This is a genomic window from Noviherbaspirillum sp. Root189 (genome assembly GCF_001428545.1).
Classification (GTDB): Bacteria; Pseudomonadota; Gammaproteobacteria; order Burkholderiales; family Burkholderiaceae_D; genus Noviherbaspirillum.
In genome coordinates this window covers 115,344-173,014 of sequence record NZ_LMHZ01000078.1, presented here as the reverse complement: position 1 = coordinate 173,014, position 57,671 = coordinate 115,344, and the positions used below count along the sequence as shown (strand labels likewise).

Genomic DNA, 57,671 nt, shown 5'->3' with positions numbered 1-57,671 from the left:
TCACCGTCTGATTCACCGTCGTCGCCTTGCCCGGAGCCCACTGGCGCGGATCCGTGTTCAATGCAAAGCGGTACAGCGCGCCGGTGGCCGTATTGCGCAAYACCAGTTCCACGTCACGCTTGTTGAACGGTGCTGCCCAGCCCTGGTTGGCTACCGTGAAGCTCACCGTGAAGCCGCCACCCGGCTTGGCACTCGACGAGTACGAACCGTTCTGCAGCACAAAGCGGTAACCCAGCTTCTGTTCCACCTGCGTGAAGCAGCCCTGGTTTCTCCATGCATTGAGCACCGTCGTGTTGTAGTCCAGGTTCAGGTACGACCAGTGGAACATCGACATTTCGCTGATCGCTGTCGGGCAGTCAGCACGCGGAGCCGTGTAGTTGCAGGTCTCGCCGCCGATCGGCACATAGTTGGTATCGGCAGCCAGGTACGGATACTCGACCGAGGTATTGTTGTACGTGCCGTAGTCGCTTGCGCCACCGTACGATCAACCGGTACTGCCTGCAGCAGCTTGTCGACCACCGCCTTGCGGTCGGCCAGGTTCTGCGAGCTCAGGCTGGCGCTGTTGCCAAAGCTKGTGCTGTAAGCCCACTCGCCCCAGCCGCCGACAAAGCCCGCTTGCACCAGCGCGATGACGTCCTTGTTCTTGGTCAGGTAAGGCGTGAGCTGGGTGATGTGGGTCTGSACCAGYGARGGGCTGGCATCCTTGCCAGTCTCGTTGTCGCTRTAGGCAAAACGCACGATGGTCTTGAGGCCGGCGCTGCGCACCGTATCCATCTGCTTCTGGAAGAAGTCCAGTGCCGACTGGCTGATGTTGGAGGCGGTGAAGTTCCTCAGGTAGAACACGCACATGACCAGCGTTTCGCCGTCCTGGGTGCGGAAGTTCTTCAGCTGTGTCACNCGACTGGCTGATGTTGGAGGCGGTGAAGTTCCTCAGGTAGAACACGCACATGACCAGCGTTTCGCCGTCCTGGGTGCGGAAGTTCTTCAGCTGTGTCACATCAAARGCCGCTGCGCCGCAATCGCTGTAGTGACGATAGTTGCCACGCTCGGGATTGGCAATCGTCGCACTGCTCGCCGTGTAGCTGACCGGATTCATGACAGTGGGTGCTGGTGCTGGTGCTGGTGCTGGTGCTGGTGCTGGTGCCGGTGCTGGTGCTGGTGCCGGTGCCGGTGCCGGTGCCGGTGCTGGTGCCGGTGCTGGTGCCGGTGCCGGAGCTGGTGCCGGAGCTGGTGCCGGAGCTGGTGCCGGTGCCGGAGCTGGTGCCGGAGCTGGTGTGGCAGTGGTTGAGAGAACCACGCGCATCTTGTCCCATGTCTTTGCCGGCGGCGTTGTCTGCGCAATAAAGTCGATTGCGGCCGGCGAACCGATGCTGCTGCGTGCGACGGTAATGTTTGCAAAGCTGTTGCTGAGCGTGGAAGACACGGAGCGAACAACGGTCCAGCCCCATGCGCCATTAGTACCGGAATAACGATAGAGAACGCCGTTTTCAATCAGATAATTGGCGCCGATGCCACCGGTTGGATAGCCCGTTGCCGTATTCCTGTCGGAGTCGATGAAAAGGCGAACAAAGGATGGAGTGCCCGTGTAAGGAACTTTGTAGTACACATTCGCCAGGTCCGACGTCACTGTAGGAGCAATTGCCTGCTCAGCTGAAACTACTTGCGTGATCTTGGCCGATGTCTGTGCTGGCGGCGTTGTCTGAGCGATGAGGTCCAGTGATGACGGCGATCCGACATCAGTACGTGCGATGGTGATCTGTGCAGCCTGGTTTGCCGACGTGTAGGGGACCTGCTTTACGAAAGTCCAGCCCCATTGTCCACCGCTTCCAGAGTAGCGATACAGGTTTCCGTTTTCGACGAGATAACCTGCACCAATACTACCAGTTTGAAAACCAGTCCCGGCATTGCGGTCCTGGTCAATGAACAGGCGCACAAACGACGGTGTGCCGGCGTACGGAATGGAGTAGTACAGATTAGCGGTGTCGTTGGTCGCCTGCGTACCGGCGATCTGTGCCATGGCAAGAGGACTTGCGCAAACACCTGCGGCTAGCAGCGCCGCGAAACTGCGGCGGTAAGGAACGAGCGGTCGTGTGCTGGAAAAACATTGCATGGAAAAGTGCCTTTCAAAAAATTTGGACGTGACAATCCATCCGCCTGTATCCACAGGCGAGTAAATAAAATCTGAGTGTGTAATTGACGCAGCAGGTATCAGTCGCTATCAGCTATCAGCAACCGGCGCGTCAAGTAAGGACAACTAGGGGAATGGGAACGGGCTCCTATGCGAGATAACAAGGTGCCTTGGCTTATTCAAGCAAGTTGCCTTCTTTAACAAGCCATTCGAATGGGAAAGGCAGATCAAATAACACGAGGCTGCTTCAGCTCTCATCACACGATCGGATCGTACAAAACTAAGATAACGTAACATCAGGTACATCTCCCCACCGGAGTCTTTGTTTATCTGTCGGCATCGATGCGCTCCGATCGGCGCGTGAAGTTATTGCAAACCTCGTGATCGATTGACCAAGTACCGTTGTGAGGCAGGCTCAGATAAGCTTAGGCAGTGCACCGCTGAAGATGCATTGCCCGAACGACAAAGACCACCACAAGTTAATCGACAAAGTGTCGGTGAACGGCAACACGGCATCTATCGGGTAATTAGATTGATTTCCGTAATTCCGTTCTATATGGCAATCTTACTGCGCATAAATTTCAAATCACAATTAAATATCTCTATGAGATTCTTTAATTTCGGGGAAAAATCAAACGGAACTTATTGTCATCCGTAAAGTTCCTTTCCGTATGGCACTTGATTGCAAGCAAGTCTGCAGATGTCTATCAAGATGTAACAGAATGGTGTTTTTTCATGCGAACTTGGAAACTTTGGGCTGGTTTATTTATTGCCCAAGTATTGGAAAATTTTTTCCTTCAATCGGAAAATTTCATCTTAAGCTTGCTGCGTATGCTTGAATGTGAGGGTGACGGGTCTTGAACTTGGAGATATTGGATCAAGTAACAAGTTTTTCCTACGTAGTTAGTAATAAAAATATGAATAGATTTAAGCAAGTCGACGTTCGTTCGTTGTGAACAGGATGGTATGTCTAAGAAAACCAACGATAAGCTTCATCTTGTCAGACGGACCGAAATACCAAAAAATTGGTCATTAGTTAATGATAAAGGGTACGACTATCGCGCATCTGAAAGCTTAGAAACATAGCGCAGATAATTCGATAGGTTGGTAACCGTAAGTCGACATCGCAGCAGTAGACTACTGTTAGAAATAGGGAAGTTAACAACGAGGATGATGATTAAAGCTCTGTATCTTTAATTATTTTGCGCTGTCGGAATGAGAGCAGACGTTGGCCGAAAGCACGCCCACGCACGCGAAACGCTATGCGTAGTTTCTAGTAGCCTGCTCCAGGGCAGAGGGCGTCGATTAGCGGATTGGAATTGATGTACGAAAAGCGGACTGATTTGGCATGCGGGACAAATGCGCGCCAGGATCATTTTCGCAAAGTAGGTCGCCGGAATAGGCGGCATGGAGTCGCCGTCCGGCATTCGATGCGCAACGGATAAAACTGCACAAGAAGATGCAGCAAGATCACTGCAGTGCGTTATTAGCAATAGCACCCGGATTTGGGTGGCGGCGTACTGCGATCCCAAGGCTCTTCATTAGATACCTCAAGGCGTGCTTCCTTGATAAGCATGACCTGCCCTCGCGGAGCATTATTACCATTCACCCTGACCAGGGACACGTTAATTTCCCGCAGGTCGCTGCCCTCCAGATTTCCGAGCACTGCAGTGGCGGGATATTCAAGCGTGCCACCTCCATGATGCGCCGCCCCGGCAAGCTCGAACGCACCAATGGTCCCGAGAAAGTATTGGCGGCGTGATGAACTCACATCGCCGCTCTCGGGCAGGTTAAGGTAGACGTTATAGAAGAAGCCACCGCCTTGCCCTGCACCAGTCAACTGCACCCCGTCAAGCACTACCTTTGCGGACTGGAATCCACTCGCTGGGGCAGGTGCGCTACTATCTTTCGCGGCCGACACCAGGTCTCGCACTGTTTGCGCATCGGCAGCCTGAAGCGGTATCTGTACTGTCACGGAGTTGTCGGCCAATCCTATGTTTTGCGCGGCGCCGAGTGAACGACGATTCGCCGCGATGACGCGTCCCGGCACGGTTGCAAACTGTCCTACAGGCGGCCGATTCAACATTTGTCCCCCCTGTGCCTGTACGCGGATAAGGCGCGGCGCAGACTCTGCCTGAGGGGGAAGAGCGGTTGGTTTACTATTGTCCGCATAATCGTAGCCTAGCCATCCTGGATAGTAAGTCTTGTTCCGTTGAATCGTCAGGTTCGAGGCGTAACGGAAATTCCCTGACCAATACGATGCCGTCGACGCCGGCATGCCTTTACCGTCTGGCAATGCCCAGGCATGCCAGAGACGATCGATATTGGCATGGTGCAGAAAAAAGATCGGGTCGAGCGGCGACTGCATGTCGGCCATCACACCGCCGATGATGTTATGCACGGGATTATGCGGCGCCGATTCGATCCGCGTCTCAAAGGCATCGGGACGACCGCGTTCGAAGTTGTAGACGGATGGATCGAAAGGCGAAAGGTCCAAGGCGTTATATACATTGGTGTTCTGACGATTAGCAATATACAAGGCAGACGTCGGGTCGGTAAATTCGCTTGGAATAGTTGAGGAACGGTAGTAATCCCAATATGGCAACGTTAGTGCACTGTTACCGGAGATCGTTCGTAACTGCTGCTCAAAATAGTAAATGTAGCCTCGGTGCCAGGCGAGGAAGTAAGCAATGTTATGTGGACAGTAATTAACGTGTACGTTGGTCCAATACCGCCACGATGCTGGGCTCGTTGACTTGGTGTTGGCGCGCATGCTGCGAATGGCGTTATAGAAGGAGCCATACTGCGGAGAATTTCTAAACTCCTGCCATTCAAGTCGAATCCTGATGGTCTGTCCTAAGACTAGGGTAGGCATCGATACGAACGCTAGTGCGAACGCCGATCCCTTTACAAAGGTACGCCGGCTGATTTTCCCGGATATCATGAATAACTCCAATGCTGAACTAAGCTTAGCTGAGGCGAAATGTAACCGTCACTTGTTGGGCCGCACTACTTCTGGCTGACAAAGTGCTACCTTCCAGCGTATCTCCGTACACCAAATTATCCAATTCAAAATACTGATTAGTACGTATCGGCTCAGACGAATTATTCGGACCATTGCATCTTCGCCTTTACGAATGTCGGATGCCCTTGCTGCGAGTTCAGAGCGAGATGTGATGGCATGGCCCACCGTCCAGCAGCCTTCTGATAGCGCTCACTGTGAATATAGATTTGGTCACGTTGTGACTCGCAGAACACTCCTGCTCACTTCGCCAGTCGGTACCGCTCCATATTGACGCGCCGAATGTTATTCTTCGTGCCGGCCGCGCCATGGGGTTTCACGGCAATTGTCTCCCGGCTTTGCGCTGACACGACGTATGAACTTGACCGGTTTTTCTACCGATGAAAGGAAGTTATGCTGAACGGACTTTGGCTTGGATTTTTCATCATTGCTGCACTGACCGCCTCCGTCCGCCTGTTGATTTCCGGGGATGCTTCCGCCTTTGCGGCGGTCGCTGAGAGCCTGTTTTCCATGGCAAAGCTGTCTGTCGATGTGATGATCCTGCTGTTCGGTACGTTGACCTTGTGGCTAGGCTTTCTCAAAATTGCGGAAAAGGCTTTACTGGTAGACTTGCTGGCGCGACTCTTGTCGCCCCTCTTCCGTCGGCTGATGCCGGAAGTTCCAGCCGGCCATCCGGCCCTGGGCCTGATTACCTTGAATTTCACTGCGAATGCGCTCGGCCTCGATAATGCAGCCACGCCAATCGGTCTGAAGGCGATGCGGGCACTTCAGGAACTGAATCCCAACCCGGCATCAGCCAGTAATGCACAGATCCTTTTTCTCGTGCTGAACGCGTCCTCACTCACCCTCTTGCCGGTATCGATTTTTATGTACCGCGCGCAACAAGGCGCCGAAAATCCGACATTGGTATTTCTTCCTGTTCTTCTCGCGACAGCTGCCTCGACTACGGCGGGCTTCTTTTCCGTCGCTTTCATGCAACGCCTGAGATTATGGGACCCGGTGGTATTTGCCTGGCTTGGAGGAACGGCGCTGATATTTGCCGCTGCCGTGACCGCAATGGCCAGCATGTCGGCATTGGCGCTTTCCGCCCTTTCCTCTCTGTTGGGGAATGTGGTGTTGTTTAGCCTGATCCTGCTGTTTCTCGTTGTGGGTGCGATCCGGCGGGTGCCGGTGTATGAAAGTTTTGTAGAAGGCGCAAAGGAAGGCTTTGAAGTCGCCCGCAATCTCCTTCCTTATCTGGTCGCCATGTTGTGCGCAGTAGGTGTGCTGCGCGCCTCAGGTGCACTTGATATGCTGCTGGAAGGTCTCCGGTATATCGTGCAGGCTGCCGGATGGGATACGCGCTTCGTGGATGCATTGCCGACGGCTCTGGTTAAGCCCTTCTCAGGCAGCGCAGCACGCGCGATGCTGATCGAGCTCATGAAAACCAGCGGAGTGGACAGCTTTCCGGCACTGGTTGCTGCCACCGTCCAGGGCAGCACCGAAACGACTTTCTATGTCGTTGCGGTATATTTTGGCGCCGTCGGCATACAGCGTGTGCGACACGCTGTCGGTTGCGCCTTACTGGCGGACCTAGCCGGAGTACTGGCGTCAATCGGCGTATGTTACTGGTTCTTTGGATAAAACGCCCAGGACTTGGCCTCAGCAACGTCATGTTCATGATCTGGGTTAGTGCCCTGAAATGACAGTGTTAGCTCCGTCCCGAAGCAATCAAATCAGCGAGCACGGGATAAAATCACCAACCAGCGACGCAGCAGCAGCAATTCAACGTGTCCTGCTTCAATGCCTGTGCTGCAATCCAGAACTGGATTAACTTTGTAATAACGCTTGCGGAAATCGCGGCAAACAAACAGTTCACGGTTGCCGAACCGAACCAGAAACGAGGTTGGAGCGTACTCAAGTCCAAAACGCGGGCTGAAGGGGTTGTTCAGGTGAGCCATGGTAGTTCTCCTTTTATCCGAAAGCGTTAATGAGCTATTACTGTATCACAACTACTGTATAAATAAACAGTAATTTCGATATGTCCATTCTTCACCGCTTTCGAACACCCATGTCACGCTCATTCAAGCGCCCTCTCCCAAAGCGAACTTGAGTACGTTATTCCCTACTGTCCTCCACGATACATATTGTCGTCGGCTTGTGAGCGGGGTCGCTCCGCAGGCATCGCTGATGGTCCCGTCGTACCCGGCGGCGCAGACGGTGCAAATGGGCGCGACCCGAACAGGCGGTCCCAGAAACTGCGCGATTCCTCGACGCCGACAGCGGCAATACCATTGCCGTTGACGTACTCACGGTACATCAGGTCGCCGTCTGCCTGTACGATGCCTTCAGGGATAGACCGTTCGAACGGACCTTTCCCTTTCAGCGTTGTACGCATATAGTCGACCCAGATTGGCAATGCGACCGTGCCGCCGAATTCCCTGCCACCAAGAGAGCGCGGCTTGTCGTAGCCCATCCAGGCCACACCGACAACGTCGCCGCCATACCCTGCGAACCAGCCATCCATTGCATCGTTGGTGGTGCCAGTCTTGCCAGCCAGATCGCGCCGGCCCAGCTTCTGGCTGGCGGCGGTACCGGTCCCGCCGTTTACCACTTCACGCATCATCGAATCCATGATGTAGGCGTTGCGGGGATCGATCACGCGGTTGGCTTCCTGACCTGCCGTGACCGGATTGGACTGGTTCAATACGTTTCCACGGTTGTCGAGAATTTTTTCGATCAGGTAGGGAGTGACCTGGTAGCCGCCATTGGCAAACACGGCATAGCCTTTGACCATCTGTATCGGCGTTACAGAGCCGGTACCAAGGGTCATGGTCAGGTTTGCCGGATGCTTGTCGGCGTCGAATCCAAAACGGGTCAAGTACTGCTGGGCATAGGCAGGCGTGATCGATTGCAGGATGCGGATCGATACCAGGTTCTTCGACCGCTTGAGACCGGTGCGCATCGTCACTGGGCCATCGTACCGGCCGTCATCATTCTGCGGCTCCCAAGACTGGCTGCCGGTTTGGGCGGCGTCAATGATGAGAGGAACATCATTGACGACAGTCCCGGGCGAAAAACCCTTTTCCAGCGCGGCCGAATAAATGAAAGGCTTGATGGTCGATCCAGGCTGACGCCAGGCCAGGTTCACATGGTCGAACTGGTTCAGTTCGAAATCGAAACCGCCGACCATGGCACGCAGGGCGCCATTCTGGGCATTCATGGAAACGAAGGCAGCCGACACCTCGGGTAGTTGCGAAATCCACCATTTCTTCTTTGCGTCACGTACGACACGGATCACCGCTCCCGGCTTGATGCGGTTTTGCCCTTTTCCACTCAATGCCGAAGCGGCAAAACGCAAGCCGTCGCCGGTGATTTCAATCTCATCGCCGGATAGCAGGCCGACACGTACCAGTCGCGACGAGGCGCTGGTGACGACTGCCGATTGCAATTCATCGCTATCGGGATGTTTGAGCAGCGTGTCGGAAATCAGCTGATCGCGTTCATCTCCCCCACGCGGCAAGTCGATGTAAGCCTCGGGACCGCGATAGCCGTGCCGGCGATCGTAATCCATCACGCCACGGCGCAGAGCCTCATAGGCCGCATTCTGTTCGCTGCTGGTAATCGAGGTGTAGACGCTGTAACCATGGGTATAAACGTCGTCTTTGTATTGTTCGACCATGTATTGCCGCACCGCCTCGGCGACATATTCGGCATGGGTATTGAACCGACGGCGGTCGCTGCGCACCGCCAGGTTTTCTTTTGCCGATTTGGCGTACTGTTCAGGACTGATATAGCCGAGTTCATGCATGCGCTTGAGAATGTACTGCTGACGCTGTTTGGCCCGTGTCGGATTGACAACTGGATTATTGGCGGCGGGCGCCTTCGGCAGACCCGCCAGCATCGCAGCTTCGGCAACAGTCAGATCTTTGATCGACTTGCCAAAATAGACCCGCGCGGCGCTGCCGAATCCATAGGCACGCTCGCCGAGGTAGATCTGATTCATGTAGAGCTCGAGAATCTGGTCTTTCGACAGACGCTGTTCGATCTCATAGGCCAGGACGATCTCGTGAATCTTGCGACCATAGGTTTTTTGCCGCGACAGGAAGAAGGTACGCGCAACCTGCATCGTAATAGTGGACGCGCCTTGTGCCCGACTCGACCGTAGGTTGGCCAGTCCGGCGCGGAGCACACCGATATAGTCGACGCCGCCATGTTCATAGAAACGGTCATCCTCGATGGCCAGCAATGCCTTGATCATTACCGGCGGCATTTGCGCGATGGGTATGAAGTCGCGCCTTTCCTCACCAAATTCACCGATCAGCACATCATCCGCGGTATAGACACGCAGCGGCATTTTGGGCCGGTAATCGATCAGCGCATCCAGCGAAGGAAGGTTGGGCTTGACAATCAGGACCACATAACCAAACAGGATCAGACAGACGAGAATAAATGAAGCAAAGAGGACCGCGCCGACCTGCAACAGGCGGCTGGAAAGCGACGTACTTGATTTTTTTCGCGAAGTTGAAGAGTTGCGCGACTTGCTGACCAACGTTATCCCCTTATTTTAAATATCTCAGGCAACGCAACTTTAACAGGCATTGGCCTTGGGGATGTAACGCGTTGTTACGCCAGCGTTGATTTCGACGTGGCGTACGGCGAAGCAGATTAATTTTAAAGGTCGTGGTAAGCGTGAACTGTCGTGTCGCTGCACCCCATGACAACGAGCAACGCCGCCCTATTCAGAAAACAATCCGGGGCGGCGTTGCACCATTTGGTAGTCAGCGATAGGTGCGGTTCGTAACCGCACCATGGAATTGCTTAGTGAAGCTGTTGTTTCAGACTGGAAATCGCCTTGCGCGCCTGGCGCACGGCATTTTGCAATTGAACGTCAATATAGTCGCTTTGGCTGCAGGCCTGCATGGCTCGGTCACCGATTTTTTCCAGTTTGGACACACACTGCCGGATCTGTTCCTGCGCCTGACCCTGTTCGGCTGCCTGAATGGCGTGGTCCGATTCCTGCTCCAGTTCGGTCAGGCATGTGCGCAGGCGATCCGGCACGTCGCTGCTCATCTCGCACATCTGGGCAGCGTTATCGATGCATTGTTCCACTTGATTGAATCGGTCTCTGAGCTGAGTTGCTTGCATAACATCTCCTTTGAATGCAACAGTAGGATGCTCTTTGGTACTTGTCGATTTTGTTAGTTCCGGGCGGTTTCAAATTTCCACATGGCGACAAGTTCAGTACTCTACTCCTTGCACTGTTTGTACTTTGTACATTTCGGCTGTAAAGATGTATACGGAACGGTTCTGCTCTGGCCTGATTAACCAACCAGCGAATGGCAGGAATCTTGCAGCCGCATTGTGTTGGGCAATTGCTCAAAGGATGCCATCATGAACCAAGCTCGTTTTCAGGACCGCAGGGATGCCGGACGGCAGCTGGCAGCGGCAACGGCTTTTTTGAAAAATCGCCACCCGGTGGTGCTTGCGCTTCCGCGCGGAGGCGTCCCCGTAGGCTATGAGGTAGCAAATGCGCTGAACGCGCCGCTCGATGTCCTTCTGGTACGTAAGATTCCAGCGCCGGAATGGTCAGAAATCGGCCTTGGCGCCGTGGTGGACGGTGATCCGCCTATCCAGATAATGAACCAGGCGGTACTGGATCACTTTCATCCCAGCCGTGAATATCTCGAGCAGGAAGTGCAACGGCAATTGGACGAAATGGCACGTCGTCGCCGCATCTATTGCGGTGGGCGGGATCCGGTGGCTGTCCTCAACCGGACGGTCCTGCTGGTGGACGATGGTGCGGCGACCGGCAGCAGCATGAAAGCGGCATTGCGTGCGATGGCCGGCATGCAGGCCAGGGAGGTGCTGTTTGCACTGCCGGTGGCGCCTGCGGACACCTACTGCTCCCTGAAGGAAGATGCGGACGACGGCATCTGCCTTCTGATACCCGATAACTTCCGGGCAGTAAGCGTGTATTACCGGGACTTTGAACAAACCGGCGACGACGAGGTGACGAGCCTGCTCGATGCGGCTGCACAACGTGACTTCAGCACAGAGAACCACGAGGAGGACATAATGAAGACCATTGCGCAGGTCATGACACACGACGTTACTGTGGTCGGTCCGCATGACAGTGTACGGCACGCGGCGCAGATCATGAGTGACTGGGATATCGGGGCTTTGCCGGTATGCGACGGCGAACGCCTGCTTGGCATGATCACGGACCGCGACATCACAATTCGAGCGGCAACAAGCAGCCGCTCGACCGATGAAATCCGTATCGCTGAAGTGATGACCGACGAGGTAAGCTGGTGCTTTGATGACCAGAGCATTCACGAAGTCCTGCAGCAGATGCGAGACCAGCAGGTGCGGCGCATTCCCGTCCTGGACCGCGATATGCGACTGGTGGGCATGGTCACGATCGGTGACCTGGSGAGCCGCGCCGATGCCGATATTGACGACACGCTGAAACAACTGTCGCGTCCTTCACCGGCATCCGGACCCAGCGCCGAGGAGGAAATCGTGCGTTTGCATCGCCCGCAGTCCGATACGGCGGATGGCCGTTTTTGAACAGGAAAGCAATGAGCGCCATGAACAGACGCGATGCGCTTCGGCTGATTACCAGCACCATGGGCATCGTTGCCTATTCATCCCATGCAGTGCCTTCGGCACCGGCCGGCAACGCCATGCTGAAGCGGCCGATACCATCCTCGAACGAGATGCTCCCAGTCGTCGGCCTGGGCACCTGGCAAACCTTTGACGTCGGCAGCGGAAGCGCCGAACGTGCACCGCTGCAAAAGGTGCTGCAGACATTTATCGAGCATGGCGGCAGCGTCATTGACTCATCGCCCATGTATGGGCGTTCCGAGGATGTCGCAGGCGAACTTGCTTCGCAACTTGGCTTGCGTCCAAAACTCTTTGTCGCCACCAAAGTATGGACCCATGGCAAGTCGGCCGGAGTAAAACAAATGCAGGACTCACTGCGCAAGCTGCGCGCGAATCCAATTGATCTGATCCAGGTCCATAACCTGATCGATGTCGAAACGCATCTCGACACCCTACGCGAATGGAAACGTGACGGCCGGGTTCGTTATATTGGCATAACACATTACACGGAAAGTGCACAGGATGAAGTATTACGGGTGGCGCAAGCCCATCCTGTCGACTTCATCCAGATCAACTACTCGGTTGGCGAACGTGAAGCGGAAAAGCGCTTGCTACCTTTCGCCAGGGATAAAGGTATTGCAGTCATAGCCAATCGTCCGTTTGCCAGTGGCGAACTGTTCCGACGGCTTCGCAATAAACCATTGCCGGCGTGGGCCGGCGACATCGATTGCCACAGTTGGGCGCAGCTTATGTTGAAGTATGTCATCTCACATCCTGCCATTACCTGCGCGATCCCGGCGACTTCCAATCCAGGACACGTTGTCGACAACATGCAGGCTGGTTTGGGCCGTATGCCGGACGCCCGGCTACGCAACATGATTGTTGCAGAAGTGTCCGCATAAGACCCCTGAAGGCAGCAGGTATGTTGTTTGCTCCAGTCCTTCGGTCCGCAGCGGCGGTTATTTAGAAAAATGGAGAATGCCATGATGAAATCCTTTACCGATAAGCTCTCACCCAGTGTCACCAACATGATCCGCATGGACCATACTTCGGTGCTGGAAACCTTTCACCAATACGAAATCAGCAGCAGCCCGCAACTGAAAAAGGCACTGGTAAGCACCGCATGCCTTGCCCTGGAGATTCATGCGCAGCTGGAAGAGGAAATCTTCTATCCGGCGATGCGCAATCTGGCCGCGGATACACCCATCGTCGGCAAGAGCGTTCCCGAGCACAATGAGATGCGCCGTCTAATCGGGCAATTGCGTGGCATGCAACCGACCGATCCGACATATGACCAGACTTTCATGGAGCTCATGCGCGACGTACTGCACCATGTTGCTGATGAAGAAACCACGCTGCTCCCGGACGCCGAGCGTCTTATTCCCGATCGACTGGGTGAGCTTGGCATGCAGATGACAAAACGGCGCATGCAGTTGATGGCGCCGCGTGCAGGGGAGATTGCGTCAAATACCGCACACTCGCTGCCGACAAGCTCAATGCTGGTTGCGGCTGGCGCGGTGCTCGCCGGCACCTATTTCGCCAAGCGCGCCATGGATCATCGTCATCATTGAGGCAGGCAGACAGTGGCGGTTGTGTTAAATGACGATGCCCTGCGCCACGACCGCGGTCCTCAGGGCCCGCGGTCGCCTCGCCGGTACAAGCGCCTCGGCGGATTTCGCGGAGTCAGTCCATTTGTCGTACTCAAGAAGTCGGTCGGTGACTTTTTTGCCGACGACATGACGACCTACGCGTCGGCGCTGGCGTATCAGGTTCTGTTCTCCATTTTTCCATTTGTCATTTTTTTGATTGCCCTTCTCGGCTTTCTTCATCTGTCAGAGTTTTTCAGCTGGCTGCGGGAACATGCCCAGCTGCTTTTTCCTCAGCAGGCAATGAGTGCAGTTAACCAGGTTATCGACGAATTGCAGCAAAAGAAGACCGGGGTACTCTCGTTTGGTGTCATCGTTGCGTTGTGGACGGCATCGGCTGCCGTGCGTGCCACCATCAATGCATTGAACGTCGCCTATGACGTCCCGGAATCCAGGCCAGCGTGGAAGCTCTATCCCTTATCCATCATTTACACGATCGGTTTCGCCGTATTGCTGATTGCTGCGGCCGCGCTCATGATTGTTGGTCCGCAAGCCATGCAGTGGGTCGCCGTGCAGTTCCGGCTGGAACAGGTCTTCGTCACGGTATGGGCCATATTGCGCTGGCCAATCGCCTTGTTTCTCCTGACCTTCTCCATTGCGGCGATCTATCACGTGGCGCCCAATGTCAAGCAGCCATTCCAGTTCATTACACCCGGTGCGGTCATCGCTGTCGTGACATGGATCATCGCCTCGATCGGCTTCAATTATTACGTCAGCAACTTTGCCGACTATAGCGCCACCTACGGCAGTATCGGTACCATCGTGGTACTGCTCTTATTCTTTTTCATCTCGGCGGCGGCCCTGCTATTTGGTGCGGAAGTCAACGCCGTTATCGAACAGCATGTGCCGCAAGCGGAGCGGCCCGATGAAGCGACTTTACCCCCGACGGACAAGCACACTTCCTGAACATCGCACACAGCATGAGAACCACCACACTTCCTGTCGGCGAAGCCATTCCCGTACTCGGCCAGGGCACCTGGAAAATGGGTGAAAGCCGGCGCCAACGGGAACATGAAATTGCCGCGCTACAGGCCGGCATCGACCTCGGGATGACGCTGATCGATACGGCGGAGATGTATGCGGATGGACTGTCGGAGGAAGTCGTCGCCGACGCCATCACCGGCCGCCGCGCCGATGTCTTCCTCGTCAGCAAGGTGCTGCCACACCATGCCTCCTTCAGCGGCACTATCGCGGCCTGCGAAGCAAGCCTGAAGCGACTCAGGACCGACTGCCTCGATCTCTATCTGTTGCACTGGCGCGGACAAGTGCCACTGGAGGAAACGCTGGAGGCATTTGACAGGCTGACGCGCGACGGCAAGATACGGCACTGGGGAGTCAGCAACTTCGACGTTGCGGATATGGAGGAACTGGCCGCGATTGCCGGCGACCGTCAACCTGCGGTCAATCAGGTACTGTATAACCTGACGCGGCGCGGAATCGAATATGACCTTATTCCGTGGTGTAACAAACGGGCCATTCCGGTGATGGCCTATTCCCCGGTGGAACAGGGTCGCCTGCTTGATTCGGCGGAAGTAAAACGTATTGCCGAGCGTCGTGGCGCCACACCGGCCCAGGTAGCACTGGCCTGGGTGTTGAGACGGCCGGGGATGATTGCGATACCGAAGGCAGGCGCCGCGGCGCATGTACGAGAGAATCGGGCTGCACTGGACCTCATCCTGAACGATGAGGATTTGCTCGCGCTGGACCGCAGCTTTCCTCCACCGAAGTCGGCACAAGCGCTCGAAATGATTTAGGGATGCACGAAGCTCAAGCCAGCATGGCGTCGACCATTTCGTAAGCCTTCTTGAAGCCGGCTTCCACCGCTGCGTCGGCGGACGGGAAGTCGCGGTCGTCGCCGGATGATGCGCTCAGTTCGCTTGCGGAGCCAGCATCCTCTCCGCGCTCAGCAATGCGTATGGTGTAATCCCAGGATGTCCCGCTGTCGTCGCGCGGCTGCGGCGAGACATGGACTTCAATGCCTCGGTATTCCTCGGTATGCCAATCCTGCGTATTTGCCATGGTGTCTGTACCGTTCAGCCCTGATCTTTCGATCCTACCTTTGGCACGACACCAGGCAATTGAGAAATCTCAGGCGGTGGCTTGTGACTGCGCCCGGCGTCGGGCCAGTTCCACGAAATACGCCAAGCTCCCCGGATTACTCATTGCATCCGGGCTGGCGACTTCGTCCACCGCCATCCCGAGCATCAGCTTCTTCACCGGCAGTTCCATCTTCTTGCCGCTCAGCGTACGCGGAATTTCATTCACCACAAACACTTCGTTCGGCACGTGGCGCGCGGACAGCGCCGTACGGATGTTGTCATTGATCCTGCGGACCAGTTCGGCATCGAGGCTTACGCCGGGACGCAGCACCACGAACAGCGGCATATAGGATTCTCGCCCAAGATACTCGAGATCGACCACCAGGCTGTCGAGGATTTCCGGCATGGCTTCCACGACGCGATAAATTTCGCTCGTGCCCATGCGTACGCCATGGCGATTGATGGTCGTATCCGACCTGCCGTAAATGATTGCGCCGCCGCGCGGTGTAATGCGCAGCCAGTCGCCATGCCGCCACCAGCCGTCGTAGGTATCGAAATAACTGTCGTGATAACGCTTGCCCTCGGGGTCGTTCCAGAAAAACAGCGGCATCGACGGCATGGGCTTGGTAACGACAAGCTCGCCTACCTCGTCATTCAAGGGCTTGCCGGCATCATCCATCGCATAGACGGCAATACCGAGGCAACGGCATTGCATTTCACCGGCATACAAAGGCACGATCGGGCAACCACCGACAAAGGATGCGGCGACATCGGTGCCGCCGCTGATCGAGGACAGCAGAATGTCGGGACCGAGTTGCTCATAGATCCAGGTGAACGCCTCAGCCGACAACGGCGAACCGGTTGAACCTATCGTATGCAGGCTGTCCAGCGTGGCCAGCTTGCGCGGTTCAATGCCAGCCTTCATGCAGTTGGCATAGTAGGCGGCGCCCGCACCGAACACCGTCAGCCTGGCCTCGTCCGCAAACTTCCACAGCGTACCCAGATCCGGATATCCCGGATTGCCGTCATACACCGCGATCGTCGACCCGAGCAGCAAGCCGGTCACCTGCGAATTCCACATAATCCATCCGGTGGTCGAGAACCACATGAAGCGATCCTGTTCCCCGAGGTCGCCGTGCAAGCCGTGGCCCTTCAATGCTTCGATGAGCGTGCCGCCTTGTCCGTGCACGATGGGCTTTGGCATGCCGGTCGTGCCGGATGAGTACACGACCCACAAGGGATGATCGAAAGGCAGCTGCTCGAAGCGCGGTGTGCTGTCTGCGTCAAGCAGCTCACTCCATAGCCTGGCACCGGTAACGGTCGCATCCTGGCGCAGATAAGGAAGCAACACCACATGCTCCAGCGTCGGCAAGGATTGCACGAGTCCGGCCACCACGTCACGCCGATCAAAATCCTTGCCGCCGTAACGATAGCCATCAACGGCAAACAGGACCTTCGGTGCGATCTGACCGAACCGGTCGAGTACACTCGGCGTGCCCATGTCCGGGGAACAGCTCGACCATACCGCGCCGATGCTCGCGCAAGCGTAAAAGGCGATGACTGTTTCCGGCACATTGGGCATATAGGACACCACCCGGTCGCCGGGCTGCACGCCCATCTCGCGCAAGGCATTGGCAACCGACGCAATTTGCCGGCGCATCTCCCGCCAGGTGATGCTGACAGTGGCACGCGCTTCGGACTTGCCTATGATGGCTGGCGTGTCCGCGTCTTCCATGTGGAATCGAAACACTTGCTCGGCAATGTTCAGTCGCGCGCCGTCAAACCACTTCGCGCCCGGCATCTTGTGGCTGTCGAGCACCTTGCTATAGGGAGCCGAATGCCGAATGTCAAAGTAACGCCAGATAGACTCCCAAAAGTCTTCGAGATGGTCGACCGACCATTGCCACAATTCCTCGTAACCGGAAAAGTTCAGTTTCTTATCCTGCTGAAGCCATTGCATGTAGTGGTGCATGCGGCTTTTGGCGATACGTTCAGGACTCGGCGTCCACAGCGGTGAAGGATTGTTCTCTGCCAATTTCTGTCTCCGTGATGTTGGATTTATGAATTCGCCTGCCCTTCTTTTTTGGCAAGCTTGATGCTGATGCTGATCGATACGGCAAGCACGCCCAGTCCGCCTGTAACGAGGATGTTGCGTGTACCGATATGTTCAACCAGTACGCCGGCCAATCCGACACCGAGCGACTGACCGAGAAAAAAACACGAGGCAAATGCCGACACCGCCGCGCCACGTCTTTCGGGCGCCATCTGCGTGGCATTGATCTGCAAGGTATTGTGCAGCATATAGAAACCGAGGCCGGCGATAAAACAACCGATGATGGTCCACCACCATACCGGGGCAATACCGATGCCGACAAGGGAAGCTGCGAGGAAGACGCCGCCCCATCGAGAAAGGCCGGCTTCTCCCAGTCGCTGCACCATAAGCCGGGAGAACAGCGCAAACACAAAACCGCCTAAACCGAACAGCATCACCATTGCACCGGATGCCGTCAGTGAAAGCCCGAACGTGTGGTGCACGTGCGAGGCGATGAATGCAAAGGCGCCATACAGGAACGCGCCTTCCAGGAAAACCGTAAGCAGGATGCGCCGCGCCCAGGCGCTCTGCAGAATCTGCCTGAATTCGCCGATCATACGTGGGATCGCTGCGCCTCCAACGCGGCGTGTTTGACGCGCATGGACCGGCAGTCGCCGGTTCAGCATAAACAGGGAAGCGCCAACCACCGCAAAGATGATGGCCACCATGAAAAACGGCAACCGCCAGTTCTGCACATCGGCTGCAAGACCACCCACCAGCACGCCGGTCGCGAGACCGAGGATCTGGCCAATCAAAAAACGCGCCAATACAGGCTGCCGGTCCTGATACGGAATAACGTCGCCGATCCACGCCATCGACAGCGGGATCAATGCCGCGGCGGTGGCGCCGGACAAGAGGCGTGCGCCGAGCAGCCATGAAAATCCGGGTGCCAGGCCACACAACAATGCCGTCAGCGCACTGGCGACCGATGCGCAAGCAACCACGAAGTACTTGCCGTAGCGGTCGCCGAGAGGGCCGAACAGGAGTTGAGAAAAACCGTAGGAAATAGAAAATACGGTAATGACCAACGACGCATCACCCAGGGTTACGGCGAACTCGCTGGCCAGTTGCGGCAACATCGGATCCGTGACGCGCAAGATGATGCCGCTACCGAAAGCGGCAAACGAAAGCAATGGAACGGCAACGCGGGGGATGGCGGGCTTAGCAGGAAGTGTCGTGTTGATGGATTGTGCGTCGGACTGCTTCATGGATCGATGTCGTTTTGAAAGGGCCAGCCTTACGCAAGCTGTCGGTGCAAATAACCAGGGGCAGGCAGCTTGCGTAAGGCAACATAAGGCAGCCGTGAAATATGATGCATTGAATGCTGCATTCTAGAGCGAAACGGGATAACGCGTATTTCGCTCCCTGGCATCAGTTGCGCTTCCGCAAAACTCTGCGCTGAACACTCGTTCTGCCGTATGATTGCCTCTCCAGTTTTCACGAACGCAATTGGCGATGCCCGCATCTTCTGTCCTGCTCGTTCCGCGTGATCTTCAGGTGCGCGCGGATGATCCATTCCGCTTCGACTATCCTTCTTTGGTTGAACGGCATGCAATTTGTATTGGCCTGACCCTGGAGTGGCGTCATCAGGAAGCGCTGCATCAATTTGCACGGCAACATACCCTGCCCGACGAGCATGCACGCGCCGAACGTTTTGCGCGTCCCGAAGACGGCCTGCGCAACCTGATCGGTCGCGCCCTGCTACGCAGAGTCGCTTCTCACTATGGCGGCATGGATCGCGCAACCTTCATACGCAGCAACACCTGGGGCAAGCCGGAACTACCCGGCTGCAGCGTTGGCTGCAATATCAGCCACGCCGGCATGCAAGTCTGGGTGGCGGTATCGACATATCCGCATGTCGGGATCGATATCGAGTCCGCCGCTGCGCCGCAGGAGATCCGTGATATTGCGGCAGGATTTCATCCCGATGAAGTGGCTGCTCTGCGGAAGATGCAGGACTCCAGCGGCGCCACCATGCGCTGCTGGTGCCGTAAAGAAGCGATATCAAAAGCGACCGGCCTTGGCGTGTCATTGCCCTTGCGCGCCTATGCAGTCGACTGTGAAGTGCGCCCCTCTTCCTGGCTACGCGTTGCACCGCCTAAAACTGTGCGCGACGACTGGACGACGGTCGACCTGCCGGTGGGAAGAGAGTATGTCGCCGCACTCGCAATCGAGGGACAGGTGGCGAAGGTGGATGTCCTGCGACTAAAGCTATTGCCCTGAAAATTAATACCGCAGGAGGAGTCAATAGCGGGCTATTGACGACGAGTGCAACGCAGGCAGGCGGCTCGGCGCCCCCGGAAAAAGACGCGATCTCATGGTGCGTTATGGCTTGGGATTGGTATAACTTCCTCAAGAGGCAGGGCGCTTCATTTTGCACGTCGTCGAAAGCGCCGTTTCCGACGTGGGCAAATAGCGTTCCGTCTTGAATCCGTATCCACTGCCCTCGTTGTCGAACCGGACCGATCCATCAGAGGTTTTGCGCATCACCGACACGTAAAGCGGCTGGAGCAACTGGTGATCCTCCACGCGCATGGTCGCTTCATGGAAGGCGTTCTTGAAGCGTGCACCTTCCAGTGCATGCGCCACCGCACCGGCTTCCGTACTGCCGGCCTTTTCAATCGCCGTGGCAAGCATCTCGATCATCAGATGCATGCGCAGATGGACATAATCGTCTTCAGGCTGCGGATACCGCTGGCGGAAATCCTGGTAATAAGCGTCGCTTGCGGAGTTCTTGATGCCCTGTCCGGTATTCGGATGCCATTCCGCGACGGCGCGCACACGGCCTACGCCGGCGTCTCCGATCGCTGCCGGTGCACCGAGTCCGTTTCCATAGAAGGTATAGAACTTGACGTTGAGGCCGCCTTCTTTCGCCGCCTTGACCAGTAGTGTGAGGTCGTTGCCCCAGTTGCCGGTTACGATGGTATCGGCACCGCTGGCCCGGATCTTGGCGATGTAGGGCGTAAAGTCCTTGATCTTGCCGATGGGGTGCAACTCGTCCCCGACGATGGCGATGTCGGGCCGCTTGCGAGCCAGCTGGCTACGTGCGGATCGCGCAAGCTGTTGTCCAAAGCTGTAGTCTTGTCCGATCAGGTAGACCCGCCTGGCGCTGACATCCTCCTTGATGACTTCGGTCAGCGCATGCATGCGCATGTCGGCGTGGGCATCGAAACGAAAATGCCAGTAACTGCATTTTTCGTTGGTGAGCGCCGGATCCACCGCAGAATAATTCAGAAAGAGCATGCGCTGATCCGGCATGCGCGCATTCTGCTTTTCGATGCCGTCAATCAGCGCCGCCGCCACGGCCGAGCTGTTGCCCTGCACGACAAAGCCGATTCGCTGGTCGCTCAGCTGCCGCAAGGCGATGAGAGATTCCTCGACGCCTTGCTTGTTGTCGATTGCAATCAGGGCAAGCGGATGCGTGCCGTCGGGCAGTTTCACCCCGCCCCTGGCATTGATCCGTTCTATGGCGTACTGCAGGTTACGCATCACCGCCTGGCCGGCATTGGCAAAGGAACCCGACAAACCGTCAATCATGCCGATGCGGATGGGTTCAGCGGACTGGCTTGTGCCGGATGCGGCAAGGATCACGGCAAGCACGGTGATCTTGATGCAGGAAGATTTGAACATGTAGTGGATCGCGATGCTTATTCGAAGTCGAGCATATGCCCCAGCTTTTCCTGCTTGGTGCGCAGGTAGGCAATATTGTGCGGAGTATGCGCGGTCAGCATCGGCACCCGCTCGGCAATCAATACGCCGTAGTCGGCGAGCTTTTGCATCTTGCGGGGATTGTTGGTCATCAGCCGGATCGACTTGACGCCAAGATGGCGCAGAACGTGCGCGGCGACTTCATAGTCTCGGATATCGACCGGCAGTCCGAGGTCGAGGTTGGCCTCGACCGTGTCACGCCCCTGATCCTGCAATTGATAGGCCTTGATCTTGTTGGCCAGTCCGATGCCGCGACCTTCGTGGCCGCGCAGGTACACGACAACGCCCTGTCCTGCGTCGGCGATACGCTTAAGCGCGGCATCGAGCTGTTCGCCGCAATCGCAGCGCATCGAACCGAGCACATCGCCGGTCAGGCACTCGGAATGCACACGTACCAGTACACGCTCCTGGTCCTTCAGGTCTCCCTTGACGATCGCCACATGCTCAACCGTCTCGCCGACCGGCTGGTAGACGTGAATGCGGAATTCCCCATGCTTGGTCGGCAGAAGCGACGATGCGACGTGGTCAAAAATCTTGTCGGAGCCGGCTGCAGCCGTTTGTTGCTCTCCGTTGTTGTTCATTCTGAAATATCCTAGGCCTGTCATCGAGATGCGCCGTCACGGCCCGGATCGGCGGCGCATGCTGTGGAATGAACGCGCTGGCCGGCGATGCGAAGCAAAACCCGGCAGAGCGACCCGCAAGTTTAACTGAAAGCCTCGGGCGCTTTGGGTTCGTCTGGCAGAGGAATCCGTTCAATTTCATCCGGCACCTTGCCAAACTGCTGCGTCCGCCATCTTTCCTTGGCTTCCTCGATCGCTTCCCGGCTGCTGGCGACAAAATTCCACCAGATGAAGCGGTCGCCATCCATGGATTGGCCGCCCAGCAGCATGAGACGCGTTTGCGTTACAGCCTCTATTGTAGTTTCTTGCGCGTCGGTCAGCACGGCCATGTGCTTTTCCGCAAGCTCGGTGCCGCCGATACGAACCGCGCCATTGACCAGATAGACGCCGCGCTGCGGGTACTCGGCAGGCAGGCGGAACTGCGCGCCGGCCTCCATCTCGACCGCCGCATAAAACATGTCGGAAAAAGTCTTGGTCGGGGCGCGCTTGCCGAATGCGCTGCCCGCTATCAGTCGCAGGCGTACGCCGGGAGAATCGACCTGGGGAAGTGTCGCTGCCGGATGGTGTTCGAATGCCGGCTCGGTAGTTTCATGCTCTTTTGGCAATGCGATCCAGATCTGGATGCCCTGCAGCGTGCCGCCGCTCTGGCGCAAAGCGTCCGGTGTGCGTTCGGAGTGCGCGATGCCGCTACCCGCGGTCATCCAGTTGACGTCACCCGGGCGGATCTCTTGCACGGTGCCCAGCGAATCGCGATGCAGGATCGCGCCTTCGAACAGATAGGTGACAGTGGCAAGGCCAATATGAGGATGCGGACGGACGTCAAGTCCTTTACCCGGCCCAAAGACCGCCGGTCCCATATGGTCGAAAAAGATGAATGGCCCAACCATCTTGTGCGGATGGCTGGGCAGCAGGCGGCGAACCATAAATCCGTCGCCAAGGTCTTTCTCATGCGGTTTAATCAGGTCAAATGGCAAGCTCATAATTGGCATTCCTCGCAAGTCGTTTGCCCGACATTATCCGCTTAACTGGCCGCTTGGGTGAACTTGCCGCTCTGGAAGTCGCTCATCGCCTGCTCGATTTCTTCGACGGTATTCATTACAAACGGGCCATACTGTGCGACAGGCTCGCGCAGCGGTTTGCCGGCCAGCAAAAGGAAACGTGCGCCGCCAGCGTCGGCAGTGACTTCGACCTGCTCACCGGGCGACAGGATGCCGGCACTACGGGTCTTCAACGGCCTTGGTGCATCTGCCGGACCGATCTTGACGCTACCCTCGAAGGTATAGAGAAAGACGTTATGGCCGGCATCCACCGGATGGCTGAAGACGGCGCCCGCAGGCAGTTCGACGTCAAAATACACCGGCTCGGTCGACAAACCCTGGATCGGACCCGGCACCGACTTGCCGTCCAGTTCCAGCGTGCCGGCAATCACCTTGACCCGGCCGCCATTCGGCAAGGTCACCACCGGAATGTCGGCAGCGGGAATATCGCGATAGCCGGCAGGCTTCATTTTTTCCTTGGCCGGCAGGTTGATCCATAACTGGAAACCGCGCATACGGCCCTCTTCCTGCTGCGGCATTTCAGAGTGCACGATTCCGCGACCGGCTGTCATCCACTGGACGCCGCCGTTCATCAACTCACCCACGTTACCGAGGTGATCTTCATGCCGCATATGGCCATCGAGCATGTAGGTCACAGTTTCAAAGCCGCGGTGCGGGTGGGCTGGAAAGCCGGCAATGTAATCGCCGGGATTCTCGGATGAAAACTCGTCCAGCATCAGAAAAGGATCGAGGCGGGTACCCTGCCCCTGTCCGAGCGTGCGGCGCAGCTTGACGCCGGCGCCGTCGGAAGTGGCAAGTCCTTCGATCACGCGTTGCAGAGTTCGGGAAGTTACAGTGGTAGTCATGGCATTCTCTTCCTTTGTCGCCGGCCCGCCTGGTGACGGACCGGTCTCGTTGATTGCACATTCAGACGGTTACGGTATTGCTATGATCGCTACATTGAGGGCAGAAGCGGGTGTCCTGCCCTACCTGACCTTAACTGGCCGTCTTCCGGTCAGGCTGCGGAGCGCAGCGGCTCGGCAAGCTGCCGGATCACGGCGCCAGCGTTTGTCAGTGCCTCCTGCTTCGGCGCGTCGCCCATTGCCAAACCTTCAGCATAGACGAACTCCACGTCAGTCATTCCCAGAAAACCCAGGAAGTCGCGCACATAGCTTGTCTGGCTGTCGCGCGCCGTGCCTGCATACATGCCGCCACGGGCTGCCAGTACGTAGACTTTCTTGCCGGTCAGCAGACCGACCGGGCCGTTTTCGGTATAGCGGAACGTTACGCCAGCACGAGCGATATGATCAAAATAGGCTTTCAGTGTCGACGGAATGCCAAAGTTGTACATAGGCAGGCCAAGCACAATCGCGTCCGCACTGCGCAGCTCATTGATCAGCGCATCCGAAAAATCGATAACGGCTTGCTGCTCGGCATTACGGTCTTCCGGCTTTGCCAGGAAGGCGCCGAAACGCTCACCATCAAGGTGAGGGACCGGCTCGGCTGCCAGATCGCGTACCTTTACTTCGGTTTGCGGATTCGCTTTTGTCCAGGCTGCGACAAACTTGTCGGTGAGCTGGCTGGATTGGCCGTTACCGGCAAACAGGCTGGAGTTGATCTTCAGTAGTGTAGTCATTCTGTTTCTCCTCAATTCGGTTGGGTGAGTTCATTAAACTATTTATTGAGCCGATAAAAAAGTAGAATAATTAGCTCAAACCTATCTATTGAACTGATAAAACATGGAAAACCAGTACATCACACTGGAGCAATGGCGCACCCTGATCACCGTTGTGGATACCGGCGGCTATGCCCAGGCGGCGGAAGTCCTGCATAAGAGCCAATCCTCGGTGACGTATGCGGTGCAAAAAATTGAAAGCTTGCTAGGCGTGAAGGCTTTTGAAATCCAGGGCCGAAAAGCCATGCTGACGCCGACCGGCCAGTTTCTTTACCGCCGGGCAAAAGCTTTACTTGAAGAATCAAGTTCCCTGGAGCGGGCTGCCAGGCGCTTGTCCGCTGGCTGGGAAGCCGAGATACGGATTGCAGCAGAAATGATTTTCCCAACCTGGCTGTTGCTGGGATGTCTGGAGAAATTGGGTCTGGAAAGCCCACACACAAGAATCGAACTGGTTGAATCGGTACTCGAAGGCACCACAGAGGCACTGCTGACCGGCAAGGTTGACCTCGCCATTGCGAACCGCGTACCACCTGGATTTTTGGGCGCGCAACTGATGCGCCTGCGCTTCATTCCTGTTGCCAGCCCAGGGCATCCGTTACATGCTCTCGGTCGCGAGGTGACCATGGAGGACCTGCATGCGCATCGCCAGCTCGTCATCCGCGAATCCGGGTCGCGACGCGATACGCGGGTAGCGTCGCTTGAAGCACCGCAACGATGGACGGTCAGCCATATAGCCACGTCCATCGAGGCTATCAAAATGGGCTTTGGCTTTGCGTGGTTTTCGGAGGAAAAGATTTTGAACGAGCTGCGCGATGGCAGTCTCAAGCCGCTGCCGATGGAGAATGGCGGAGAACGCTTCACCGATCTTTACCTTGTGTTTGCCGATGTCGACAGCGCGGGTCCGGGAACACGACGGCTGGCGGAGATCATTCGTGAAGCGGTGGAGACCGAATGCATGCGGTACCAGGATCTGTGACACAACACTTAACTGAAAAAATGAAAAAAGCCAGCCCCGAATCGGGCTGGCTTTTTAACGGGCGACGTCAACAGTACCAAAGAGCGTAGCGCTCAATACTGCAATGTCATTAGCCGCCAATCGTCGTGCCGAGGTTTCCGGCAGCCTGCTGCATTTCTTCACGCACTTCGGCGCGGGTCTTGCCGGATGCCGGATTAACGTGCTCAACAAATTCCGGTCGGCGGCTCAGGATTACCTCGTCATATGATGTCTTCTGGGCGACGCGAGCCTGTGCACGCGGTGCTGCAGGAGTTGGCAACGCGGTCGATGCAGTTGATGCGGCCGGGGCGGCGGATGAGGCCAATGCGACGCGAGTGTACTCGACGAATTCGGGAGCGTGGGTAATCTGGCCTTGCGCATTTGCCTGCGCCAGTTCTGCCTTCACCTCGGTGCGAGTCCGGGTCGATACGAAGTTGCTGAACTCGTCAAATTCCGGATTGCCTTGTGCGAAAGTCGAACCAGCAGCGGCAAACAGGGCAACAGCAGCGAAGATAGTCTTGGTGTTCATGTTCATTCTCCAAAAGTCAATGTTGGTTAGTGCGGGCTCGGCGGTAAGAAAGACAGTGGGTTGTCCGTCGGGTCCTGCCTCGGTGAGCCGCACTTGTTTTGTTGTGTGCTCATCGATGAAGCACAGTCTATAGGCTTCGATTCACACAAAAAACCCTGCTTTTGACAATGAACTATTTCGAAAACAAAAACAATCAGCTTGAAATGAAGACCCTCTTGGGCTACTTGTCTACGTGTCTACTTCTGCTTGTCGCAGATGGTGTTGATCTCCGCGAGGAAGGTCTTGAAGTCGATCGGCTTTTCAATGTAACCGTCACATCCGGCGGCAAGTATGCGTTCGCGGTCGCCTTTCATCGCGGAGGCTGTCAGGGCAACGATAGGGATGTGCGCGGTCTCCGGATTGGCCTTGATGACGCCGGTCGCTTCCATGCCATCCATATCAGGCAACTGCATGTCCATGAGTATCAGGTCCGGTTGCTCGGCCTGCGCCATGGCGATGCCTTTGCGTGCATCTTCAGCCTGGAGAGGAGAATGTCCGGCGCTCTTCAACAGCAGAACCGCCAGTTTCATATTTGCGGGCGAGTCTTCGATGATCAGTATGCGAGCCATTTTGGATTTGGTCAGTAACGGTTCAGTCAATTACGCGTTCATCGTTTGGGAACGCTTTGACAAATGCATGCAGGAAACCGCCTTTGCATGTTGTCGCTGGTACGCCATGCTCGACGGAAGAGGGAAACGTATTCTACCTTCGCTTGCTTCTGCAAGCGGGCGTCATGCGAGCGATAATCATCGCAGCACATTTAAGTAAAACTTTAAGTAAAACTCTAGAGGAAGCGACATGAGCGCAGCGAACAGCTTGAAGGCAGATTACATCATCATCGGAGCCGGCATTGCCGGTGCCTCCATTGCCTACTGGCTGGCGCCACACGCAAACATCATCCTGCTTGAACAGGAATCCCAGCCCGGCTATCACAGCACCGGCCGCTCCGCCGCACTGTTCATGGAGAGCTATGGCCCTCCGCAGGTCCGCGCACTGACCTGCGCGAGCAGGGCATTCCTCTCGTCCCCGCCTGCCGGCTTTACCGAGCATCCCATTCTGTCAGCACGGGGCGCGCTCATGGTCGCCATGCATGGTCAAGAAGAGTTACTCGAGGAGCACGACGCGATTGTTCGTTCGGTCTCGGATCTGGCCCGTCGCCTGCAACCTGATGAGGCCCATGCGCTAGTCCCTGTGCTGCGTCGCGAATTGCTGCTCGGCGCAGTGTATGAACCGGATGCCTCGGACATCGATGTGCATGCGCTGCACCAAGGCTATCTGCGTGGCGCGCGGCATGCGGGCGCCACGCTGTTGTGCGACGCTGGTGTGAGAGCGATGGAATACGCAAATGGCACATGGCGCATTGACGCAGGTGGCAAGCGGCTGGAAGCACCCGTCGTGGTCAATGCGGCCGGCGCCTGGTGCGATGTCATCGCCGAGATGGCTGGCGCGAAGAAAATAGGCCTTGTGCCAATGCGCCGCTCGGCATTCACTTTCTCGCCGCCTGCGGGAGTCGATGCGTCGCGCTGGCCGATGTTTATCGGCGTCGATGAATCGTATTACGTGAAGCCGGACGCCGGCATGCTATTGGGTTCGCCCGCCAATGTCGACCCTGTGCATCCACACGATGTGCAGGCGGAAGAACTTGATATCGCGATTGCAATAGACCGTATCGAAACAGTGTCAACATTGACAATACGTCGGCCTCAACATGTTTGGGCGGGCTTGCGTTCCTTTGTCGCCGATGGGAGTTTCGTCGGCGGTTTTGATAACGATGTCCCGGGTTTTTTCTGGGCTGCGGGTCAAGGCGGTTACGGCATTCAATCCTCCGCCGCTGCTGGCGAACTTTATGCCGCACTGCTGCGCGGCATGAGGGTGCCTTCACATATCGACAACTTTAACGTTGATCTGAAACAACTAAGTCCTGCCCGGATCCGCTGATGATTCATAGGGGCAATGTTGCACGACACCACGAAACGCATGCAAAAAACATGCAATTAACGCAGGGTTTTAGCAAAGTGTAAACGTTTAGATTTCCGTACGAAAAGGTTTCACGCGTTTTATTTACGCGCATCAACTTCTTGCCATCTTTTACGCTTTTTCTCCGTGACATCGGGAACAATGCCACTGGTGCTCCTTCTAAACCTACCTGGTGTCCAGTCGCGAGGAAACGTTTATCCAACGAAATTTCCAAGCGGGAAATCTGGTGGCGCCGATACCCGAAACATTCACCCCGGAAGCGTCTGTTGCTGACTCACCGCAGGATGCCCGGAGGCTCTTCGGTCGGATATTGCTGTGCCATTACCGGCCGTCTGTAACCCTGACGACCTGGACAAGTGATTACCTACTGAGACCGCCTCAATGCCGCGGCTTCGAGCGAGAAAAAAGTGCGCAAACCGAAAATACTACTAGTCAACGATCATCCTGCCAGCCTGCTCGCCCTCAAGACTCTTCTTGTCAACTCACCTCAGGGAAAAGAATACGACCTTATCACTGCAACCTCCGGCGCCGAAGCGCTGCGTGCAGTACTCGACCATGAATTCGCAGTCATCCTGCTGGATGTCAGCATGCCTGGCATGGACGGATTCGAAACCGCGGAAACCATTCATTCCCATCCGCGCTCTTCATCGGTCCCGATTATTTTCATTACCGCACATTACGCTGATGAAATGAACCGTCTCAAAGGTTATCTGCATGGCGCAGCCGATTACCTGATCAGTCCCGTCATCCCACAAATTCTTCAAAGCAAGATTGCAGTGTTCATTGATCTTGCGCGCAAGAACCTCGAACTGGAATCGCAAAAGGAAGAATTGGCGATGATGAATCGCGACCTGCAAGTACAACAGATGCAGGACCTTAAACGCATCAATGCCGCACTTGAATCCGAGATCATCGAACGTCGCCAGGCCGAAGAGCGCGCTCACGAACTGGCGACGCGCGATCCGCTGACTGGCCTGATGAACCGACGCTCACTAACGGACAGGCTGGAACATGCAATCGCCATGGCAGCGCGTCATGGACAACGGCTGGCGCTGCTCTTCATGGACCTCGACAAGTTCAAGAGCATCAACGATACCCTCGGCCATGATGCCGGCGATGACTTGCTCCTGCAGGTTGCGGACCGCATTTCCGCGTCGGTGCGCGAGTCCGACATCGTCGCGCGCCTTGGCGGCGACGAATTTGTCGTACTGATGGAAGTGCTGCCTTCGTATGCGTCTGCAGCGGAAGTCGGCAGAAAGATCGTATGCGCTCTTGGAGAACCATTCCAGATTCAAGACCAGCATATCGGCTCGCAAAGTGTCAGGACCTCTGCCAGTGTCGGCATTGCGCTCTACCCGCAAGACGGCAATACCATGCATTCGCTCATGCGCAGCGCCGACCTGGCGATGTACCACGCAAAGCAGGAACGGCGCGGCAGCATCCAGTTTTTTCACGAAGAACTCAATGTGCGTATGCTGGAACGTTCGCAGCTTGAGCATGAACTGCAGCACGCACTGGAAAACGACGAATTCGAACTGTACTACCAGCCCAAGGTTGAAGCACGCAACGGACGCATTGCTGGCGTCGAAGCATTGCTCCGCTGGCATCATCCACGTCTTGGCCTGCTCAGCGGCGGTCAGTTCATCAGCGCGGCGGAAGACACCGGCCAGCTCGTCTCCATTGGCGAATGGGTCATCGGCGCCGCGTGCGCGCAGTCGCGATTGTGGCAGGATGCGGGCATGTCCTATCCCTCCTTGCCGATCGCGGTCAACGTCGCGATTCCGCAGATCTACGCCGATCTTCCCGAGGTGATCGACCGCCAGCTGCGCAAGCATGGCGTTCCACCGTCCAGCCTGCAACTTGAAATCACCGAATCACTCGTCATCCGCGATGTCGAGAAGGCGACTGAAGTGCTGCGCAAAATCAGCGAGAGCGGCATCACGATCGCCATCGACGACTTTGGTACCGGCTACTCGTCCCTGTCGGTGCTGAAAGCGCTGCCAATCGATATCCTGAAGATCGACCAATCCTTTGTTCGCGACCTCGGCAAGAACCTTGGCGACCACGCCATCGTAGAAGCCATCGTCAACATGGCACGCGCGCTCGCTTTGCGCGTCGTTGCCGAAGGCGTGGAAACCTTTGAACAGCTGACCATCCTGCGCGAGCTCGGCTGCGATGAACACCAGGGCTATTACTACAGCCGCCCTCTTCCCGCGCAGGAATTCGCCGCGCAGATGCTGCACTTCAGTGCCGCCTGAGCACTTGCCCGCACGTCCCTCTTCTTTAAGAATTGCTCCATGGATATGAGAACTGAAACGCATGACGAATTAGACGTCAAGATGCTGCTTGCGACCTTGAGAGCGCTAAAGAAAGGCGATTTCACGGCGCGTATGCCGGCAGACTGGACCGGTCTAGCAGGCAAGGTTGCCGACCTGCTCAACGACATCATCGAAATGAATCAGAACATGACGGAAGGCATCACTAATGTGAGCCGCGTCGTGGGGCGGGAAGGCCGGCTCACACATCGGGCATCGATGCCGAACTTGTCCGGCGGCTGGGCTATCATGGTGAAGTCGATCAACACCCTGATCGATGATCTGGTACGTCCTACCAACGAGATGGCGCGTGTCATCGGCGCTGTGGCGAAAGGCGATTTGTCACAGACAATGTCGCTCGATGTCGACGGGCGACCGCTCAAGGGACAGTTCCTGCAATCGGCGACAACGGCCAACACCATGGTCGATCAGCTTGGATCGTTTGCTTCCGAGGTGACGCGTGTGGCGCGCGAGGTAGGTACCGAAGGCAAGCTCGGTGGTCAGGCGAATGTGCCGGGCGTTGCGGGCACCTGGAAAGACCTCACTGACTCGGTCAACTCGATGGCGGGTAACCTGACATCGCAGGTACGCAACATCGCGGACGTAACGACCGCCGTGGCGAATGGCGACTTGTCCAAGAAAATCACCGTGGACGTGCGCGGCGAGATTCTCCAGCTCAAGGACACGATCAACACGATGGTGGATCAGCTGCGCTCCTTCGCTTCGGAGGTGACCCGCGTGGCACGCGAGGTGGGTACCGAAGGTCGCCTTGGCGGCCAGGCGTATGTGCCCGGCGTCGGCGGCACGTGGAAGGACCTGACCGATAACGTGAACTTCATGGCGTCGAACCTGACGGGCCAGGTGCGTAACATCGCGGAGGTCACAACCGCGGTGGCGAATGGCGATCTCTCCAAGAAAATCACGGTAGACGTCAAGGGCGAGATCCTCCAGCTGAAAGACACCATCAACGTGATGGTGGACCAGTTGTCTTCCTTTGCTTCCGAGGTGACGCGTGTGGCGCGCGAAGTCGGTACCGAAGGCAAGCTCGGCGGTCAGGCGCATGTAAAAGGTGTCGCAGGTACGTGGAAAGACCTGACCGACTCGGTGAACTCGATGGCGGGCAACCTGACTGGCCAAGTGCGCAACATCGCCGACGTGACGACCGCGGTAGCAAACGGTGACCTCTCCAAAAAAATCACCGTCGACGTCAAGGGCGAAATCCTCGAACTGAAAAACACGATCAACGTGATGGTGGACCAGCTGAACTCGTTCGCGTCGGAAGTAACGCGCGTGGCGCGCGAAGTCGGTACCGAAGGCCGTCTCGGCGGTCAGGCCAATGTGCCCGGCGTTGCCGGCACGTGGAAAGATTTGACCGACTCGGTCAACTCCATGGCGGGCAACCTGACTGGCCAGGTGCGTAACATCGCCGACGTGACGACAGCGGTAGCGAACGGTGATCTCTCCAAAAAAATCACCGTCGACGTCAAGGGCGAAATCCTCGAACTGAAAAACACCATCAATACCATGGTGGACCAGCTTTCTTCATTTGCATCGGAAGTAACTCGCGTGGCCCGCGAGGTGGGCACCGAAGGCAAGCTCGGCGGCCAGGCTTACGTGCCAGGTGTCGGCGGCACGTGGAAGGACCTGACCGATAACGTGAACTTCATGGCGTCCAACCTGACGGGCCAGGTGCGTAACATCGCTGAGGTAACGACGGCGGTTGCACGTGGCGACTTGTCCAAGAAAATCACCGTGCATGTCAAAGGCGAGATTCTTGAGTTGAAGGACACCATCAACGTGATGGTGGATCAGCTGTCGTCATTCGCCTCTGAAGTAACCCGCGTAGCGCGTGAGGTAGGTACCGAAGGCAAGCTGGGCGGTCAGGCGAACGTGCCGGGCGTTGCCGGCACCTGGAAAGACCTGACGGACTCAGTGAACTCGATGGCGGGTAACCTGACGGCGCAGGTACGCAACATCGCCGACGTGACGACTGCTGTTGCGAACGGCGACTTGTCCAAGAAAATTACGGTGGACGTGCGTGGCGAAATCTATGAACTGAAGAACACCATCAACGTGATGGTGGACCAGCTGAATTCGTTTGCGTCGGAAGTAACGCGCGTGGCCCGCGAAGTGGGTACCGAAGGCAAGCTCGGCGGCCAGGCGCAGGTGAAAGGCGTCGGCGGCACGTGGAAAGACCTGACCGACAACGTGAACTTCATGGCGTCGAACCTGACCGGTCAGGTTCGTAACATCGCAGAAGTGACAACGGCAGTAGCGAGGGGCGATCTTTCCAAGAAAATCACGGTTGACGTCAAGGGTGAAATTCTTGAGCTGAAAAATACCATCAACGTGATGGTGGACCAGTTGTCCTCATTTGCCTCTGAAGTAACCCGTGTCGCGCGTGAGGTAGGCACCGAAGGAAAATTGGGTGGACAGGCGAATGTGTCTGGCGTTGCCGGTACCTGGAAAGATTTGACCGACTCGGTCAATTCGATGGCGGGTAACCTCACAGGCCAGGTGCGTAACATTGCCGATGTGACGACTGCGGTAGCGAACGGCGACCTGTCGCGAAAAATCACCGTGGACGTCAAGGGTGAAATTCTTGAACTGAAGAACACCATCAACGTGATGGTGGACCAGTTGCGCTCCTTCGCCTCCGAGGTGACCCGCGTTGCGCGTGAGGTGGGTACCGAAGGCCGTCTCGGCGGTCAGGCCAACGTGCCTGGCGCATCCGGTACATGGCGCGATCTGACCGACAACGTGAACTTCATGGCGTCCAATCTGACCGGTCAGGTGCGTAACATCGCGGCGGTGACCACGGCGGTTGCACGTGGCGACTTGTCCAAGAAGATCACGGTGGATGTCAAAGGCGAGATCCTGGAGCTGAAGGACACGATCAACGTGATGGTGGACCAGCTGTCGTCATTCGCTTCCGAGGTCACACGCGTAGCGCGTGAGGTAGGTACCGAAGGCAAGCTGGGCGGACAGGCGCAAGTCGAAGGTGCAGCGGGTACCTGGAAGGACCTGACCGACAACGTGAACTTCATGGCGGCGAACCTCACCGCGCAGGTACGTGGTATCGCGGGCGTGGTGAGTGCGGTGGCCAAGGGCGACCTGAAGAAGAAGCTGACGGTCGCGGCACGCGGGGAAATGGCGACGCTCGCCAATACCATCAACGAGATGACCGACACACTGGCGGTGTTCGCCGATCAGGCAACCACCGTCGCCCGTGAGGTCGGCGTCGAAGGCAAGCTGGGCGGACAGGCGAGCGTGCCGGGCGCATCGGGCACCTGGAAGGACCTGACGGAGAACGTCAACCAACTTGCAGCGAATCTGACCAACCAGGTGCGTGCGATCGCGGAAGTGGCAACCGCCGTGACGCGCGGCGACCTGTCCCGGTCGATCCAGGTGGAAGCGCGCGGCGAAGTGTCCTACCTCAAGGACAACATCAATGAGATGATCCGCAACCTCAAGGAAACGACGCAGAAGAATGCGCAGCAGGACTGGCTGAAAACCAACCTTGCCCGCTTTACACGATTGCTGCAGGGTCAACGCGATCTGCAGACGGTTTCCGCCCTGATCCTTTCCGAGCTGGCGCCACTGGTATTTGCCCACCATGGCGTGTTCTACATGATGGACTCGGCGCAGGAAGACGCGCACTTGCACCTCATCGCAAGTTACGGCTTCCGTTCGGCCAACAACATTCCGCGTTCCTTCCGTCCGGGCGAAGGTCTGGTGGGACAGTGCGCACTGGAAAAACAGCGCGTGTGGCTGACCAACGTGCCGCGCGATTACGTCGTCATTTCGTCCGGCCTCGGCGCGGCGCCACCGACCAATATCGTGGTCTTGCCTATCCTCTTCGAACAACAGGTCAAGGCCGTGATCGAAATCGCATCGCTGGAACGCTTTACCGAGACGCACCTGAACTTCCTCGATCAGCTGATGGAAACGATCGGCGTCGTGCTCAACACGATTGAAGCCAACAGCCGTACCGAAAGCCTGCTGATCCAGTCACAATCGCTGGCACAGGAGCTCCAGCAGACCAACCTGGAACTGGCGGAAAAGGCACGCCTGCTGTCCGATCAGAATATCGAAGTGGAGCGCAAGAACTTCGAGGTCGGACAGGCCAAGCTGGCGCTGGAAGAAAAAGCGACGCAGCTGGCCCTGTCGTCCAAGTACAAGTCGGAGTTTCTTGCGAATATGTCGCATGAGTTGCGCACGCCGCTCAACAGCCTGTTGATCCTTGCGCAGCAGTTGAGCGACAATCCGGACAGGAACCTGACCGATATCCAGGTCGAGTTCGCCAAGACGATCTATGGGTCAGGCAGTGACCTGCTTACCCTGATCAACGATATTCTGGACCTGTCGAAGATCGAATCCGGCACGGTGACGCTGGAAATGAGCGATTACCGCTTCGAGACCATGCGTGCTTACGTCGAGCGTACCTTCGGTCACATGGCGGAGGCCAAGAAAATCCAGTTCTCGGTTGAGTTGGACGGCACCTTGCCGGCCGCGATGCGGACGGATACGACGCGCCTGCAGCAGATCCTGAAGAACCTGTTGTCCAACGCGTTCAAGTTCACTTCACACGGTCGGGTGTCGCTGCATATCGGCATGGCTCATAGCGGGTGGACCAGCGATCATCCTACGCTGGCGCATGCCGATGCCGTCCTGGCTTTCGCGGTCACGGATACCGGCGTCGGTATTCCGGGCGACAAGCTGCAGCTGATCTTTGAAGCATTCCAGCAAGCCGACGGCAGCACCGCCCGCAAGTACGGCGGCACAGGCCTCGGTCTATCGATCAGCCGTGAACTCGCGCGCCTGCTGAGCGGTGAAATCCGGGTGGAAAGCGAAGTCGGCGTCGGCAGTACCTTTACCCTTTACCTGCCTTATCTGGGTGATGGCGTCATTGACGTCGAACCGCATCAGCCAGCCGCGCTTCCTGCGCCGATCCACGACGAGAAGCAGCATGGCACCGCTGAACTGGCCAGGGAGCAACTGAACGTCCCGGCGTCGAGCGATTCCGAAGACAACGAGTGTCCGTCCGATGACCGGGCATTGGTGTCGCCCGGCGATCCGGCTGTGCTCATTGTCGAAGACGACGAGGAAGTGGCGCGCGCCCTGCTCGATCACGCGCGCGAACGCAACTTCAAGGGGATCGTGACGCGCCAGGCCGACTCGGCGCTGGCATTGACGCGCGACTATCTCCCGACTGCGATCCTGCTCGATCTCGACCGCATGGAAGACGATGGCTTCACGGTCCTCAACCGTCTCAAGCGCGATCCCGGCACGCGGCATGTGCCGGTACATGTACTCTCGCAGGCCGATGGGCGCGAACGTGCGTTGCGCGACGGTGCATTTTCCTATCTGCAGAAACCCGTCAGCGTGGATCGCCTGCAGGAGGAGCTTCTGCGTATCCAGGATTACGTCACCAGCGGCAAGCGGCATCTGCTGGTGGTGGAAGACAATGCGGTGCAGCGCGACGCCGTCGTCGACCTGATCGCGGGGAACGACGTACAGATCGAAGCCGTCGCTACCGGACAGGAAGCACTGCGTCACCTGCGCCGCCAGCAGTTCGACTGCGTGGTGCTGGATCTGCAGTTGCCGGATATCGACGGCTTTGCCCTGCTTGAAGAAATCGGCAACGATCCTTCATTATGCAATCTGCCGGTAATCGTCTATACCGCTTCGGAGCTCACCACCGAGGCGGTCGACAAGCTGCAGCGTATCGCCAAGACAGTCGTGTTGAAGGACGCGCGTTCGCCCGAAAAGCTGGTGGCCGAAACGGCGCTGTTCCTGCATCGGCCGCATGCCAGCCTGCCGGAACGTCAGCGCAAGATGCTTGACGACGCACATGCCTCGGATACCAGCCTTGCAGGGCGCAAGGTACTGATTGTTGACGATGACCTGCGCAATATCTTTGCATTGAGCTCGGTGCTTGAACGTCAGCACATGAAAGTGCTGTATGCGGAGAACGGTCGCGACGGCATCGAAGTCCTGCAATCGGATCCCTCGATCGAAATTGTCCTGATGGACATCATGATGCCGGAGATGGATGGCTACGATACGATGCGCGCGATTCGCCGCATCCCGCGCTTCAAGTCGCTACCGATCATCACGCTGACAGCGAAAGCGATGAAGGGGGACCGCGATAAATGTATTGCAGCCGGCGCATCGGACTACATCACCAAGCCGGTCGATGCCACGCAGCTGCTGTCATTGATGCGTGTCTGGATGCCACGGTAATCGGACATGCCAAATGGAAAGCGGGGGAATGGTATAAGCCATTCCCCCGCTTTTGCGTTTTAAAGAAGGTATTTAAGCCCGATGTGACAATGCCGGACGCTTCGATGCCTGTACGGCGACGGCCGCTGGCTTTGGCTTCGCCGGTGTAATGTCGACGACTTGCCGCACGGGGTCGAGGGCCATGCTGCCTGCCGTGCTGACGTCAAATGCCGCCACGGTCTGACCCAGTCCGGCGGCGCGGTGCTGCATCGCCGAGGCTGCGGCAGCGGCCTCCTCCACCAGCGCAGCGTTATGCTGCGTCATTTCGTCCATGGTGGCGATGGCACGATTGATTTCTTCAATGCCGACGCTCTGTTCCTGGCTGGCCTCGGTAATTTCATTCATGATGTCGGCGACATGCTTGACCGCCGCGACGATCTCTTCCATCTGCCGCCCCGCATCATCGACCAGCGCATTACCGCTATCGACTTTTTTCACCGAGTCGCTGATCAGGTCCTTGATCTCTTTTGCGGCCTGTGCGGAGCGCTGTGCAAGCGTTCTCACCTCCGAGGCGACCACGGCAAAGCCCCGACCCTGTTCACCTGCCCTAGCCGCTTCGACCGCTGCGTTCAACGCGAGGATATTGGTCTGGAAGGCGATACCGTCAATCACGCCGATGATGTCGACAATCTTGCGCGAGCTTTCCTTGATCGAACTCATGGTGTCCACCACCCGGCCGACCACTTCGCCGCCTTTCACCGCCGACTCGGATGCGGACTGCACCAGCTCATTTGCCTGGTGTGCGTTTTCTGCATTGTTCTTGACGGTCGATGTCAGTTCTTCCATCGAGGATGCTGTTTCCTCCAGTGCGCTGGCCTGTGATTCGGTACGGGTCGACAGGTCGGCATTGCCGGCTGAAATCTCGTTCGATGCGGTGCTGATTTCTTCCGTGCCGGCGCGGACCTGGCTCACAATGTGCGACAGGCTCTCATCCATTTCCTTGAGCGCCTGCAGCAGCTCGCTGGTTTCATCCTTGCCCTGCACACGGATCTGCGCTCCCAACTTGCCAGCGGCGACCCGTTTGGCGACACCGACCGCGTCGCGCAGCGGCAAGGTGATGCTGCGCGTCGTAAAGATTGAAAGAATGCTGCCAAGAATGACTGTCAGCACTGCCGTGAACGCAAGGATCATGGTCATGCGGCGACCGGATGCCTCGGTCTCCGCGATGAGCTGATCGACGGCTTTCTGCTGCAGGGCGACCAGCTTGTCGATTTCCACGATCGCCTTCTGGTTCAGCGGGTCGATGCCCGTAGAGATGATTTTGCCGGCGGATTCGTTTGCATATTCCTTGACCTTCTGGATCGCTTCACGAAACGGCGCTTCGCTTTGCTTGTCGAGATCCGCGATGGTGGCGACGATCGCCTTTTCTTCAGCGCTCAGGCCGAGTGCAAGCAGTTTTTCCTGGGCTTCGTGGAAACGCTTGCGCTGCGCCTGTGCTTTGGCTTCCTCGCGCTGCATTTCCGGAGTCGAGTATTGCAGTCCGACGTTACGCATGGCGATTCCGCCTTCAAGCAAGGCGCCGCGCATGGTATTGGCGAGCACGGCTTTAGCGTTCGCGTATTTCATGCCGGAGTTTTGGGCTTGTCGCGCGTTGGCGCTGATGAGGATATCCGCGCCGAGCACACACACCAGCAACACCAAAATAATGCCGAAACCAATACCCAGTCGTGTGCCGATTTTTACCGACCTTAAATTCATGCCATGTCTCCGTTTTTGTTACCTGCCGCAATGGGCGCGCTTGCCTGGCTTACGTGCCTGGTCGATTGATTGAAGCGCTGATTCCTGTAATGGGATCGCACCATTGCGTGATGCCGTTGCGGCTATCGTGCAAGTGTTCCTGATTTCCCAGCAGGCTCAGTGTAGCCTAGCCCTGTATTATTTTCCATACGGCAAATAAACATAGTGAGAAGGGAACGGACGAGTGTATGAATTTTGAACGCTTCCTCAATGAGCACGAGTCACTTGCAATCTGTGTTGACTGCCTATCAGCCGGAAGGAAGCATGTTGCATAGCCGCATCAATCGTGTCTTTGGTCCCCTGCCAAGCAGCGCTGCCGTCCTGAATAGTCGACACAAGGCGTGTTTGGAGAAAGAACAAGCAAAGCGCGAGCCATTTAATTTAGTGCAGCATAGACAAGATTTCGGAATAGCTGCCGGTAATGAGTCCGCTGCTCGGGGGCTTGCATCATGAAAATGGCGAGAAGATTTTCTTGCGGGTCGATCCAGAAGTAGGTTCCCGCGAGACCGCTCCATGTGTAATCGCCAACGGAGCCAGGCATGATCGCCATGCCGCTCGCAGTGCGTACCGCAACGCCCAAACCAAAGCCGTAACCTGGTCCGGGCAGATAGTTTTGCCCCGCTTTCGCACCCGGTAGTTCGGAAAGGTGGTCATTGGTCATCAGTCTCACCATGGCACGCGACAGAATACGCACGCCGTCGAGTTCGCCCTCGTTCGCGAGCATCTGCGCAAAGCGCAGATAGTCATGTACGGTCGACATCATGCCACCGCCGCCGCTGAGAAAGTTCGGACGCCGGCGCGGCTGATTCATCCGCACTTCCACACCCGTCACGGGATCGACAGGATACCCTTCGGCGATCCGGTGGTGCTGCGATTCTTCCACCCAGAAGCCGGTATCGCGCATGCCCAGCGGCTCCAGGATGTTCTGCGCCAGGAAGCGGTCAAGCGTCATGCCGGAAACGCGTTCCAGCAGTATGCCGAGCACATCGGTGGCGTTGCTGTACTCCCATACGGTGCCGGGCTGATAAAGCAGCGGAAGCTGGCTGATGGCTTGGATGAATTCATCGCTGCTCCAGCGCGGATTGCCAATGCCGGCCTTGCGATACTCGGCCTTGACGAGCGAATCGCCGAAGATACCGTAGGTCAGACCGGAGGTATGACGTAGCAGATCCTGTACCGTGATGTCGCGGCGCGCGGGTTCGAGACCAAGTGCGGGCGTACCGTTGGCAGACAGCCGTTCCACACCAACCTGCATGCGGGCGAACTCCGGCATGTAAGTCGAAATCGGATCGCTCAACAGGATGCGCCCCTGTTCGACCAGCATCATTGTGCCGACGGAGACAATGGGTTTGGTCATGGAATAAATGCGGAAGATCGTATCGAGCGACATTGGCGTGCCCTGCGCCGGATCTTGCAAGCCGAGCGCCTTTTCATAGGCCACCTTGCCGTCTCGCGCGATCAGCATCACCACGCCCGGGATACGTTTGGCATCGACATCTTGCTGGATACGGCGCGTCAATGTGTCCAGCCCTGTTGCGGAAAAACCCTCTGCTCCGGCGTTATGCTTGCTCATCGTTGTCTCTTCCTGTTGGTAAATCGTGGCGATGGCCAAAGCCATGCGTATGCGTATGCATAGAATCGAACGGTCGTTTTTATTCTAGCGGATTCAAGCGCCGGATGTTTTTGGCAGACTTTAGCCAGACCGGGAAACGGCAAACCCCGCATCACCACTTATCGGAAGCTTTGCTGTGGTCCAAACACAGCAATCCCCAAAGTCCGTTCATGCCATTCAGCGACGCCAAATAAAAATGGACCGTGAACGGTCCATTTTTTAAGTCAGGCAAAGCGAAGTCATGTCGCGTTACGGGTCGGGATTGGTATTACATCGTCGGACGTTTCTTGCGTGTCTTGGCACTGATCGCCTTGTTGCCGCTATTGCCGCCTTTGGCCTTGACCAGCATCACTGAACCCTGTTGGCCGCGAACCTTGCGCGACGTCGCGCGCGGTGCTGCCGCCCGAGCGACCAGCGGAGGTTCTCCCGTCAGCAGACGCTGCACATTTTCCGCATCCACCATGCGCGCTGCGCCTTCCTTGGCATTGAGCAGCACAACGATGACGCGCTTGCCCGCAGCCTGGAAACGCATGACCAGGCAACGACCTGCTTCCCTGGTAAAGCCAGTTTTCGACAGCAGGATATCCCAGCCGTCACGACCTACCAGTCGGTTGGTATTGTGGTATTGCACCATGCGACCATTCATGTCGAGCAGGTCACCGGTTTCGGTCGTAATCTGACCAATTTCCGGATAATGCGAGGCCGCCGTTACCATCTTCACCAGGTCAGCGGCGGTCGAGCGATTGTGCGGCGACAGGCCGGTTGGTTCTTCAATCACGGTGTTGCGCATATCGAGCGCATTGAGCTTTTCCTTGACCGCGGCGACGAAGCCGGCATGGCTGCCGGGAAAAGTGCGCGCGAGTGCGGCGGCAGCGCGATTATCCGACGACATCAGGGCCAGTTCAAGCAAGGCCTTGCGGGTCAGCACCGTACCGACCGGCACACGGGATGAGCTGTGCTTGAGGGTGTCTACGTCACTCTGATCGATGGTGATCAATTCGTTCATGTCCAGCCTGGCATCCAGGACGGCCATGGCGGTCATTACCTTGGTGATCGATGCGATCGGAACCACGTCATGGGCATTTTTTTCGAGCAATACCGTACCGGAGTCTTCCTCGAACACGAGCGCGTGCTGGGAGCTCAACGGAACTGCAAATGCGGACGCTGCCGTGCTCAGCAGCAGCGCCATCAGAGTTTTTTTGAACATGGAGGTGCCAAAATGAAAAAGTTGTCTTACGGCACCAATCATATCTGCTAAATGGATTGCAAGGTTTGCCTTAAAGCATTGAATTACACAAATTTTTTCAAATGTTGCTTATGCGTCTTAAAGACTTTTCAAGGGCGTCCGTTCGATGCACGCGGTCGCTGTCCGGCGCGACCGCCGCCTTCCCGATACAATCGGATGGAAAATTGATCGCTTAACGAATGAAAGGAATGTCGTGAGTTCGTCCGCTCCCCCTGCTTCACAAACGACGAGGGTTCTCGTTGTCGGCGCCGGCGCCATCGGCAGTTTTTATGGAACCCTGCTGCAGTCGTATGGCGCTGATGTATCGGTGGTGTGCCGGTCCGAACTTGACGCGGTGCGCAAGGATGGCTTTCATATTGAAAGCAAGCGGCTGGGTGACCGGGTATTCCGGCCGGCGCAAACCCTGTCTGCTGTGGCCGACTACCAGGGCGGGCCGCCCGATTTTCTTCTGCTCAGTGTCAAGGTGGTTGAAGGCACCGACCGTGCGGCCATGATCCGCGATGCGGTCGGCCCCCGGACCGCCATCGTGCTGATCGAGAATGGCGTCGAAATCGAAGAGGAAATCGCCGAGGCCTTTCCCGGCAATGAACTGATCAGCGCGCTCGCCTTCGTCCAGGTCAGCCGCGTTGCACCGGGCAAGGTGAAACACTATGCATTCGGCGACCTCACCTTCGGCAACTATCCTTCCGGCCTCAGCGAACGCAGCCGTCAACTGGCCGCCATGCTCGACAGCGGCGGCATCCGCTGCACGCTGACCGAAAACGTCGTCACGGCACGCTGGCAGAAATGCCTGTGGAATGCAGTCTTCAATCCGATTTCGGTACTGGGCGGCGCACTCGATACCGGGCATATCCTGTCGGGTGCCGAAGGTGAAGCATTCGTCCGTACGGCCATGCGGGAAGTCTGCGCCGTCGCCGCGGCAACCGGTCATCCCCTGCCGGAGACTCTGATCGACCAGTTCATCGAAGGCACGCGCAAAGCGCCACCGTACAAGACCAGCATGGCGCTCGACTATGAAAACAAGCGCCCAATGGAAACGGAAGTCATCCTTGGGAATGCGGTGCGGGCAGGCCGGCGTGAAGGCGTTGCCATTCCTGCACTGGAAAGTCTGTATGCGCTGATGAAGATGGTAGAAATCAAAGAAGCGGCGTCGCGCGCATAGCAAAGCCGGCCGATGCGTCCTCGAATTCGGGAGACACGACGTGTCTCCCGATGCACTCTGAACTAGCCGTACTAGCCGTTCAAATGCCTGTTATACCAATCCCAACCTGTAACGCAGGAGGAGTCAATAGCGGGCTATTGACGACGAGTGCAACGCCGGCAGGCAGAAAAAGACGCGATCTCATGGTGCGTTATGGGTTGGGATTGGTATTACTTCCGGAAGTCCGCCAGCCTGACGCTGACCGGCTGCCCGAGCGATCCCGGCAGCGTGTCGAAACGGTCTCGCATCAGGCGATCAAGCATGCCGATACGCGCAGCCGGTGCGGGATGCGTCTTGAACAGCAAGGAAAATTCACCATCCGAAGCACTCTGGGCCTGCAAGGTCTGTAACACCGCAGGCAAACCGAACGCGTCGAAACCCGCACGCGCGGCGATCACCACGCCAAGGCGGTCCGCCTCGAATTCATCCTCCTTATCCAGGCCGCTTGCGTACAGCTTGCGCCCCACGTTCATGAGCGCATTGCGGGCTTCATTGTTACCGCCCTTGTTGGCGGCACCGATGAAGTCGCCAAGCAAGGCAATCCCGGCGTTCTTTTGCACGGCCCGCAGGTGATGTTTTTTCAACACGTGACTGATCTCATGCGCAAGGACGCCAGCCAGTTCCGCCTCATTGCGCATGCGCGCAATCAATCCTTGCGTGACGAAGATATAGCCTCCGGGCGTGGCGAATGCATTGAAACCGGCATCCTCGATCACACCGAAGGTCCACGGCAGATCCGGCCGCTCGGTCTGCATCGCCAGCCAGCGGCCCAGCGTATTGATGTAGCGCTGCAGGGCCGGGTCGGCGACCAGTGGCTTGGCGCCAAGCAGCGTGGCAGCGAATTCCTGGCCGATTCGGACCTCTTCCGCTTCATCGGGCTCTTTCGACGCCTTGGTCAGGTTGCTGACGGCATTTCCGATATTGATTCCACCAAGCTTGTCACCGAGCTTGCCCAGACCGGGCAGGGAAAACGGCAGCTGCGCGGAAGCGGATAGGGCTGTGGCGGCGAGCACGGCACCCAACATCAATCTGGCAAGTTGGCGCATATCAGCTCCCTTCCAAGTTACGCGCGCTGATGGTGTCTGGCTCCGCCAGATAGTCGACTTTCAGCGGAGACAACTTGCTGCGTTGCGCAAAAGACTGTGCAGCATTGCGGTCGGCCGCGAAGCGCTGTGCCTTGTCGAGTTCAGCCGGATTGGCTTGCGCGTGCTGCAAGTCCTCTTCCGACAGGCCACGCACCCCGGTAGTGACGGTCGCGGAATTGCTGGTACGTCCTGATGACAACAGATTGTTCAGCGCACCCAAGGGATTGCTGCTCGCGGCCCCAGAAGCAGGAGCAGTGGCTGAAATACCCTCGGGCTTCAGCGCCAGCATTCGGACCCAGCCGCTCTGCCCAGCCACGGTTTTGACTTGGGTCCATGCGCCCTTGCGGTCCAGGACATCGACACGGGTATTCTCGGGCAGGCTGGCGATGCTTGCCGCATCTGACTGCGCCTGTACCTGTAATTCGGTTGCCCGACTGGTCAGCGCCGATTCGGCGTGCGCCGCTCCGATCGCCAGCAAAGCGGCGAATGCCAAAGGCAGTCGTTTCATGCGTCTTTCCTCCTTGGTTCATACAGTTCGACTTTGGCCGCGCGTCCTTTGACGTCAAACGCACCGTGCGGCCGGAAATCCAGGTCTTCTGATGCGGCGCATGCGCGCATGGTGTCCTCGGTGACCAATACACGCGCTATGCCCTTGGTCAACCCTTCGACGCGGCTGGCAAGGTTGACCGTATCGCCGATTGCCGTGTAATCGAGTTTGCGCTGCGCGCCGATAAAGCCGACCACCGCCTGTCCGCTATGCACGCCGATGCCGACATCGAAATCGCCGACATCCGAACCTTCGGCGGCGAGCTCCTGTTTGAACTCAAGCAGCACGTTTTGCATTTCCAAGGCAGCCGCTACGGCGCGTGGCGCATGCAGCGGATCGTCGAGCGGTGCGCCCCAGAAAGCCATGATGCAGTCACCGATAAACTTATCGAGCGTGCCGCCGTGCCGGAACACCACTTCAACCTGTCGCTCGAAGTAACGATTCAGCAGAGTCACCACCTCCTGCGGCGGCCGGCTTTCGGACAAGGTGGTAAAGCCCCGGATATCCGAAAACAGCACCGTAATGTTGCGGGTCCGCCCCGATAGACTTTCCACCGTTTCGCCCTGCTCGACGATTTGCCGCACGACGTTTGGATTAAGAAAGCGGCCGAACAGCGTCACCGCCTGTTCACGCGCACGGCGTTCGCGCAGAAAACCGGCAATGGCGACAAAGAAAAAGCATAGCCACGCGAAGGCGAGCGGCGTTACCGCCGGCAGCAGCAACCCGTGCGCAAGCGCGAGATCCGACAAGAACACAACTCCCAGCGACACCAGCGCCAAGGCCGCGCCGGTCAGCACCGGATGAAACCGGCGAGAGAACGCGGCGACGGTTGATGCGATGAGCAGCGCGCCCAGCAGGAAAGGTCCGATGGACGGCACGCTCCTGAGGTGGCTTCCGTTCATCAGGTTGTCGATCGCGACCGCGAGGATATCGACACCCGGATAGCCGGCTTCCAGCGGCGTCAAATGATGGTCGAAAGAACCGGCAGCCGATGACCCGACGATGATGATTTTGTTACGAAACAGTTTGTCGAGCGCATGCACGTCGTCGGCGCCAAGGGCGTGGCGCTGCTCGGTGAGCAGCCGGTACAACTCGCTGTAGCTGAAGCGCCGATGGCCTTCCTGTGGCCAGCGCATCCGGAATTCCGGGTATTCCGGCAGGCGTGCGCCAAGATCGCGTACCACGCGCGCCGGCAGGGACGGCAGGCGGTAACCCGCAAGGTCCGTGTACAGGCGATAACGACGCAGCACGCCGTCTTCGTCCTCGACACTGTTGATCAGGCCGAGACGCCACACTGCGGGATCAATCGCGGCCGGAAGCTGGAGCGCCGCACGTGCCTCCCGATCGCCGGAGGCCATGCCGAACGCCGGTTCGAGTTGATGCAATGGGGTGCCAGACTTGTCCAGCGCGGGATGCCCCCGTACCGCGGAAAGATAGACATGGCGATTGGCATGGATCGCGCCCGACAATCTCGCGTCACTTTTCGGACGCTTGAGATCTTTCTCCGAAAAGGTGATATCAAAAACCACAGCGCGCGGCGTGAATTCCGCCAATGCATCGAGCAGGTCGGCATGGATTTCGCGCGGCCATGACCACAAGCCAGCGATATCCTGCATGGCAGCCATGCTCGCATCGTCGACATCGACGATCACAATGCCGGGATCCGCTTTGAAATCGACCGCATGCCGTCGCATGAATACGTCGGACAGCCGGGCTTCGCTGGTAGCCAACAGATGAAGGCCAAACATCTCCAGCGCCATCGCTCCAATCAAAATCAGGGCGAGCGCGGCGTGCCACGGTAAAGCTCGATGTCGCGTAGAAAGAAAGTGGAAAGCGCGCATGCAGCAACGCCTCCCCGCGCCGCCAGTAAATATTGATATAAAGCAATATTAACCGGGAGGCGGGCTAAGTGCCAGAAAAACGGGTGGCGGTGTGGCTGGGAGATTTCGACTTCATTGTCGCCCGGGGCGTTTTGGCGCAGATTTCTTGCGCATCGTAACGGGGTCGAGCCGAGGGCGTATTAGAGATCGGCCTCGACCCCGTTCATCGACTTCAATTGCGGACTGTAACTTGGGAGGTAGAACACTTCGATCTTTGCCTTGTTTTCTTCCAGCCATGCCCTGACGGGTTTGCAGTGATGCACCCGTATGGCCACGCCGCGCATAGCAACGGCCACGCATATCGGTATTGACAGCCGCCGTCTCATCGCCCTAATGAATCTTGGCACCCTCCAGTTTCGGCGCGCTTCGATTGTGGAATTTTGCGCGTCAAGCCATGTCTTGATCGCTTATGGCTTGCGCCTGCTCTGTTGTCATCACTCACCGTTTGCCTGCTTCCTTGCCCCGCACACGGGGCTGCAAGGCTTGACGCATCCTGCCAAACAAAGCCCCTCAATTCGTATCCGGAAAAATCAGGGCTGGCTCAATGTCAACTTGTAGATAGGTTCGCCTCGCTAGATGGAGGAGTGGCCGGGTGACGTCCTTGGTCGTAAAGTCTCTCGATTTCTTCGTAGTCGAGGTCCTCAGGATTGCTTAATATATCTTCGCTAAAACCGGAGTTGATCCACGCCTTAGGGTTCGGTAAATAGGTACCTGACTGTGAACTGCCTTGTATCGGTTTTCCTTCGCGAAATTTAATCGTACCAGCGTACTTAACATAGGCAGCATGACTAGAAAGAGTGCAATGGGCATTCTGTTGGTTTTCAGGGGCTCCGAGCCGAATGGTACCATCCGCCATGGTTACGAAAATATAGTCGCCATCAGGTAATTCTTTAGGTTCTCCGTTCTTAGTCGCGCTCCAATTGCCATCATCGTCTTTTTCGACCAACCAGCAGGTTGTAGGGACGGGCGGAGCATCACCAAATCTTTGGTAGCACTTCAATGCAAGCGCATAATTTGTGTCGGCCACGCCCAACGTCGCATCCTCGAAATCTAGCGCTCTCGATTTCATACGGACAAGGCCATCTCGATCTATGCGCGTCAGATAGAATTCCTTCAAGCGTGCAGTTTCTAGTTGCAGTTCGGCGTGTTCACTAGCATTGGGGTCATTTAACAAATCCCAGGCAGGCGACTTTCCTATCGGCGCTATGGTCGTTAGTAGACTTGCACGTGATGTAATACTACTTGTAGTACTACTCACACTATCCATCCTCTCGAGGTGGCGCTGTAGATTGCGTGCACTGCCGGTGCTAACTTTTGGTTCTCCAGAAGGTAGCGTATAACTACGACGGCGCTGTTCCGGACGCGCCCCCGGTACTGACGCCGTGGCATTCGCCTCAGTTTGAGTCAGTGGGTTCACAGACCCGGGGGGCGTCGCTGAGGAGCTGCCTGCCGCGACGTTACGTTGTTTTCTGGGAACCAATTGACTAAATCTTTGCATCATTCGCTTTGCTTTTGCTCTACTACTATTGTCTATAGGATGTTCGCTTGGCGGCGGTATGTCAGAGCTCAAATCCACCAATTCGTTGGTTCCGGGAGTGACATTACTTATGCTGGAATTAGAATTAGCAGGAGTACGACCGCTATCGAATGGATTCATGATTTTTCCTCGAAGAATTTATAAATGAAACCCACCAATTTTTTGCACCAAGCTTTACGTTTCGTTGAAACAATTTTTAATGCAAGATTAACGGGCTGCTGATGCGTGGCTTATGTTCGAAAAACGGTTCCAAAGTCAACGCAACGAACTGCAATGAAATAATGGAACTGCATGCCCTCTAAAACGCACTCATGACTGATGAAACACAAACGCGAAGGTCAGTAATGACGGCAAATTACAGGTATTTGATCGAAGATTTTTGCAAGCTGTGCGGCTTGGAAAATTCGGGACAGATCATGCGAGGAGGCCCCGTTGTCGTCGATGGATCGATGTTCTCGCTGATTTATAGTGAAACGGTCAATCCGGACATCATGTTTATATATTGTGATTGTGGTGATGTGCCGCTAGGTCGCCAGGCCGACGCATACAAGGCACTGCTGGAAGCCAACCTGTTTCTTTACACCGGAACAGGGCCAAGCTTTACCGTATCGGACGAAACGGGCCGGGTTTTGCTGGTCGACCAGTATCCATTGCGCGACAAGAGTGCACCGGAGGAATTGCGGAATGTTCTTTCACAACTGGCCGCCCTCGCGAAGGAATGGCGTACCGATCACTTTCTCGAAAAGAGTGCGTCCCGCTTCAGGTCGTCATCTGCCCGGATACCCGGTTTGAACTGGCCTAGTTGAAGCGCAGAAGGAGTTGACCATATCCTCGTTGCCAGTGGATCGTTGCGGTTACGCGTAGAGTCGCGCAACCCATTCCCACGTGGGCCGGAACCGGTGGCAAGTGGCGCGGCGCCGAACTGTGTCTGGCTTCAACCCGCTTCGCCGCCCCCATTCGAAGCCCCACTAAGGCGACGTACATGGAAAGATGTCGAGCACCTGGTTCTTATCGGGTGGGCCGGCAATCGCGCTTAACGACTTGCATTCTCCATCCGTGCACCATTCATAGTCGGCTACAAAGCCCGAACGGCGCAGACTGATCCGGGGCAGGTCGGGAAGCCTGGGCGAGTAGTGCCATGCGCCGTTTCGAAGGATGGCTCCCTCCGGGGGCTCCATGCCTGCACCTGATCCTCGGATGCGGGCTTCCGTCAGACGTAGACGCCCGTCGACAACAATGTAGTCCTCTTCCCATCGGATCTTTTCAATCGAATGGTTCCAGGCAAGGGTGAACTGCTGCAGCGGCAGTACAGCGGAAAAGGCCGCCGCTGCAAGGCAGATCGCCATCACGCGAGGGCAAGCCTTTTCTTTTGCCAGACGTGCCATATGAAGAATACCAGCGCCATGCCCAGCCCGATTTCATCGGTCACCGGAAGCGCCGCCACCAGCATCAGCGAGGCCACTGCACAGAAGACGCGCTCATAGGCCTTCAACGGCGCGAAGAGATACCCGACTGCGGCAGCACCCCACAGGACGATGGCAATCACTGCCTTGCCAACGATATAGGCGACCGCCGGAACAGTCCATTCCCCCTGCAGCATCAGCACCGGGTCATACACCGCCATATAGGGGATGACAAATCCGGCGATCGCAATTTGCGTGGCCTTGACGCCGATCTTCATCGGCGATTCTTTGGCAATGGAAGCTGCGGCAAACGCGGCCAAGGCGACCGGTGGCGTGAGATCCGCCATGATGCCGAAATAGAACACGAACATATGACTGACGATCAGCGGCACACCCAGCTTGAGCAGTGCAGGCGCGGCAATGGAGCTGGTGATGATGTAGTTGGGGATCGTCGGAATCCCCATGCCGAGAATCAGGCACACGATCATCGTGAGCACCAGCGATAAAAACAGGCTTTTTTCGCCAACTTCCAGAATGAATCCTGCAAAGCTGGATGCGGCTCCAGTCAGAGTCAGTACCCCAATGATGACACCGACGATCGCGCAGGCGAGTCCTACAGGCAGCGCTTGTTTGGCGCCGTCGACCATGCTCATCTTGATGTCGTTCAGCGTTTTCTTGCCGCCATTGAGCGGCAGGCACACGATGGCAAGGACTGCGATGATTGCCAGGATGGGATAGATGCCCCAGCGGGTAAAGGTCGCGGCACCCAAGCCCACCGCCAGCCAGAATACGTAACGGAACGCTTGCTTTGACAGGCTTGCTGCGATCGTCGCGCCCAGGATCAGAATCGCCGTCAGCGCCAGTCCGGTCATGCCGGCAAACATGGGCGTAAATCCATGGAACAGCATTCCGATCAGTGCGGCCAGCGGAAGCACCAGGTACCAGCTTTGTTTCAGCGCGCGCCAGGGATTGGGACACTGGTCTTTCGGCAGGCCGGACAACCCGGCTCTGCCTGCTTCCAGATGGACCATCCAGAAAGCGGTCAGATAATAGAGGATCGCCGGAATGGCAGCCGCCTTGACGATTTCGATATAAGGCACATTGAGCGTTTCCGCCATGATGAAGGCCACCGCACCCATGACCGGCGGCATAATCTGGCCACCCATCGACGCCGTGGCCTCGACTGCGCCCGCAAACACCGAGGAATAACCAAAGCGCTTCATCAGCGGAATCGTGAATTGGCCAACCGTCAGCACATTGGCGACGCCGGAGCCGGAAATGGTACCCATGAAGCCGGAGGAAATGACTGCGACCTTTGCCGGGCCGCCCTTGGCCTGTCCGACCAGGCCAAGGGCCAGTGAATTGAAGAGATTGATCATCCCGGCGTGCTCAAGGAACGCGCCAAAGAGAATGAACAGAAAAATATAAGTCGCTGACACCATGGTCGGTATTCCGAAAATACCTTCTGTCCCGGTGAAAAGCTGCCCGACGATCTGGTCCAGTCCGTAGCCGCGATGTGCCAGCGCACCGGGCAGATATTGCCCGAACAGGCCGTAGGCAAGAAAGACCGCACAGACGATGGGAAGCGCCAGGCCAAGGATGCGGCGCGCGGCTTCAAACAACATGACCACCATGACGGTACCGACCACCATGTCAGCCATCGTCGGATCGCCGGCTCGCTGTATCAGGTCCGCTTCATAGATCCAGTGGTACAGCGACAACCCGAATCCGGTTGCCGCCAGTACCCAGTCATACCATGCCACGCTGGTGAGCTTTCCATGCTTCATGGCCGGATACAGCAAGTAGGTCAGCATCAGCAGAAAACCGACATGCAGCGAGCGGATCACCAGGCTGGACAGGGGATGAAAGGCGGCGACAATCAGCTGGTAAATAGAGAATATCAAGGCCACGGTAATGATTACGCTAAGCGCGATCCCGGTCAGCTTGCGCTGTACACCGTGCTCCTGGAATTCCTCGCCGTCCGCAGGCGCGCCATCAGGCGCGTGCGCATGGAGGTTCAGTTCTGACATGCATTTCTCCTCGGATTGGATGTAACGGCGCCGGTCTTCTTTCCCGCCGGCGCTCTTGTTTTTTTGCATACGGCGGGCAACCGAAGATGCCGCCGTACGCCAGAGATGGCGTTCCTTACTTCAGCAAGCCTGCTTCACGATAGTACTTTTCCGCACCAGGATGCAGAGGAACTGGCGACCCCTTGGAGGCAGTCTCCTTTTTGATTGACTTGGCTGCCGCATGCGCTGCCAACAGCGTGTCGAGGTTTTCGAACATCGACTTGGTCATTGCATACACGACATCGGCAGGAACGCCTTCATGCGTTACCAGGAAGTTCTGCACTGCGGCAGTCGGCACGTCGGTGTTCTGACCCTCGTAGGTCTTGGCTGGAACGACACTGGACTGGTAAGCCGCGTCACCGACCTTGGCGACCACGTCGGCCGGGACAGGAATGACCACGATCTTGACTGCGGTGGCGAGATCACGCAATGCGGAAACCCCCAGGCCTGCCGATTGCAGGGTAACGTCGAGCTGACGGTTCTTCATCAGTTCAACGGATTCGCCAAATGGCAGGTATTCCACCTTGGCGAAATCCTTGTAGCTCAGGCCAGCTGCCTTGAAGATGGCACGTGCATTGAGCTCAGTGCCGGACTTCGGCGCACCGACGGAGACGCGTTTTCCTTTCAGGTCGGCCAGTGTCTTGATCCCGGAATCGGCCGAGGCAACGATCTGAATATAGTTGGGATAAATCCCTGCCACGGTGCGCAGCTTTTTCAGCGGGCTCTTGAAGCCTGCTTCTTCATTGCCGTTCCAGGCGTCGGACAGTGAATCACCCAGCGTAAAGGCGATTTCTCCACGGCCGGCTTGCAACAGGTTGAGGTTTTCCGCCGATGCCTTGGTGGCCTGTACGGAAACCTTTGCGTTAGGCATGGCCTTGCCGTAGATCTGGGACAGGGCGACACCCATCGGGTAATACACGCCGCTGGTACCGCCAGTGAGCACGTTAACAAATTGCTGCTGGGCCTGAACCGGCGCTGCAGCCACGAGTGCGAAACCGGCGAGCGCGATCGCGCGCCGTAAAAAGCGGAATGTCATCCTTATCTCCTTGTTGGTTTTGATGTTTATGTACTACGCTTGCCATTGTAGTAGCACTTGCTGTGCCATGTGCGGACACCACGCAAGCGTCCGGAAAATATAGACCTTTTGATGACATTCTGCCGAGCCCAGGCTAAAAGCGTGCGGAAATCCGGAATGCGGCAAGTTCGCCGAGCGGAAAACCATACTTCACTGGCCGGTTCGCACAAACAAAAACCCCGCCGCATTTCTGCGACGGGGCGAACGAACTACCTTGGAGGAGAGAAGCTAAATTGTGAAGGTTGTGAAGGTCAGCGGTTTTCACTCTGGCGCAACCACTTGGTTGCAATCACCTTGACACCGCGCTCGACGGGCTCGCCGGCATGCAAGGTCTTGTGGTCGGGATTGCCATAGCTGTCGGTGTTGAGAAAGAACACCGCGCAACCTTTCTTCGGCTGGACCTGCAAACCGATGTTCGGGAAGGACGTACCACCTCCCTCCTCCACGTCGCTCAGATACATGATCAGGGTGGCAACACGCTGCCCTCCGTGTTCCAAATGCTTGCGCGGGCCGGGCAATGAAGCATCGAACCAATCGTAATGCGGGCGGTATTCGTTGCCTTTTTCATATCGCAGGACTTGCAGTCCCTCGCCGTTTTCGACAGGCCAGTCGATCAGGGCGGCGATACGGTTCTCGATACGCGCCACCAACTCGCTTTCGCCGCGCTGCAGCATGGCGCCGCGACTGCTACGGTGCGCGTGTACCTGCGTCTTGCCATCCTTGTCAGAGACGACCGGCGAACGTTGAAGACGCTTGTCGGTATAGGCAATCAGCGCGTCGCATTCCTCGTCGCTCAGCACATTGCCAAACAGGATGACGCGAGGCGCTTGCAGTGAAAGCAGTACTTGAACCTGACGGTCCAGTGCCTGAATGACATTGGACCCGGTATCGATGCGCGGCATGGGCTGGACCGATGGCGGCTGTGTCGTCCCATGTCCCTGGCTGCTGCGACGCGCCTCTTCGATCGCGGCGCGCGCCAGTTGCGCATCGAAATGCCCGTCCCGCACCATGATGCTCTCAAGCTCATCCGGCTTGCACGAGCGTGCGAGGTTTTCATTAATCCATGCCTGCCATTCCTTGGGCAGGGCAACCAATGCTGAATTCATCATGATTGTGCCGTGTCTTTCGCGTTAAACCAGGTGCGTGCATGAGCTGATTTCTCGTACGTCATTTTGTACAGAGGCACGCCTTGTCCACCAATATTTCTGTGACGCAAGTTTCTGATAAAGGTTCCGCGTCATGATGCATTATGCGAGTCGGCAACCCTGTTGGATATCGGCAAATGGATGAATTGCAAGGTCGGCAAAACATGATGCATTTAGGAATTTTCCTATTTGCACCTTAGTAAAAGAACATGTTTATGTATTGAGCTTCTGCCATGGCGTGGTCGTTCGCCAAGGTGGGATCCATGCCTTTGGAAGCACCAGTGATAGAGCCCCGACATCGGTGACCATTCCTCCCAGACCGGAGGAACTGATGGTGACGCCTGCCGTGAGCGCGGGCAGCCGCTGCTCAATCTCGTCACGCACCAATGGCGCAAGCCAATCTGCATGATGCATCCAGACACTACCGCCTATGACGAAGTGTTGCGTGTCCAGCGTGGCCGCAAGGTTATATAGCGCCCGGCCGAACCGCCTCGCTGCGGTTTCAGCCGCTTCCCGCGCATCCGCCCTACCGTCGCGCGCGGCATTGAACAATTCCGCGGCAGGCATATTCAGGCGGTTAGCGACATTGCGTCCTGATATCAGTCCCTCCAGGTCACCCCGATTACCGCAACCGCATAAGGCGTCTTCCGTTTCGGACATCAGCATGTGTCCGGCATGTCCGGCGTTGCCGTTCTTTCCGCGCAAGAGATGGCCGTCTACGCACAGGCCAAAGCCGACACCGGTGCTCCAGGTGACATACACACAGTTCGGTTCATCCTGTACCGCGCCAAAAGCCCGTTCTCCGGCAAGGGCTGCGACACAATCGTTTTCAATTGCGACCTCTGCATAGCGTTCTCGCAACACCAGCTCCAGCGGTACGGTACGCCAATCGTTAGGCAGGTCCGGCGCGTTCCTGCCGGCTCCGCAGATATTGGGTGAGGACAGCGCAATCAGACCGTCTTCGTGTACGAAGGGGCCGGAGGAAGCAACCCCGACGCTGCGTACCAGACCGGGATCGATACCCGCCTGGCTGCACACCATCTGTAGCAACTCTATGCCTTTGAGCGGCAGCGCACGGCGATCGCCCTCTTTCGGCGTCGGCGCGGTCACCCGGGCGAGCGGGCCTTGCTTGCCTGCGACGACAGCGGCAATCTTGGTTCCGCCGATATCCAGCGATCCGATGTAGTGGTCCTGCATAAACACCTCATTATTCATGTGCGACGCCGAACGCTACGAATATACTATTTCGCCAGCCAGTTCGTGGAGCCAGCCGCGTCAAGGCGCGCAATCAATTCATCGAGAAGACGCAGGATGTCGCGCGGGTGCGGAAGGAAAAAGTCTGCAGCACTGTCAGCAGAGTGCTCGATACGGACAGACAGCACATCACCACGCCGCATGAGAAATACGTCTTCATCGGTCACATCGTCACCGACGTAGAGCGCACCCGGGGCACCGGCCAGGTCCATCAGCCGCACCAGCGCGCTGCCCTTGTGACACCGGTCTTCCGCCAGGAGATTGAAAACACATTTGCCAGCCACGATGCGCGGCGCCGGCGACAGCGCCGCAAACAGCTTTTCAAGCTGGCTTGCGCTTTTTTCGACATCCTTGACGTGTCGATAATGCACGGACATCGAATAGCGCTTATCCTCAAGTTGAATCCCGCGATCGAACTCTGGCACTGCGAGCGCGTCTTCCAGCTGGCGTCGCCAGCTCTGGCACGCTGCCTCATGCTCACGTGCCAGGTTTTCCCAACCGGGCACGCCTTCCAGGCCATGGTTGCCAACCACATAATCCGGCGTGAACCCGAGGCGGCTGCGTATATCCTCCACCGAGCGGCCGGTAATGATTGCGATCGGCGAATAGCGGCCTAGCGTCAGCAATCGCTCACGGATGTTGTCTGGCAGACGGGCGTCTTCAGGCCTGGCCACGATGGGTGACAGCGTGCCGTCGAAATCGAACGCGCATAACAATCCGTCAGCAATCGCATGTTCGAGACGTCGCAAGCCTTGATCGGAAAACAGGGGGCTCATGCTTATACCACCCGGCGCAAGGACTTGCGGCTGTGCGAGCGGATCTTGCTCAGGATCCGTTCGCGCTGGCGCACCCGCGCAGCATCCAGCAACATGCGGCCGGCCCAGCGGTAAATGTTGAAGTCCTTGACCAGCGAACGCATGCTGCGCATACGCTCACATTGCTCCGCTTCGGGCATGGTCAATGCGCGATGCAAGGCTTCTGCACTCTGTTCGATGTGATAGGGATTGACGACCAGCGCTTCGTGCAGTTCGCGCGCCGCGCCCGTGAACTGGCTGAGCACCAGCACGCCGCGGTCGTCATCCCGTGCGGCGATAAATTCCTTCGCCACCAGGTTCATGCCGTCGTGCAAACTGGTCACCATGCAAACTTCCGATGCACGGTAATAGCGTGTCACCTGTTCGGAGTCGTGATGTTCTGCCTTCAATATGATTGGCTGGTAGTTGCCGTCGGAGAAGCGATTGTTAATCCGCTGCACCATCGTGCGGACGCGGGTTTCAAAATTCTGGTACTCGTCCAGAGAAGATCGGGTTGGCGCCGCAATCTGGATCATCGTAAATTTTCCGACAAGGTCGGAGTGCAGTTCGAGCATCCGCTCTATCGCCTGGAAGCGCTCGATGATGCCCTTAGTATAGTCGAGGCGATCAACGCCGACCGCCAGCAAGTGATTGGACGGAAGTCCGTGCTCGTCCCTGACTGTCTTGCGGCATTCAGCAATAACAGAGAGGTCGACCGGTTGCTCCGGCCATGCAATTGAAATCGGGTAATGCTCGACCTGCGTCAGCTTGCCGCCATAGGAGACGGTAGACGATTCATACTCGATACGGGTTTCAAGATTGCGGTCCACTGTTTCAAGGAAGTTCTTGCAATGGAATGGCGTATGGAAACCCAGGATGGTGCTGCCTAATAGACCCTCAAGGATTTCCTCGCGCCATGGACAGATGCCGAACGATTCGGGATTTGGCCAGGGAATGTGCCAGAAGGTAATAATCGTCGCTTTAGGCAACTGCTCCTTCACCATGCGCGGCAACAGAGCGAAGTGATAATCCTGTACCAGAACGACCGGATCGTCGGTACGCGCCTCTGCGACCACTGCATCGGCGAACCGCTGGTTGACCGCGACATATTGGTCCCAGTCGGACGACCGAAACACCGGACGCACATGGGCGATATGACAAAGCGGCCACATCCCCTCGTTCGCGAAGCCATAGTAATAGCCCTTCTCTTCTTCTTTCGTCAGCCACACGCGGCGCAGTGTATAGCTGGGATTGGCGGGCGGCACCGGCACACGATCGTCCCGATCGACGGTTTCCCGGTCGGCCGATCCGCTGCCGTGCGCGATCCAGGTGCCAGAACAAGCCCGCATGACGGGTTCGACTGCCGTCACCAGGCCGCTGGCCGGACGCTGCACTTCGATCCCGTTTCTGGTGCGGGCGTGCAAGTACGGTTCACGGTTTGACACTACCAGCACCTCATCGCCGGCGAGTTCATCATGCAGCAGGTCGCGAAGTTTTTCGGGGGTCCATAAATGGGTGGAGTCGTCACGCTCCCGTCGCTCGACACTGAATTCATGGAGCAAAGCGCGCAAGTCGCTCTCGAGTGGACGTACTTCAGGCGGCGTCGTCTGCGATCGGTTCTGCATGCCAATCTCACCGCGCAGGATGCCTTTGACTGAAGCGATCCAGTCACGCCAGCTGAGATGGGCAACAAAGACGGTAATCATTGAAATCACGATGGCCAACAGCGAGAACAGTCCGATCACATATTTGCGGGTATCGGCGCTGCGGCGCTCGATGAAGCTCATATCGTGCACCAGGATAAGCTTTCCGAGCGCCTGGCCGTCGATGTCAAGCTGGCTTTCGGAAACATGCAGCGGTCCCTGGGGGAAGGACACCAGCGATTCCTTTCGTCCATCCCTGGGCTGCTCGGTCCGGCATCCGAGCGAGGCCGGATAGGTATTCGTTTTGTAAATTGCCGTACCAGTTGGATCGCAAAAGGCGATGGCATACAGGCGTTCATCCCGTAGGGCACGGTCAAAGAGCTGGTTGATGCGCTTGTCCGCCTTTTGCGGCACATATTCAAACAGGGGCTCCTGCAAGGCGATGGCTAGCGATTGCGAGCGCGCATCAAGGTCGCGTATAAACCAGCGCAGGGTCAGGTTATCGATGAGCGGCACGACGGCATAGGCAATCAACCCGATGACCAGCGCAAGCGGCAGGACGAAGCGGAGTGAGAGCCGGATTAGTCTAGATGGCATAGTCCCTTCCAAGGATCATCAGCATGGCAGGCACATGCGGGCAGGCCCGCAGAGCCCTACGTGCACTGTCCTGAGGCATGGCTGCAGGCCTGAACAATAATGTGGATACCGGCAACGAGAAGTGGTCCGCCTGGCGTAAACGGTATGACAGA

The 57,671-nt window shown here is 57.1% G+C and carries 42 protein-coding genes and 3 pseudogenes (1 of these 45 only partly in view); 13 read left to right on the top strand and 32 right to left on the bottom strand.

The features are described 5' to 3' along the window. From ASE07_RS27140 to ASE07_RS27125, 4 genes and pseudogenes are all read right to left on the bottom strand, one after another. Nucleotides 1-466 (bottom strand): annotated as a pseudogene (locus ASE07_RS27140) (DUF4832 domain-containing protein) (its annotated part extends 173 nt beyond the left edge of the window); the annotation flags it as partial. A gap of 17 nt (nucleotides 467-483) precedes the next feature. Then, nucleotides 484-897, bottom strand: a pseudogene (locus ASE07_RS31040) (DUF4874 domain-containing protein); the annotation flags it as partial. Between the two features lies 1 nt (nucleotide 898). Continuing rightward, a partial coding sequence (locus ASE07_RS30250; RefSeq protein ID WP_235548655.1) for a hypothetical protein occupies nucleotides 899-2,110 on the bottom strand: 1,212 nt, incomplete at its 3' end. Nucleotides 2,111-3,614: 1,504 nt separating this feature from the next. Next, the gene (locus ASE07_RS27125; protein ID WP_082584526.1) at nucleotides 3,615-5,072 is read right to left on the bottom strand and encodes a tyrosinase family protein; all 1,458 of its coding nucleotides are present in this window, start codon (nucleotides 5,070-5,072) and stop codon (nucleotides 3,615-3,617) included. A gap of 471 nt (nucleotides 5,073-5,543) precedes the next feature. On the opposite strand from ASE07_RS27125, the gene ASE07_RS27120 reads away from it, so the two are divergent. Next, nucleotides 5,544-6,773 (top strand): nucleoside recognition domain-containing protein, encoded by a 1,230-nt coding sequence (locus ASE07_RS27120; protein ID WP_057293923.1) that lies wholly within the window; start codon nucleotides 5,544-5,546, stop codon nucleotides 6,771-6,773. 92 nt (nucleotides 6,774-6,865) lie between these two features. Here the strand turns inward: ASE07_RS27120 and ASE07_RS27115 are convergent, their stop codons facing one another. From ASE07_RS27115 to ASE07_RS27105, 3 genes are all read right to left on the bottom strand, one after another. After that, on the bottom strand, nucleotides 6,866-7,090 hold the full coding sequence (locus tag ASE07_RS27115) for a hypothetical protein (protein WP_057293922.1): 225 nt from the start codon (nucleotides 7,088-7,090) through the stop codon (nucleotides 6,866-6,868). A gap of 164 nt (nucleotides 7,091-7,254) precedes the next feature. Further along, nucleotides 7,255-9,681, bottom strand: a complete 2,427-nt coding sequence (locus ASE07_RS27110) for a penicillin-binding protein 1A (protein ID WP_057293921.1) — start codon at nucleotides 9,679-9,681, stop codon at nucleotides 7,255-7,257. A gap of 269 nt (nucleotides 9,682-9,950) precedes the next feature. Beyond that, nucleotides 9,951-10,277, bottom strand: a complete 327-nt coding sequence (locus tag ASE07_RS27105; RefSeq protein WP_057293920.1) for a hypothetical protein — start codon at nucleotides 10,275-10,277, stop codon at nucleotides 9,951-9,953. A 246-nt stretch (nucleotides 10,278-10,523) separates the two neighbouring features. On the opposite strand from ASE07_RS27105, the gene ASE07_RS28525 reads away from it, so the two are divergent. From ASE07_RS28525 to ASE07_RS27080, 5 genes are all read left to right on the top strand, one after another. Continuing rightward, entirely contained in the window at nucleotides 10,524-11,702 is a 1,179-nt protein-coding gene (locus ASE07_RS28525) for a CBS domain-containing protein (protein ID WP_082584525.1), read from the top strand. Between the two features lie 20 nt (nucleotides 11,703-11,722). Then, entirely contained in the window at nucleotides 11,723-12,640 is a 918-nt protein-coding gene (locus ASE07_RS27095) for an aldo/keto reductase (RefSeq protein WP_235548654.1), read from the top strand. An 81-nt stretch (nucleotides 12,641-12,721) separates the two neighbouring features. After that, complete coding sequence (locus tag ASE07_RS27090) at nucleotides 12,722-13,309, top strand: hemerythrin domain-containing protein (protein ID WP_442946140.1); 588 nt, start codon at nucleotides 12,722-12,724, stop codon at nucleotides 13,307-13,309. Between the two features lie 12 nt (nucleotides 13,310-13,321). Next, nucleotides 13,322-14,290 carry a YihY/virulence factor BrkB family protein gene (locus ASE07_RS27085; RefSeq protein ID WP_235548653.1) on the top strand — a complete coding sequence of 323 codons (969 nt, stop codon included), beginning with the start codon at nucleotides 13,322-13,324 and terminating at the stop codon, nucleotides 14,288-14,290. Between the two features lie 2 nt (nucleotides 14,291-14,292). Further along, on the top strand, nucleotides 14,293-15,138 hold the full coding sequence (locus ASE07_RS27080; RefSeq protein ID WP_327196078.1) for an aldo/keto reductase: 846 nt from the start codon (nucleotides 14,293-14,295) through the stop codon (nucleotides 15,136-15,138). 13 nt (nucleotides 15,139-15,151) lie between these two features. Here the strand turns inward: ASE07_RS27080 and ASE07_RS27075 are convergent, their stop codons facing one another. The 3 genes from ASE07_RS27075 to ASE07_RS27065 form a co-directional block, all read right to left on the bottom strand. Then, entirely contained in the window at nucleotides 15,152-15,403 is a 252-nt protein-coding gene (locus tag ASE07_RS27075; protein WP_057293917.1) for a hypothetical protein, read from the bottom strand. Between the two features lie 69 nt (nucleotides 15,404-15,472). Continuing rightward, nucleotides 15,473-17,458: an acetoacetate--CoA ligase gene (locus ASE07_RS27070; RefSeq protein ID WP_057293916.1), complete on the bottom strand. Its 1,986-nt coding sequence runs from the start codon at nucleotides 17,456-17,458 to the stop codon at nucleotides 15,473-15,475. A 23-nt stretch (nucleotides 17,459-17,481) separates the two neighbouring features. Beyond that, on the bottom strand, nucleotides 17,482-18,723 hold the full coding sequence (locus ASE07_RS27065; protein WP_082584524.1) for an MFS transporter: 1,242 nt from the start codon (nucleotides 18,721-18,723) through the stop codon (nucleotides 17,482-17,484). Nucleotides 18,724-18,970: 247 nt separating this feature from the next. On the opposite strand from ASE07_RS27065, the gene ASE07_RS27060 reads away from it, so the two are divergent. Beyond that, nucleotides 18,971-19,738 (top strand): 4'-phosphopantetheinyl transferase family protein, encoded by a 768-nt coding sequence (locus ASE07_RS27060; RefSeq protein ID WP_057293915.1) that lies wholly within the window; start codon nucleotides 18,971-18,973, stop codon nucleotides 19,736-19,738. Nucleotides 19,739-19,867: 129 nt separating this feature from the next. Here the strand turns inward: ASE07_RS27060 and ASE07_RS27055 are convergent, their stop codons facing one another. The 5 genes from ASE07_RS27055 to ASE07_RS27035 all read right to left on the bottom strand — a co-directional run bounded on the left by ASE07_RS27055 (nucleotide 19,868) and on the right by ASE07_RS27035 (nucleotide 24,516). Continuing rightward, nucleotides 19,868-21,145 (bottom strand): branched-chain amino acid ABC transporter substrate-binding protein, encoded by a 1,278-nt coding sequence (locus ASE07_RS27055; protein ID WP_200961032.1) that lies wholly within the window; start codon nucleotides 21,143-21,145, stop codon nucleotides 19,868-19,870. A gap of 17 nt (nucleotides 21,146-21,162) precedes the next feature. Further along, entirely contained in the window at nucleotides 21,163-21,804 is a 642-nt protein-coding gene (ribA, locus tag ASE07_RS27050; RefSeq protein WP_057293914.1) for a GTP cyclohydrolase II, read from the bottom strand. A gap of 122 nt (nucleotides 21,805-21,926) precedes the next feature. Next, nucleotides 21,927-22,823, bottom strand: a complete 897-nt coding sequence (locus tag ASE07_RS27045; protein ID WP_082584523.1) for a pirin family protein — start codon at nucleotides 22,821-22,823, stop codon at nucleotides 21,927-21,929. 41 nt (nucleotides 22,824-22,864) lie between these two features. After that, the gene (locus ASE07_RS27040; RefSeq protein ID WP_057293912.1) at nucleotides 22,865-23,746 is read right to left on the bottom strand and encodes a pirin family protein; all 882 of its coding nucleotides are present in this window, start codon (nucleotides 23,744-23,746) and stop codon (nucleotides 22,865-22,867) included. 149 nt (nucleotides 23,747-23,895) lie between these two features. After that, complete coding sequence (locus ASE07_RS27035) at nucleotides 23,896-24,516, bottom strand: FMN-dependent NADH-azoreductase (protein WP_057293911.1); 621 nt, start codon at nucleotides 24,514-24,516, stop codon at nucleotides 23,896-23,898. 103 nt (nucleotides 24,517-24,619) lie between these two features. Between ASE07_RS27035 and ASE07_RS27030 the strand changes: the two genes are divergently transcribed. Continuing rightward, entirely contained in the window at nucleotides 24,620-25,531 is a 912-nt protein-coding gene (locus ASE07_RS27030) for a LysR family transcriptional regulator (protein WP_057293910.1), read from the top strand. 109 nt (nucleotides 25,532-25,640) lie between these two features. Here the strand turns inward: ASE07_RS27030 and ASE07_RS27025 are convergent, their stop codons facing one another. Both ASE07_RS27025 and ASE07_RS27020 read right to left on the bottom strand, forming a co-directional pair. Beyond that, nucleotides 25,641-26,078, bottom strand: a complete 438-nt coding sequence (locus ASE07_RS27025; RefSeq protein ID WP_057293909.1) for a DUF4148 domain-containing protein — start codon at nucleotides 26,076-26,078, stop codon at nucleotides 25,641-25,643. Between the two features lie 236 nt (nucleotides 26,079-26,314). Continuing rightward, nucleotides 26,315-26,686 (bottom strand): response regulator, encoded by a 372-nt coding sequence (locus tag ASE07_RS27020; protein ID WP_057293943.1) that lies wholly within the window; start codon nucleotides 26,684-26,686, stop codon nucleotides 26,315-26,317. 229 nt (nucleotides 26,687-26,915) lie between these two features. Between ASE07_RS27020 and ASE07_RS27015 the strand changes: the two genes are divergently transcribed. From ASE07_RS27015 to ASE07_RS27005, 3 genes are all read left to right on the top strand, one after another. After that, nucleotides 26,916-28,055 carry an NAD(P)/FAD-dependent oxidoreductase gene (locus tag ASE07_RS27015; RefSeq protein ID WP_057293908.1) on the top strand — a complete coding sequence of 380 codons (1,140 nt, stop codon included), beginning with the start codon at nucleotides 26,916-26,918 and terminating at the stop codon, nucleotides 28,053-28,055. A 446-nt stretch (nucleotides 28,056-28,501) separates the two neighbouring features. After that, a complete protein-coding gene (locus tag ASE07_RS27010; protein ID WP_057293907.1) occupies nucleotides 28,502-30,352 on the top strand; it encodes a putative bifunctional diguanylate cyclase/phosphodiesterase in 1,851 nt (616 codons plus the stop codon). 39 nt (nucleotides 30,353-30,391) lie between these two features. Further along, the gene (locus ASE07_RS27005) at nucleotides 30,392-36,655 is read left to right on the top strand and encodes a HAMP domain-containing protein (protein WP_057293906.1); all 6,264 of its coding nucleotides are present in this window, start codon (nucleotides 30,392-30,394) and stop codon (nucleotides 36,653-36,655) included. A gap of 72 nt (nucleotides 36,656-36,727) precedes the next feature. On the opposite strand, the gene ASE07_RS30565 is transcribed toward ASE07_RS27005, so the two are convergent. From ASE07_RS30565 to ASE07_RS26990, 3 genes are all read right to left on the bottom strand, one after another. Then, entirely contained in the window at nucleotides 36,728-38,392 is a 1,665-nt protein-coding gene (locus tag ASE07_RS30565) for a methyl-accepting chemotaxis protein (protein WP_057293905.1), read from the bottom strand. Between the two features lie 415 nt (nucleotides 38,393-38,807). After that, the gene (locus tag ASE07_RS26995; RefSeq protein WP_082584531.1) at nucleotides 38,808-40,004 is read right to left on the bottom strand and encodes a serine hydrolase domain-containing protein; all 1,197 of its coding nucleotides are present in this window, start codon (nucleotides 40,002-40,004) and stop codon (nucleotides 38,808-38,810) included. Nucleotides 40,005-40,311: 307 nt separating this feature from the next. Beyond that, nucleotides 40,312-41,250: a D-alanyl-D-alanine carboxypeptidase family protein gene (locus tag ASE07_RS26990; protein WP_057293941.1), complete on the bottom strand. Its 939-nt coding sequence runs from the start codon at nucleotides 41,248-41,250 to the stop codon at nucleotides 40,312-40,314. 232 nt (nucleotides 41,251-41,482) lie between these two features. Here ASE07_RS26990 and ASE07_RS26985 point away from each other — a divergent pair, with 232 nt between their 5' ends. Continuing rightward, the gene (locus tag ASE07_RS26985) at nucleotides 41,483-42,451 is read left to right on the top strand and encodes a ketopantoate reductase family protein (RefSeq protein ID WP_057293940.1); all 969 of its coding nucleotides are present in this window, start codon (nucleotides 41,483-41,485) and stop codon (nucleotides 42,449-42,451) included. Nucleotides 42,452-42,660: 209 nt separating this feature from the next. On the opposite strand, the gene ASE07_RS26980 is transcribed toward ASE07_RS26985, so the two are convergent. The 5 genes and pseudogenes from ASE07_RS26980 to ASE07_RS29210 form a co-directional block, all read right to left on the bottom strand. Continuing rightward, nucleotides 42,661-43,536 (bottom strand): M48 family metallopeptidase, encoded by an 876-nt coding sequence (locus ASE07_RS26980; RefSeq protein ID WP_057293904.1) that lies wholly within the window; start codon nucleotides 43,534-43,536, stop codon nucleotides 42,661-42,663. 1 nt (nucleotide 43,537) lies between these two features. Next, the gene (locus ASE07_RS26975) at nucleotides 43,538-44,083 is read right to left on the bottom strand and encodes an SH3 domain-containing protein (protein WP_057293903.1); all 546 of its coding nucleotides are present in this window, start codon (nucleotides 44,081-44,083) and stop codon (nucleotides 43,538-43,540) included. After that, nucleotides 44,080-45,963, bottom strand: coding sequence for a CHASE2 domain-containing protein (locus ASE07_RS26970; protein WP_082584520.1), 1,884 nt, complete (start codon nucleotides 45,961-45,963; stop codon nucleotides 44,080-44,082). The genes ASE07_RS26975 and ASE07_RS26970 overlap by 4 nt, the downstream gene beginning before the upstream one ends. Before the next feature lie 182 nt (nucleotides 45,964-46,145). After that, nucleotides 46,146-46,349, bottom strand: a pseudogene (locus tag ASE07_RS31035) (transposase); the annotation flags it as partial. Nucleotides 46,350-46,549: 200 nt separating this feature from the next. Then, the gene (locus ASE07_RS29210; protein ID WP_156397083.1) at nucleotides 46,550-47,659 is read right to left on the bottom strand and encodes a hypothetical protein; all 1,110 of its coding nucleotides are present in this window, start codon (nucleotides 47,657-47,659) and stop codon (nucleotides 46,550-46,552) included. 191 nt (nucleotides 47,660-47,850) lie between these two features. Here ASE07_RS29210 and ASE07_RS26960 point away from each other — a divergent pair, with 191 nt between their 5' ends. Next, the gene (locus ASE07_RS26960; protein WP_082584519.1) at nucleotides 47,851-48,345 is read left to right on the top strand and encodes a CesT family type III secretion system chaperone; all 495 of its coding nucleotides are present in this window, start codon (nucleotides 47,851-47,853) and stop codon (nucleotides 48,343-48,345) included. Between the two features lie 162 nt (nucleotides 48,346-48,507). Here the strand turns inward: ASE07_RS26960 and ASE07_RS26955 are convergent, their stop codons facing one another. The 7 genes from ASE07_RS26955 to ASE07_RS26925 all read right to left on the bottom strand — a co-directional run bounded on the left by ASE07_RS26955 (nucleotide 48,508) and on the right by ASE07_RS26925 (nucleotide 57,519). Beyond that, nucleotides 48,508-48,924: a DUF1850 domain-containing protein gene (locus ASE07_RS26955; protein WP_235548651.1), complete on the bottom strand. Its 417-nt coding sequence runs from the start codon at nucleotides 48,922-48,924 to the stop codon at nucleotides 48,508-48,510. Continuing rightward, a complete protein-coding gene (locus ASE07_RS26950) occupies nucleotides 48,885-50,972 on the bottom strand; it encodes a TRAP transporter permease (protein WP_082584530.1) in 2,088 nt (695 codons plus the stop codon). Before ASE07_RS26950 ends, ASE07_RS26955 begins: the two co-directional genes overlap by 40 nt. A gap of 115 nt (nucleotides 50,973-51,087) precedes the next feature. Next, nucleotides 51,088-52,047: a TAXI family TRAP transporter solute-binding subunit gene (locus ASE07_RS26945; RefSeq protein WP_057293898.1), complete on the bottom strand. Its 960-nt coding sequence runs from the start codon at nucleotides 52,045-52,047 to the stop codon at nucleotides 51,088-51,090. 290 nt (nucleotides 52,048-52,337) lie between these two features. After that, nucleotides 52,338-53,195, bottom strand: a complete 858-nt coding sequence (locus ASE07_RS26940; RefSeq protein WP_235548650.1) for a 2OG-Fe(II) oxygenase — start codon at nucleotides 53,193-53,195, stop codon at nucleotides 52,338-52,340. 249 nt (nucleotides 53,196-53,444) lie between these two features. Further along, nucleotides 53,445-54,428: an ROK family protein gene (locus ASE07_RS26935; protein WP_057293897.1), complete on the bottom strand. Its 984-nt coding sequence runs from the start codon at nucleotides 54,426-54,428 to the stop codon at nucleotides 53,445-53,447. Nucleotides 54,429-54,472: 44 nt separating this feature from the next. Continuing rightward, nucleotides 54,473-55,261: a trehalose-phosphatase gene (gene otsB, locus ASE07_RS26930; protein WP_057293896.1), complete on the bottom strand. Its 789-nt coding sequence runs from the start codon at nucleotides 55,259-55,261 to the stop codon at nucleotides 54,473-54,475. 2 nt (nucleotides 55,262-55,263) lie between these two features. Then, complete coding sequence (locus tag ASE07_RS26925; protein WP_057293895.1) at nucleotides 55,264-57,519, bottom strand: alpha,alpha-trehalose-phosphate synthase (UDP-forming); 2,256 nt, start codon at nucleotides 57,517-57,519, stop codon at nucleotides 55,264-55,266. Between the last annotated feature and the right edge of the window lie 152 nt (nucleotides 57,520-57,671).

Coding starts and splice junctions, on each gene's coding strand:
- ASE07_RS27040 (WP_057293912.1), bottom strand. CDS start 23,746: ATGACTACCACTGTAACTTCCCGAACTCTGCAACGCGTGATCGAAGGA.
- ASE07_RS26955 (WP_235548651.1), bottom strand. CDS start 48,924: ATGGCACGTCTGGCAAAAGAAAAGGCTTGCCCTCGCGTGATGGCGATC.
- ASE07_RS27015 (WP_057293908.1), top strand. CDS start 26,916: ATGAGCGCAGCGAACAGCTTGAAGGCAGATTACATCATCATCGGAGCC.
- ASE07_RS27125 (WP_082584526.1), bottom strand. CDS start 5,072: ATGATATCCGGGAAAATCAGCCGGCGTACCTTTGTAAAGGGATCGGCG.
- ASE07_RS26960 (WP_082584519.1), top strand. CDS start 47,851: ATGACTGATGAAACACAAACGCGAAGGTCAGTAATGACGGCAAATTAC.
- ASE07_RS26995 (WP_082584531.1), bottom strand. CDS start 40,004: ATGAGCAAGCATAACGCCGGAGCAGAGGGTTTTTCCGCAACAGGGCTG.
- ASE07_RS30565 (WP_057293905.1), bottom strand. CDS start 38,392: ATGAATTTAAGGTCGGTAAAAATCGGCACACGACTGGGTATTGGTTTC.
- ASE07_RS27090 (WP_442946140.1), top strand. CDS start 12,722: ATGATGAAATCCTTTACCGATAAGCTCTCACCCAGTGTCACCAACATG.
- ASE07_RS27060 (WP_057293915.1), top strand. CDS start 18,971: ATGCCCGCATCTTCTGTCCTGCTCGTTCCGCGTGATCTTCAGGTGCGC.
- ASE07_RS27030 (WP_057293910.1), top strand. CDS start 24,620: ATGGAAAACCAGTACATCACACTGGAGCAATGGCGCACCCTGATCACC.
- ASE07_RS27105 (WP_057293920.1), bottom strand. CDS start 10,277: ATGCAAGCAACTCAGCTCAGAGACCGATTCAATCAAGTGGAACAATGC.
- ASE07_RS26945 (WP_057293898.1), bottom strand. CDS start 52,047: ATGACATTCCGCTTTTTACGGCGCGCGATCGCGCTCGCCGGTTTCGCA.
- ASE07_RS26975 (WP_057293903.1), bottom strand. CDS start 44,083: ATGAAACGACTGCCTTTGGCATTCGCCGCTTTGCTGGCGATCGGAGCG.
- otsB (WP_057293896.1), bottom strand. CDS start 55,261: ATGAGCCCCCTGTTTTCCGATCAAGGCTTGCGACGTCTCGAACATGCG.
- ASE07_RS27005 (WP_057293906.1), top strand. CDS start 30,392: ATGGATATGAGAACTGAAACGCATGACGAATTAGACGTCAAGATGCTG.
- ASE07_RS27020 (WP_057293943.1), bottom strand. CDS start 26,686: ATGGCTCGCATACTGATCATCGAAGACTCGCCCGCAAATATGAAACTG.
- ASE07_RS29210 (WP_156397083.1), bottom strand. CDS start 47,659: ATGAATCCATTCGATAGCGGTCGTACTCCTGCTAATTCTAATTCCAGC.
- ASE07_RS26925 (WP_057293895.1), bottom strand. CDS start 57,519: ATGCCATCTAGACTAATCCGGCTCTCACTCCGCTTCGTCCTGCCGCTT.
- ASE07_RS27065 (WP_082584524.1), bottom strand. CDS start 18,723: ATGAAGCAGTCCGACGCACAATCCATCAACACGACACTTCCTGCTAAG.
- ASE07_RS26935 (WP_057293897.1), bottom strand. CDS start 54,428: ATGCAGGACCACTACATCGGATCGCTGGATATCGGCGGAACCAAGATT.
- ASE07_RS27035 (WP_057293911.1), bottom strand. CDS start 24,516: ATGACTACACTACTGAAGATCAACTCCAGCCTGTTTGCCGGTAACGGC.
- ASE07_RS27095 (WP_235548654.1), top strand. CDS start 11,723: ATGAACAGACGCGATGCGCTTCGGCTGATTACCAGCACCATGGGCATC.
- ASE07_RS26990 (WP_057293941.1), bottom strand. CDS start 41,250: ATGTTCAAAAAAACTCTGATGGCGCTGCTGCTGAGCACGGCAGCGTCC.
- ASE07_RS27055 (WP_200961032.1), bottom strand. CDS start 21,145: ATGTTCAAATCTTCCTGCATCAAGATCACCGTGCTTGCCGTGATCCTT.
- ASE07_RS26980 (WP_057293904.1), bottom strand. CDS start 43,536: ATGCGCCAACTTGCCAGATTGATGTTGGGTGCCGTGCTCGCCGCCACA.
- ASE07_RS27025 (WP_057293909.1), bottom strand. CDS start 26,078: ATGAACACCAAGACTATCTTCGCTGCTGTTGCCCTGTTTGCCGCTGCT.
- ASE07_RS27045 (WP_082584523.1), bottom strand. CDS start 22,823: ATGAGCTTGCCATTTGACCTGATTAAACCGCATGAGAAAGACCTTGGC.
- ribA (WP_057293914.1), bottom strand. CDS start 21,804: ATGAACAACAACGGAGAGCAACAAACGGCTGCAGCCGGCTCCGACAAG.
- ASE07_RS26950 (WP_082584530.1), bottom strand. CDS start 50,972: ATGTCAGAACTGAACCTCCATGCGCACGCGCCTGATGGCGCGCCTGCG.
- ASE07_RS26940 (WP_235548650.1), bottom strand. CDS start 53,195: ATGATGAATTCAGCATTGGTTGCCCTGCCCAAGGAATGGCAGGCATGG.
- ASE07_RS27115 (WP_057293922.1), bottom strand. CDS start 7,090: ATGGCTCACCTGAACAACCCCTTCAGCCCGCGTTTTGGACTTGAGTAC.
- ASE07_RS27075 (WP_057293917.1), bottom strand. CDS start 15,403: ATGGCAAATACGCAGGATTGGCATACCGAGGAATACCGAGGCATTGAA.
- ASE07_RS27120 (WP_057293923.1), top strand. CDS start 5,544: ATGCTGAACGGACTTTGGCTTGGATTTTTCATCATTGCTGCACTGACC.
- ASE07_RS26970 (WP_082584520.1), bottom strand. CDS start 45,963: ATGCGCGCTTTCCACTTTCTTTCTACGCGACATCGAGCTTTACCGTGG.